This window comes from Amycolatopsis australiensis (assembly GCF_900119165.1).
GTDB classification, from domain to species: Bacteria; Actinomycetota; Actinomycetes; order Mycobacteriales; family Pseudonocardiaceae; genus Amycolatopsis; species Amycolatopsis australiensis.
Window position 1 is genome coordinate 6,084,545 of the sequence record NZ_FPJG01000006.1, and the last position, 56,717, is coordinate 6,141,261.

At 74.0% G+C, this 56,717-nt stretch carries 52 protein-coding genes and 2 pseudogenes (2 of these 54 running past the window's edge); 27 read left to right on the top strand and 27 right to left on the bottom strand.

Annotated features, from left to right (window positions below; all coding sequences use genetic code 11):
• The 5 genes and pseudogenes from BT341_RS29730 to BT341_RS29750 form a co-directional block, all read right to left on the bottom strand.
• On the bottom strand, positions 1-694 hold the start of the coding sequence (locus BT341_RS29730; protein WP_072479421.1) for an acyl-CoA carboxylase subunit beta. The gene continues 884 nt to the left of window position 1, outside the view; only the first 694 of its 1,578 coding nucleotides appear in the window; its start codon is at positions 692-694; the stop codon falls past the left edge of the window.
• A pseudogene (locus BT341_RS29735) lies at positions 694-6,922 on the bottom strand (beta-ketoacyl synthase N-terminal-like domain-containing protein). The gene BT341_RS29730 and the pseudogene BT341_RS29735 overlap by 1 nt, the downstream one beginning before the upstream one ends.
• Positions 6,919-8,637, bottom strand: coding sequence for a fatty acyl-AMP ligase (locus BT341_RS29740; RefSeq protein WP_072479422.1), 1,719 nt, complete (start codon positions 8,635-8,637; stop codon positions 6,919-6,921). Before BT341_RS29740 ends, BT341_RS29735 begins: the two are co-directional and overlap by 4 nt.
• A 55-nt stretch (positions 8,638-8,692) precedes the next feature.
• The gene (locus BT341_RS29745) at positions 8,693-10,126 is read right to left on the bottom strand and encodes an MFS transporter (RefSeq protein WP_143168672.1); all 1,434 of its coding nucleotides are present in this window, start codon (positions 10,124-10,126) and stop codon (positions 8,693-8,695) included.
• Positions 10,123-12,108, bottom strand: coding sequence for an MMPL family transporter (locus BT341_RS29750; RefSeq protein ID WP_072479423.1), 1,986 nt, complete (start codon positions 12,106-12,108; stop codon positions 10,123-10,125). Before BT341_RS29750 ends, BT341_RS29745 begins: the two co-directional genes overlap by 4 nt.
• Before the next feature lie 412 nt (positions 12,109-12,520).
• On the opposite strand from BT341_RS29750, the gene BT341_RS29755 reads away from it, so the two are divergent.
• Both BT341_RS29755 and BT341_RS29760 read left to right on the top strand, forming a co-directional pair.
• Positions 12,521-13,573, top strand: a complete 1,053-nt coding sequence (locus tag BT341_RS29755) for an aldose epimerase family protein (protein WP_072479424.1) — start codon at positions 12,521-12,523, stop codon at positions 13,571-13,573.
• 49 nt (positions 13,574-13,622) lie between these two features.
• Complete coding sequence (locus BT341_RS29760; RefSeq protein WP_072479425.1) at positions 13,623-14,327, top strand: transporter substrate-binding domain-containing protein; 705 nt, start codon at positions 13,623-13,625, stop codon at positions 14,325-14,327.
• Between the two features lie 44 nt (positions 14,328-14,371).
• Here the strand turns inward: BT341_RS29760 and BT341_RS29765 are convergent, their stop codons facing one another.
• Complete coding sequence (locus BT341_RS29765; protein ID WP_072479426.1) at positions 14,372-14,791, bottom strand: nitroreductase/quinone reductase family protein; 420 nt, start codon at positions 14,789-14,791, stop codon at positions 14,372-14,374.
• Positions 14,788-15,210, bottom strand: coding sequence for an ester cyclase (locus BT341_RS29770; protein ID WP_072479427.1), 423 nt, complete (start codon positions 15,208-15,210; stop codon positions 14,788-14,790). Before BT341_RS29770 ends, BT341_RS29765 begins: the two co-directional genes overlap by 4 nt.
• A gap of 93 nt (positions 15,211-15,303) precedes the next feature.
• Here BT341_RS29770 and BT341_RS29775 point away from each other — a divergent pair, with 93 nt between their 5' ends.
• From BT341_RS29775 to BT341_RS29800, 6 genes are all read left to right on the top strand, one after another.
• A complete protein-coding gene (locus BT341_RS29775; RefSeq protein ID WP_072479428.1) occupies positions 15,304-17,739 on the top strand; it encodes an ATP-binding protein in 2,436 nt (811 codons plus the stop codon).
• Positions 17,740-18,135: 396 nt separating this feature from the next.
• Positions 18,136-18,495 carry a hypothetical protein gene (locus tag BT341_RS29780; protein ID WP_072479429.1) on the top strand — a complete coding sequence of 120 codons (360 nt, stop codon included), beginning with the start codon at positions 18,136-18,138 and terminating at the stop codon, positions 18,493-18,495.
• Entirely contained in the window at positions 18,492-19,100 is a 609-nt protein-coding gene (locus tag BT341_RS29785) for a hypothetical protein (RefSeq protein WP_072479430.1), read from the top strand. The genes BT341_RS29780 and BT341_RS29785 overlap by 4 nt, the downstream gene beginning before the upstream one ends.
• Positions 19,101-19,209: 109 nt before the next feature.
• Entirely contained in the window at positions 19,210-20,808 is a 1,599-nt protein-coding gene (locus tag BT341_RS29790) for an AMP-binding protein (protein ID WP_072479431.1), read from the top strand.
• Between the two features lie 337 nt (positions 20,809-21,145).
• Positions 21,146-22,240 (top strand): J domain-containing protein, encoded by a 1,095-nt coding sequence (locus BT341_RS29795; RefSeq protein ID WP_072479432.1) that lies wholly within the window; start codon positions 21,146-21,148, stop codon positions 22,238-22,240.
• 180 nt (positions 22,241-22,420) lie between these two features.
• Entirely contained in the window at positions 22,421-23,056 is a 636-nt protein-coding gene (locus BT341_RS29800) for a LysE family translocator (RefSeq protein WP_072479433.1), read from the top strand.
• 44 nt (positions 23,057-23,100) lie between these two features.
• Here BT341_RS29800 and BT341_RS29805 read toward each other — a convergent pair whose 3' ends face one another.
• Positions 23,101-25,560: a M14 family zinc carboxypeptidase gene (locus BT341_RS29805; RefSeq protein ID WP_072479434.1), complete on the bottom strand. Its 2,460-nt coding sequence runs from the start codon at positions 25,558-25,560 to the stop codon at positions 23,101-23,103.
• Between the two features lie 187 nt (positions 25,561-25,747).
• Here BT341_RS29805 and BT341_RS29810 point away from each other — a divergent pair.
• Positions 25,748-26,395: pseudogene (locus tag BT341_RS29810) on the top strand (DUF998 domain-containing protein); the annotation flags it as partial.
• Positions 26,396-26,411: 16 nt separating this feature from the next.
• Here BT341_RS29810 and BT341_RS29815 read toward each other — a convergent pair.
• Positions 26,412-26,975 carry an ester cyclase gene (locus BT341_RS29815; protein ID WP_072479435.1) on the bottom strand — a complete coding sequence of 188 codons (564 nt, stop codon included), beginning with the start codon at positions 26,973-26,975 and terminating at the stop codon, positions 26,412-26,414.
• A 76-nt stretch (positions 26,976-27,051) separates the two neighbouring features.
• Between BT341_RS29815 and BT341_RS29820 the strand changes: the two genes are divergently transcribed.
• A complete protein-coding gene (locus BT341_RS29820; protein ID WP_072479436.1) occupies positions 27,052-28,350 on the top strand; it encodes a cytochrome P450 in 1,299 nt (432 codons plus the stop codon).
• Positions 28,347-28,994: a TetR/AcrR family transcriptional regulator C-terminal domain-containing protein gene (locus BT341_RS29825; protein WP_245805149.1), complete on the top strand. Its 648-nt coding sequence runs from the start codon at positions 28,347-28,349 to the stop codon at positions 28,992-28,994. Before BT341_RS29820 ends, BT341_RS29825 begins: the two co-directional genes overlap by 4 nt.
• 406 nt (positions 28,995-29,400) lie before the next feature.
• Here BT341_RS29825 and BT341_RS29830 read toward each other — a convergent pair whose 3' ends face one another.
• The 4 genes from BT341_RS29830 to BT341_RS29845 form a co-directional block, all read right to left on the bottom strand.
• The gene (locus tag BT341_RS29830; RefSeq protein ID WP_072479437.1) at positions 29,401-30,048 is read right to left on the bottom strand and encodes a GTP pyrophosphokinase; all 648 of its coding nucleotides are present in this window, start codon (positions 30,046-30,048) and stop codon (positions 29,401-29,403) included.
• A 165-nt stretch (positions 30,049-30,213) separates the two neighbouring features.
• Positions 30,214-31,089, bottom strand: coding sequence for an LLM class F420-dependent oxidoreductase (locus BT341_RS29835; RefSeq protein ID WP_072479438.1), 876 nt, complete (start codon positions 31,087-31,089; stop codon positions 30,214-30,216).
• Positions 31,090-31,192: 103 nt separating this feature from the next.
• Positions 31,193-32,479: an alpha/beta hydrolase gene (locus tag BT341_RS29840; protein ID WP_072479439.1), complete on the bottom strand. Its 1,287-nt coding sequence runs from the start codon at positions 32,477-32,479 to the stop codon at positions 31,193-31,195.
• Between the two features lie 37 nt (positions 32,480-32,516).
• Positions 32,517-33,206, bottom strand: coding sequence for a hypothetical protein (locus BT341_RS29845; protein WP_245805150.1), 690 nt, complete (start codon positions 33,204-33,206; stop codon positions 32,517-32,519).
• A 256-nt stretch (positions 33,207-33,462) separates the two neighbouring features.
• On the opposite strand from BT341_RS29845, the gene BT341_RS29850 reads away from it, so the two are divergent.
• A complete protein-coding gene (locus tag BT341_RS29850; RefSeq protein WP_072479440.1) occupies positions 33,463-33,687 on the top strand; it encodes a hypothetical protein in 225 nt (74 codons plus the stop codon).
• Here BT341_RS29850 and BT341_RS29855 read toward each other — a convergent pair.
• Complete coding sequence (locus BT341_RS29855) at positions 33,678-34,673, bottom strand: glycoside hydrolase family 113 protein (RefSeq protein ID WP_072479441.1); 996 nt, start codon at positions 34,671-34,673, stop codon at positions 33,678-33,680. The genes BT341_RS29850 and BT341_RS29855 overlap by 10 nt on opposite strands.
• Before the next feature lie 57 nt (positions 34,674-34,730).
• Between BT341_RS29855 and BT341_RS29860 the strand changes: the two genes are divergently transcribed.
• Complete coding sequence (locus tag BT341_RS29860; protein WP_072479442.1) at positions 34,731-35,312, top strand: TetR/AcrR family transcriptional regulator; 582 nt, start codon at positions 34,731-34,733, stop codon at positions 35,310-35,312.
• Here the strand turns inward: BT341_RS29860 and BT341_RS29865 are convergent.
• Entirely contained in the window at positions 35,288-36,067 is a 780-nt protein-coding gene (locus tag BT341_RS29865) for a helix-turn-helix transcriptional regulator (RefSeq protein WP_072479443.1), read from the bottom strand. The genes BT341_RS29860 and BT341_RS29865 overlap by 25 nt on opposite strands.
• 78 nt (positions 36,068-36,145) lie before the next feature.
• On the opposite strand from BT341_RS29865, the gene BT341_RS29870 reads away from it, so the two are divergent.
• The 5 genes from BT341_RS29870 to BT341_RS29885 all read left to right on the top strand — a co-directional run bounded on the left by BT341_RS29870 (position 36,146) and on the right by BT341_RS29885 (position 42,370).
• Positions 36,146-37,216 carry an alcohol dehydrogenase catalytic domain-containing protein gene (locus BT341_RS29870; RefSeq protein ID WP_072479444.1) on the top strand — a complete coding sequence of 357 codons (1,071 nt, stop codon included), beginning with the start codon at positions 36,146-36,148 and terminating at the stop codon, positions 37,214-37,216.
• A gap of 13 nt (positions 37,217-37,229) precedes the next feature.
• Positions 37,230-38,141, top strand: a complete 912-nt coding sequence (locus tag BT341_RS29875; RefSeq protein ID WP_072479445.1) for a protein kinase family protein — start codon at positions 37,230-37,232, stop codon at positions 38,139-38,141.
• Between the two features lie 245 nt (positions 38,142-38,386).
• Positions 38,387-38,509, top strand: a complete 123-nt coding sequence (locus tag BT341_RS47415) for a hypothetical protein (protein ID WP_281256014.1) — start codon at positions 38,387-38,389, stop codon at positions 38,507-38,509.
• A 218-nt stretch (positions 38,510-38,727) separates the two neighbouring features.
• Positions 38,728-41,856 carry a family 43 glycosylhydrolase gene (locus BT341_RS29880; protein WP_072479446.1) on the top strand — a complete coding sequence of 1,043 codons (3,129 nt, stop codon included), beginning with the start codon at positions 38,728-38,730 and terminating at the stop codon, positions 41,854-41,856.
• Between the two features lie 169 nt (positions 41,857-42,025).
• Positions 42,026-42,370 (top strand): hypothetical protein, encoded by a 345-nt coding sequence (locus BT341_RS29885; RefSeq protein WP_072479447.1) that lies wholly within the window; start codon positions 42,026-42,028, stop codon positions 42,368-42,370.
• A 95-nt stretch (positions 42,371-42,465) separates the two neighbouring features.
• Here BT341_RS29885 and BT341_RS29890 read toward each other — a convergent pair whose 3' ends face one another.
• The 5 genes from BT341_RS29890 to BT341_RS29910 all read right to left on the bottom strand — a co-directional run bounded on the left by BT341_RS29890 (position 42,466) and on the right by BT341_RS29910 (position 48,003).
• On the bottom strand, positions 42,466-43,422 hold the full coding sequence (locus tag BT341_RS29890) for a hypothetical protein (RefSeq protein ID WP_072479448.1): 957 nt from the start codon (positions 43,420-43,422) through the stop codon (positions 42,466-42,468).
• Entirely contained in the window at positions 43,409-45,583 is a 2,175-nt protein-coding gene (locus BT341_RS29895; RefSeq protein ID WP_072479449.1) for a xanthine dehydrogenase family protein molybdopterin-binding subunit, read from the bottom strand. Before BT341_RS29895 ends, BT341_RS29890 begins: the two co-directional genes overlap by 14 nt.
• Complete coding sequence (locus tag BT341_RS29900) at positions 45,580-46,578, bottom strand: FAD binding domain-containing protein (protein WP_072479450.1); 999 nt, start codon at positions 46,576-46,578, stop codon at positions 45,580-45,582. Before BT341_RS29900 ends, BT341_RS29895 begins: the two co-directional genes overlap by 4 nt.
• Positions 46,578-47,057, bottom strand: a complete 480-nt coding sequence (locus tag BT341_RS29905; RefSeq protein WP_072479451.1) for a (2Fe-2S)-binding protein — start codon at positions 47,055-47,057, stop codon at positions 46,578-46,580. The genes BT341_RS29900 and BT341_RS29905 overlap by 1 nt, the downstream gene beginning before the upstream one ends.
• Positions 47,058-47,121: 64 nt before the next feature.
• Positions 47,122-48,003, bottom strand: coding sequence for an AraC family transcriptional regulator (locus tag BT341_RS29910; RefSeq protein ID WP_084743030.1), 882 nt, complete (start codon positions 48,001-48,003; stop codon positions 47,122-47,124).
• Positions 48,004-48,042: 39 nt separating this feature from the next.
• Here BT341_RS29910 and BT341_RS29915 point away from each other — a divergent pair, with 39 nt between their 5' ends.
• Genes BT341_RS29915 through BT341_RS29925 form a run of 3 tightly spaced genes read left to right on the top strand, consistent with a single transcriptional unit; the run spans position 48,043 to position 49,855 of the window.
• Entirely contained in the window at positions 48,043-48,936 is an 894-nt protein-coding gene (locus BT341_RS29915; protein ID WP_072479452.1) for a helix-turn-helix domain-containing protein, read from the top strand.
• Between the two features lie 59 nt (positions 48,937-48,995).
• Complete coding sequence (locus BT341_RS29920) at positions 48,996-49,433, top strand: SRPBCC family protein (RefSeq protein ID WP_072479453.1); 438 nt, start codon at positions 48,996-48,998, stop codon at positions 49,431-49,433.
• Positions 49,430-49,855 carry an RNA polymerase sigma factor gene (locus BT341_RS29925; RefSeq protein ID WP_072479454.1) on the top strand — a complete coding sequence of 142 codons (426 nt, stop codon included), beginning with the start codon at positions 49,430-49,432 and terminating at the stop codon, positions 49,853-49,855. Before BT341_RS29920 ends, BT341_RS29925 begins: the two co-directional genes overlap by 4 nt.
• Before the next feature lie 44 nt (positions 49,856-49,899).
• Here BT341_RS29925 and BT341_RS47420 read toward each other — a convergent pair whose 3' ends face one another.
• Genes BT341_RS47420 through BT341_RS29935 form a run of 3 tightly spaced genes read right to left on the bottom strand, consistent with a single transcriptional unit; the run spans position 49,900 to position 51,109 of the window.
• Entirely contained in the window at positions 49,900-50,205 is a 306-nt protein-coding gene (locus tag BT341_RS47420) for a nitroreductase family protein (RefSeq protein WP_281256015.1), read from the bottom strand.
• A complete protein-coding gene (locus tag BT341_RS47425) occupies positions 50,202-50,603 on the bottom strand; it encodes a nitroreductase family protein (RefSeq protein WP_281256016.1) in 402 nt (133 codons plus the stop codon). Before BT341_RS47425 ends, BT341_RS47420 begins: the two co-directional genes overlap by 4 nt.
• Complete coding sequence (locus tag BT341_RS29935) at positions 50,600-51,109, bottom strand: DUF4863 family protein (RefSeq protein WP_072479455.1); 510 nt, start codon at positions 51,107-51,109, stop codon at positions 50,600-50,602. Before BT341_RS29935 ends, BT341_RS47425 begins: the two co-directional genes overlap by 4 nt.
• A gap of 107 nt (positions 51,110-51,216) precedes the next feature.
• Between BT341_RS29935 and BT341_RS29940 the strand changes: the two genes are divergently transcribed.
• A complete protein-coding gene (locus BT341_RS29940) occupies positions 51,217-51,831 on the top strand; it encodes a TetR/AcrR family transcriptional regulator (RefSeq protein WP_072479456.1) in 615 nt (204 codons plus the stop codon).
• A 46-nt stretch (positions 51,832-51,877) separates the two neighbouring features.
• A complete protein-coding gene (locus BT341_RS29945) occupies positions 51,878-52,738 on the top strand; it encodes a S1 family peptidase (RefSeq protein ID WP_245805151.1) in 861 nt (286 codons plus the stop codon).
• Positions 52,739-52,746: 8 nt separating this feature from the next.
• Here BT341_RS29945 and BT341_RS29950 read toward each other — a convergent pair whose 3' ends face one another.
• Positions 52,747-52,926: a hypothetical protein gene (locus tag BT341_RS29950; RefSeq protein WP_072479457.1), complete on the bottom strand. Its 180-nt coding sequence runs from the start codon at positions 52,924-52,926 to the stop codon at positions 52,747-52,749.
• 193 nt (positions 52,927-53,119) lie between these two features.
• Positions 53,120-53,392 (bottom strand): hypothetical protein, encoded by a 273-nt coding sequence (locus BT341_RS29955; protein WP_072479458.1) that lies wholly within the window; start codon positions 53,390-53,392, stop codon positions 53,120-53,122.
• Between the two features lie 125 nt (positions 53,393-53,517).
• Here BT341_RS29955 and BT341_RS29960 point away from each other — a divergent pair, with 125 nt between their 5' ends.
• Together BT341_RS29960 and BT341_RS29965 are read left to right on the top strand one after the other, a co-directional pair.
• Positions 53,518-53,826 (top strand): MerR family transcriptional regulator, encoded by a 309-nt coding sequence (locus BT341_RS29960; protein WP_072482255.1) that lies wholly within the window; start codon positions 53,518-53,520, stop codon positions 53,824-53,826.
• A gap of 453 nt (positions 53,827-54,279) precedes the next feature.
• On the top strand, positions 54,280-54,702 hold the full coding sequence (locus tag BT341_RS29965; protein WP_072482256.1) for a MarR family transcriptional regulator: 423 nt from the start codon (positions 54,280-54,282) through the stop codon (positions 54,700-54,702).
• Positions 54,703-54,711: 9 nt separating this feature from the next.
• On the opposite strand, the gene BT341_RS29970 is transcribed toward BT341_RS29965, so the two are convergent.
• Positions 54,712-55,092 (bottom strand): ATP-binding protein, encoded by a 381-nt coding sequence (locus BT341_RS29970; RefSeq protein WP_072479459.1) that lies wholly within the window; start codon positions 55,090-55,092, stop codon positions 54,712-54,714.
• A gap of 194 nt (positions 55,093-55,286) precedes the next feature.
• Between BT341_RS29970 and BT341_RS29975 the strand changes: the two genes are divergently transcribed.
• Positions 55,287-55,538, top strand: a complete 252-nt coding sequence (locus BT341_RS29975) for a hypothetical protein (RefSeq protein ID WP_072479460.1) — start codon at positions 55,287-55,289, stop codon at positions 55,536-55,538.
• Between the two features lie 66 nt (positions 55,539-55,604).
• Here BT341_RS29975 and BT341_RS29980 read toward each other — a convergent pair whose 3' ends face one another.
• Positions 55,605-56,474, bottom strand: coding sequence for a TIGR03619 family F420-dependent LLM class oxidoreductase (locus BT341_RS29980; protein ID WP_177328921.1), 870 nt, complete (start codon positions 56,472-56,474; stop codon positions 55,605-55,607).
• A 96-nt stretch (positions 56,475-56,570) separates the two neighbouring features.
• Here BT341_RS29980 and BT341_RS29985 point away from each other — a divergent pair, with 96 nt between their 5' ends.
• Positions 56,571-56,717: the beginning of a hypothetical protein gene (locus BT341_RS29985; protein ID WP_072479462.1), read on the top strand. Its footprint extends 300 nt past the window's final position; the window shows 147 of its 447 coding nt (coding positions 1-147); its start codon is at positions 56,571-56,573; the stop codon falls past the right edge of the window.

The window sequence follows — 56,717 nt, forward strand, 5'->3', positions numbered from 1 at the left end:
GAGCGTTGCCGGCGACCTCGCTGTGCACGGCCGCGCCGCCGAGCTCCTGCGCGGTGACGCGCTCGCCGGTGACCGCGTGCACGACGTCCGGGCCCGTGACGAACATGTGCGAGGTGCCGTCGACCATCACGGTGAAGTCGGTGATGGCCGGCGCGTAGACGGCGCCGCCGGCGCACGGGCCCATGATCATCGAGATCTGCGGGATGACCCCGGAGGCGTGGGCGGTGCGCCGGCCCAGTTCCGCGTAGTAGGCCAGCGAGACGACACCCTCCTGGATCCGGGCGCCGCCGGAGTCGTTGATCCCGACGACCGGGCAGCCGAGGTTCATGGCCAGGTCCATCACTTTGAGGACCTTCTCGCCGGAGACCTCGCCCATGCTGCCGCCGAAGACGGTGAAGTCCTGGGAGAAGACGCAGACCGGGCGGCCGTCGACGGTGCCGTGCCCGGTGACGACGCCGTCGCCGTAGGGCCGGGTGGCGGCCATGCCGAATTCGCTGCACCGGTGCCGGGCGAACTGGTCTAGCTCGACGAAGGAGCCGGGGTCGAGCAGCAGGCCGATCCGTTCGCGGGCGGTGAGCTTGCCCTTGGCGTGCTGCCGGTCGACGGCCTTCTTCTCGGCGATCCGGACGGCTTCGTCCTGCCGGGCGGCGAGGTCGGCGATGCGGAACGCGGTGGTCGGCGTCAGCTCGTCCATCACCGCACCCCCACGGCGAGGCGTCCGGCGAGGGCGGTGGCCAGCGTCGTCACGTGCGGCGGATCGATCATCGAGACGTGGTCGCCGGGCACCCGGACCACTTCGAGGGCGCCGCAGAACTCGTCCCAGCCGAGCGTGTCGTCGGTGCGCAGGTAGCGCGGGTCGAGCGAGGTGGTGAGCGGGTGCGGGTCCGCGGCGCGCAGCAGCAGGACCCGGCCGTCGTAGCGGGCCGGGGTGTACCGCTCGGCGACTCGTGAGTCCACATAGGACTCGTACTGGTGGCGCAGGACGCCCGCACCGAGGTCCGGGACACGCTCGGTCAGCCGCTGCAGCACCCGGCGGATCTGCGCGTCTTCGCCGAGGCCGGCGAGGTCGTCACGCGGGATCTCGAACGGGACGCCGTAGGTGCGCGACACGTGCTCGGCGAACCGGTCGAAGCGGTCCAGCAGCAGGTCGCCGGCCGAGGTGCCGGGCGCCGGCAGCGGCAGGATGGAGTCGATCAGGAAGACGAGGTCGACCGGTCCCGGCAGCCACCGGGCCGTCTCGTAGGCCAGGCAGCCGCCGAACGACCAGCCGCCCAGCCGGTACCGGCCGCCCGGCTGGATTTCACGGATCAGCTCGGCGTAGCGGGCGGCCTTGCCTTCGACGGTGTCTTCGTCGTCGAGCCGTTCGAACCCGTAGACGGGCAGGCTTTCCGGCAGCAGCCGGACCAGCTCGCGGTAGACGCTGGTCGGGCCACCGGCGGGGTGGAAGAGGAAGACCGGCTCGTCGACGCCGTCGCGCAGCAGCCGGACGGGGCCACCGCCGTGACCTTCCAGTTCGGCGCGCAGGAGGTCGGCTATGGCGGCGATGGTCGGCGTGGCGAACAGCCGCTCGAGGGGCGGTACGGCGTCGAGCTGTCCGGCGAAGGCGGCCTGCAGCCGCTGGGCGCTTTCCCGGTCGCCGCCGACGGTGAAGAAGTCGTCGTGGACGCCGGGTTCCGGGCCGCCCAGTTCGGCCTGCCAGTGGCGGGCGACCCACCGTTCGGCGGGGTCCCGCGGTGCGACGGTGGGCGTCTCGGCCGGACGCGGGGTCCCGAAGCCGGCCTGCTCGGCGAGGTGCGCGGCGAGGTCGTCGAGGCTGGCGCCGCGCAGGAGCAACGGGATCGGCAACGGCAGCCCGAAGTCGCGCTCCACCGCGCCTCTCGCGCGCATCGCCGACAGCGAGTCGAGGCCGAGCCGGGTCAGCGGGACGTGCCGGTCGATGTCGGTGTGGCCGAGTACAGCCGCCACGAGGTCCGCCAGGTGGTCGGCGATCGCCGCGCGTGCTGCTCGCGGTGGCGTCGCGCGCAGTGTGTCGAGACCATCCCAAGTGGACGGTTCGGTCCGGGGGGCGAACAGCCCGAAGAACGGCCGTTCGGCCAGCCGCGGGGAGGCCCTGGGCCCGTCGCCAGGCGGCGAACGCGTCGGTCCACGCGTTCGCCGTCGCGTACGCGGCCTGGCCGGGCGAGCCGAACAACGCCGCCGACGACGAGTAGACGAGCCACCAATCGAGATCGTGCCCGGCGGTCGCCTCGTGGAGCCGCCAGGCGCCCAGCGCCTTCGGCCGCCAGACGGCGTCGAGCGTCTCGGCGTCGAGGCTGATCGCGGCGCCGTCGGCGAGGACACCGGCGGCGTGCAGCACCCCGCGCAGCGGCACGCCCCCTTCGACGGCCGCCGCGACCAGGGCTTCGGCGGTACCCGGCTGGGCGATGTCGCCGGCCACGACCCGGATGCCGGGACCCGGATTGGTGTCTTGGTGGCTGTGCTCGGCCGGGGCTTCGGCCGTGCCCGGCTCGGCGATGCCCGGTTCACCAGGCTCCGCGCGGCGATCGCTCGGCACGGTCTGCGCCGCGGCGTACTCGGCCGTGTCAGGCTTCGCGCCGCGGCGGCCGTTCAGCACGATCCGCGTCGCGCCGTGCTCGGCCAGCCATCTCGCCGCTGCCGAACCGAGGCCGCCCAGACCGCCGGTGATGATGTAGGCACCGTCGCGGACCGGCTTCCGTACCGCGTCGCCCAGCCTCGGGCGGGCCAGCCTCCGCACGTGGCGGACGCCCGCGCGCCAGGCGATCTCGTCGTCCGGGCCGTCCGCCGCGACCTCCTCGCGCAGCCTGCCCGGCCACGACCCGGCCGGACCGTCGAAGTCCACCGTGCTCACGCGCAGTTCAGGATGCTCGAAGGCGAGCACGCGGACCAGCCCGCGCAACGCAGCCAGGTCGGGGTGCCCCGGCTCGCCAGGCTCGACACTCTGCGCCCCGGCCGTGACCAGCCACAACCGCGGCGGCGACGTCAGCTCGGCCAGCTCGGCGACGACCCCGGCGAGAGCCGCGACGCGTCGCGCGGCCCGCGCCGGGTCCGGCACCGGTTCGCCGCTCAGCAGCGCCACCACCGCGTCCGGACGTTGCGAGCGCAGCAGGTTCGCGAGCGCGTCCCGGTCGCCGAGGCGGACCGCGCCCGGCTCGTCCTTTTCGGACAGCGTGATCGACGTCCGGCCACGCCCGCTCGGCACGTCGGCGCGCTGCCATGCCGCCTCGAACAGGAGCCGATCCAGGGCGGCGTCGCGCAGCCGCCGGCAATAGACGTCACGGAATTCGACCAGGACGGCATCATCGGCGTCGACCAGCTGGACACTCCCGAGGAGACCGCCGCCGCCGGGGTCGGTGGACGTGAGCACGGCGTCCACGCGCACGCCACGGCGCGGATCCCCGGCGACGACGACCTCGCCGATCGTGAACGGCAGGTACAGGGCGTCCGCCTGGCCGACCGCCGCGGCCAGCGCGTGCAGGCAGGCGTCGGCGAGCGCGGGGTGCAGCACGTAGGCGGGGTGGTCGGCTTCCGGCGGCGCGATCGACGCCGAGGCACGACCGTCCGCCGCGACTACCCGGCGCAGGCCGCGGAAGGCCGGGCCGTAGTCCTGGCCCAGCTCGGCCAGGACGCCGTAGACGTCGGTCGGCGCGCCGCCGGTCTCGCCGAACGGCGCCGACGGCGTCCCGCCCGTCTCGATCCGGGCCGTGGCGTGGCGGACCCAGCCGCCGCGCTTCGCCGCCACGCTGAACTCGGCGCCGGTGAGGGCGGCCGTCACCTCCGTGTGCTCGTCGAGCGGCAAGACCTCGCGCAGCTCGAGGTCGCGGATCCGGCCGGTGCGCCCGGCCGCCAGTGCCAGTTCGAGGAAACCGGTGGCCGGGAACACCGGCCGGCCCGCGACGGTGTGATCGGCGAGCCACGGCTGTGCCGCCGTGCCCACGTCGCCGCGCCAGACGTGGCCCTGCGGGTGTTCGATGTGGACACCCAGCAGCGGATGGCCCCCGCCGGTGCGGCGGGCCCGGCGCGGCCAGAACGTGCGGTGCTGCCAGACCGGGCCCGGCAGGTCGACCGCCGTCGTCCTCGGGCGGGCGGCGAGCACGCCGGGTACGCCCTCGACGTGCAACCGGGCGAGGCTGGTCAGGAAGGCCGTCCGCTCGTCGATCCGGCGGCTCGCCGACGGCAGGGCCGGCACGCCCGTGGTCTGCTCGATGGCGGCGAGGGCGACGGGATGCGGCGCGATTTCGACGAATGCGGTGTGCCCGTCGCCCGCGGCGGCTTCGAGTGCCTGGCTGAACCGCACCGGACGGCGCAGGTTCGCCGCCCAGTACTCGACGTCGAAGGCCGGGGTCTGGCGAGGATCGGCGAGAACGCTGGTGTAGCAGGGGATTTCCGGCGTCCGCGGCCGGATGCCGGCGACGGCCTCGCGGAACCGGCCGAGGACGGCGTCGACGGCGGCGGAGTGCCCGGCCCCGCCGACGGGCAGCCGCCGGGCCAGCCTCCCCAGGCTTTCGGCGTGCTCGACGAGGGCGTCGACGCGGTCCGCGGTGCCGCTGACGGTGCACTGGGTGGGTGACGCGTGAACGGCAACGCTGACGCCGGGGAACCGCGCGACCTCGGCGGCGGGCAGCTCGACGACGGCCATGGCCCCGGCCCCGTCCCGATCGAGTTCGGCGAGCAGCCGCGCCCGGGTGGCCATGACGCGCAGGCCATCGGCGACATCGAGCGCCCCGGCGACGACGGCGGCGGCGACCTCGCCCATGGAGTGCCCGAGAACGGCGGCGGGGGTGACACCGTTGGCGCGCCAGAGCCCGGCCAGCGCGAGCTGCATCCCGAAGAGGGCGAGCTGGGCGGCGGCCAGGTCGGCGGGCTCGCGGAGTTCGCTGAGCGGGACGCCGGTCTCGGCGTGGAAGACCGGATCGAGCGCCTCGACGGCGGCCCGGAAGGCCGGTTCGGACTCGAGCAGGCGGCGGCCCATGCCGGGCCATGGGGAGCCGTAGCCGGAGAAGACGAAGACAACGCCGGGATCGGCAGACGCGCGGCCTTCCGCGGCAACCACGGTTTCCCGGCCGCCGGGCGAGCCACCATCCGCGGCCCGGCCGAGAGCAGCACCCGCGCCCCGAAGCCCGCGACCGGCCGTCTCTTCCCCGGCCTCGCCGACCAAGCCGTGCCCCGCGGCCAGCTCCCGCAAGCCCGCGACCACTTCCTCCCGGCCGTCCCCCACCACCGCACCCCGGACCCGCGAATGGTCGCGTCCATGGGCCAGCGTCGAAGCCACCGCGCCGAGCGGCACGTCCGAAACCGCCAGCCAGTCAGCCAGCTCGCCCGCCCGCGCGCGCAGCACCTCCTCCGACCGCCCCGACAACGCGAACACCTGTGGCCCCCCGGCCGCCCGCGGCGGGAACCCCGCCGCGGGCCATTCCTCCACCACCACGTGCGCGTTCGTCCCCCCGAAGCCGAATGCCGACACTCCCGCGCGCGCCACGCCCGCGTAGCGTGGCCACTCCGTCGCCTCCGTCACCACCCGCAGCCCGGTGAAGTCGATGTGCGGGTTCGGCGCCCGGAAGTGCAGGCTCGGCGGCAGCCGCCGGTGGGTCATCGCCAGCACCACCTTCAGCAGCCCCGCCATCCCCGCCGCCCCTTCGAGGTGGCCCAGGTTGCTCTTCACCGAACCCAGCAGCAGCGGACGTTCCGGCTCGCGTCCCAGCACCGCCCGCAGCGCCCCCGCCTCCAGCGGGTCGCCCAGCGGCGTGCCGGTCCCGTGCGCCTCCACGTAGTCCACGGAGGACGGATCGACGCCCGCCGCGGCGTACGCCTCGTGCAGCAACGCCTTCTGCGCCGCGGGGTTCGGGGCCGTCAGGCCGTTGGAACGGCCGTCGGAGTTCACCGCGCTGCCGCGGATCACCGCCAGTACCCGGTCGCCCGCGCGCCGGGCCGCGCGCAACGGCTTGAGCACCGCCACCCCGCAGCCCTCGCCGCGGGCGATCCCGTCGGCCCCGGCGTCGAACGGCTTGCAGCGGCCGTCCGCGGCCAGCACCCCCGCGCGCTGGAAACTCGCCGTGACGGCAGGCGACAGCAGCACGTTCACCCCGGCCGCCAGCGCGACCTCGCTCTCGCCGCGACGCAGGCTCTGCACCGCCTGGTGCACCGCCACCAGCGACGACGAGCACGCCGTGTCCACCGTCAGGCTCGGCCCGCGCAGGTCGAGCAGGTACGAAAGCCGGTTGGCCGCGATGCTCGCCGCGGCCCCGGTGCCCGACCAGACGTCGGCGGCCGCGACGTCGGTCATCGTCAGCGACCCGTACTCGGTGGCCGACAACCCGACGAACACCCCGGTCCGGCTGCCGCGCAGCCCGGACGGCGGGATGCCGGCGTGCTCGAGCGCCGCCCACGCGACCTCCAGCAGGATCCGCTGCTGCGGGTCCATCGCCTCGGCCTCGCGCGGCGTGATGCCGAAGAACGTCGCGTCGAACCCGGCGACGTCGTCGAGGAACCCGCCCCGCACCGGCAGCCTCGCGAAGTCCTCGGCGAACGTCTCCCAGCGGCCTTCCGGGACGTCCCCGATCGCGTCGCCGCCGGAGTCGAGGAACCGCCAGAAGGCCGCGGGCGAGTCGATCCCGCCCGGGAACCGGCACCCGAGGCCGACGATCGCGATCGGTTCGTCGTCCATCCACTTGGGAGGATCGGGCGCCGATGACTCCACTGTGGACAAGCGATCGGCGAGCGCGTTCACCGTCGGGTACTGCCAGACCAGTGTCGCCTCCAGCGGACGGCCGACGAACTCACCCAGGTCGGCGGCCAGCACCGTCGCGTCCCGTGAGGACAGTCCGGTCTCGGCCAGCGGACGGTCGGGATCCACCGCGCCGAGCCGGTCGAGCAGCCACGCGCGGATCTCCGCCGGCCCCTTCACCCGAGCCGCCGGTCGGTCAGCGAGCCGTCCAGGTAGGACTCCCGGCAGCGGGCCCGGCTGATCTTGCCGCTGGAGGTTCGCGGGACCTGCCCCGGCGCCAGCACGACGACGTCGTGCAGCCGGAGGCCGTGCCCGGCCGACACCGCCGCCCGCAGCGCGGACGCCACCTCGGCGACGCCGGCGTCCGAGCCCTTGGCGCGTTCCAGCACCACGACCGCGGCTTCGCCGTCGCCGGTGCCGATCGCGAAGACCGCCGCCGAATGCGGCCGGACGGCCGGGTGCTCCTCCACCGTCTGCTCGATGTCCTGCGGGTAGTGGTTGCGGCCGTCGACGACGACCAGGTCCTTGAGCCGCCCGGTGACGAACAGCTCGCCGTCGAAGACCACGCCGAGGTCGCCGGTCGCCAGCCAGCCTTCGCCGGTCTGCGGGTCGAGCGGCGGCAGGCCGAAGGTGGCCGCCGAATCGCGACCCCAGTAGCCGCGGCCGACATTCGGCCCGCTGACCCGGATCTCCCCGACCTCGCCCGGCCCGGCCGGCTCGCCGGTCGCGGGGTCGGCGATGCGCACGCGCTGGCCCACCGGGCGGCCGCAGGAAACCAGGGTCGTGCCGGACGCGGCGGGCACCGCGGAGCCGGCGGCGAGCCGGTCGCGGTCGAACGTGACCTGCCGGGCCGGTTTCCCCGCGTCGGTCACGGACACCAGCACCGTCGCCTCGGCCAGGCCGTAGGACGACCGGTGGACCTCCGGCCGCAGCCCGCACTCGGCGAAGGCGTCGTGGAATTTCGCGATCGTGGCCGGCAGCACCGGTTCGCTGCCGTTGATCAGCGCGACGACCCGGCTCAGGTCCACGAAGGACTTCTCGGCCGCGGACACGCGGGCAGCGCAGTAGGCGTAGGCGAAGTTGGGTGCCGCGCTGATCGCGCCCGGGCTCGCCGAGAGCGCGCGCAGCCAGCGGGACGGCCGTTCGAGGAACGCCGGCGGGTCCATCAGCACCGACGCCAGGCCGCCGGCCATCGGGGCGCCGACGCCGAGGATCAGGCCCATGTCGTGGAACAGCGGGAGCCAGCTGACCGCCGAGGTGGTCCGGGTTTCGGCACCGTAGGCCGTGCACGCCTGGCGCGCGTTGGCCAGCACGTTGCGGTGGGTCAGCACGACCCCGGCCGGCGAGCGCGTGGAGCCGGACGTGTACTGCAGGTACGCCGGAGCGTCCGGATCCGGCGCCGGCCATTCGCGCTCCTCCGCCGGCGGTACCGCGTCGACGGCGACGACCGCCACTCCGGGGACGAACGCGCGCACGGCGTCGCACTCGCCGGTGGTGGTGAGCACCACCTGCGGGGTGCAGTCGGCGAGGGCCACGGCCAGCCGGCCCGCGTGCCCGGGCAGGCCGGGCGCGAACAGCGGCACGGCGACCAGGCCCGCCCGGATCGCCCCGAGGAACGCGACGACGTAGCCGGCGGACTGCCCGGCCAGCACCGCGGCCCGTTCGCCCGGCGCGGCGAGCGCGCTCAGCCGCGCCGCGACCGCGCTGACCCGCCGGTCGAGCTCACGCCAGGTGAGCGTGACCGCCCGGCCGTCCGCGGCGCCGCGGTGGTCGAGGCAGGTGAGAGCGGTCTCGTCACCGAGGACGCGCGCCCACCGGCCGAGCAGTGTCGCGAACGATTCGCGGTCCTCGGCCGGTTTCCCGGTGACGGGAACCGGGTGGGAAAGGGTTTCCATGGCTCCTCGCAGATAGCGTTGGCGGGCGCAGTGAATAGCCGCTCGCGGCGGGTTGTCAATCGGGCGATTCCGCGTGCTCACGGGCAAACGAATTACGGCACCGCGTGTTTGTCACGCGGCGACGAGATCGGGGTGGAATCACCCGCGAAACGCGCAGGGCGAGCAGCGCGCCGGCGAGCGTCGCCGCGGCCGCGGCGAGCAGCCCGGCGGTGTAGCCGTCGGCGAGCGCTTCCCCGGCCGGTGCGCCCGAGCCGAGCCGCACCGCCCGCACCGCGGTCAGCACGGCGCCGATCAGCGCGACGCCCAGCGCGCTCGCCAGCTCACGGGACGCGGTGAGCAGCCCGGACGCCGTGCCGGAATGCCGCTGCGCCACGACGTCCAGCGCGTGCGACGTCGACGGCGTCGTGAAGGCCGAGCCGGCGCCGATCAGCACCAGCGCGGGCAGGCGCGGCCCGAGCGCCGGGACGTGGTTCACGACGGCGAGCGCGCCCAGCCCGGCCGCGACCACCGCGAGCCCGGCGGCGACCGTCCGATGCGGACCGAACGCCGTCACCGCCCGCGGGACCAGCGGGGCCGCGGCCGCCACCGCGACGGCGACCGCGGCCAGCGGCAACCCGGCCCGGACCGGGCCGAGGCCGAGGAACTCCTGGTGCAGCAAGGGCGTGAAGAAGACGATGCCGGAGATTCCCAGGCCCCACAGCACCTGCACGGCGAGCGAGCCGGTGAACACGCGGTTGCCGGTCAGCGCCGCCGGGACCAGCCGCGCGGGCGCCCGCCGCTCCCGGAGCACGAACCACCCGCCGAGCGCCGAACCCGCCGCGAGCAGCGCGATCCCGGCCCGGAGGTGGTCGCCCAGCTCGGCAAGCGCCGCGGTGAGCAGGACCAGGCTCGCCGTCACCACGGCCATCGACGCGACCGGCGGACGCGGCCCGTCCGGGTCCCGGACACGCGGCACGGTCGACGGCAGCAGCACGAGCATCACCGCGACGAACGGCAGGTTGGCGAAGAAGATCCAGCCCCAGCCCAGGTATTCGCTCAGCAGGCCGCCGAGGGCCGGGCCGAGGGCCAGCGCGGCGGCCAGGGACGCGGTCCACACGGCCGCGCCGAGCGTCCGGCCGCGCGTGCCGAGGTTCGATCGCAGCAGGCTCAGCAGGCCGGGCACCAGGAACGCCGCGGCCGTCCCCTGCAGCACCCGTGCCGCGACGAGCAGCCCGGCCGACCCGGCCACGCCCCCGGCCGCCGCGCCGGCCCCGAACGCGAGCAGCCCGGCCGACAGCGTCGGGCGCCGGCCCCAGCGGTCGACCAGGCGGCCCGCCACCGGGAGGAGCCCGGCGAACGGGAGCATGTAGCCGAGCGCGACCCACTGCAGCGCGCCGAGGCCGAGGCCGAAATCGGCGGCGATCGACGGCGCGCCCGCGGCGACGATCGTGTTGTCCAGGGTCGTGACGAACGCGCCGAGCGCGATGATCACCAGGGTCCGGCCCGTCATCGGCGGCTCCGCACCGGCTCGCGGCCCGCCGGGACCCGCGGGAACCACCAGTTGGCCTCGCCGGACCACGTCATCACCGCCGGGACCAGCACGCACCGCACGACGACGGCGTCGAGAAGGACGGCCACGGTCAGGCCGACGCCCGCCTCCCGCACGACGCGGGCGTCCACGAACGCGAACGCCACGAACACCAGCGCCATGATCAGGGCGGCCGCGGTGATGGTCCGCCCGGTCGCCGCGACGCCGCCGACCACCGCGGCCCGGGTGTCGCCGTGGCGCCGCCACGCCTCCTGGATCCGCGCGATGAGGAAGACTTCGTAGTCCATCGAGAGCCCGAAGAGCCCGGCGAACAGGAACACCGGCAGGTACGGCTCGATCGGGCCGCCGAAGACGGTCACGACCGCGCCCGTCGTCGCGGCGGCGGTGAGCAGGTTCATCGCCGCCGCCGTCAGCGGGATCACGACGCTGCGGAACACCCAGGCCAGCAGCAGCACCGAGATGCCGACGACGCTGCCGAGGAACAGCGGCAGCCGCGCGGTGACGGCCGCGGAGAAGTCGGCGCGGGCCGCGACGAGCCCGCCGACGTGCGTGTCCGGCCCGCCGATGGTCGTGGCCATCGTCCGCGTCCAGGTCAGCAGCTCGCCGGTGGCCGGGTCGTCCGGGGCGGTCCGCGGGGTGACCGCGAGCAGCCAGCCGCCGCTCGGCAGCGTGACCGGCGTCCCCACGGCGGCGCGGGCGAGCAGCGCTTCCCGGAGTGTCCCCATCGAGGGGTCGCCGGTGCCCACCACGAGCAGATCGGCGCCGGCGCCGGGGCCGAAGCCCTGCTCCAGCAGCTCGGCGGCGGTCTTGGTGACGCTGCCGGGCGGGTCGAGGGTGGCGTCCGGGACGCCGAGGCGCAGGCCGGTCACCGGCAGCGCGAGCACGGCGACGACGAGCAGCGCCGCGAGCGTGTACGGTCCCGGCCGCCGGGTCACCGAGGCCGCGAGCCGGGCCCAGCGGCCACCGCCGCCCGCTGCGGGAACCCGCATCCGCCCGGCCACCGGGCGCAGCAACGCCGGCAGCAGCGTCAGCGTGGCCGAAGCGGTGAGCAGCACGGAAACCGCCGCCGCCGCGGCGATCCCGTCGAGGAACGGCAGGCCGACGGTCAGCATGCCGGCGAGCGAAACGCACACGGTCACGCCGGCGAAGACCACGCTGCGGCCGGACGTCGCCGCCGCGGCCGCCAACGCCGCCGCGGGTTCCGCGCCGTCCCGGCGGCCCTGCCGGAAGCGGGTGAGCACGAACAGCGCGTAGTCGACGCCGACGCCGAGACCCAGCAGCGCGGCGATCTCGGTGCTGATCCCGGGCACGGTCAGGACGTGCGACACGAGCGTGACGACGGCGAGCGCGCAGCCGACCGACACGGCCGCGGTGAGCACCGGGAGCAGCACGCAGCACGCCGACCGGAACGTCACCAGCAGCACGAGCGCCGCGGCGAGCAGGCCGATCCCGGCGTTGCCCAGATCCGGCGCGGCGGCCGTCATCGCGGCGAGCTCGCCCGCCGCCCCGGCGGTCAGCCCGCCGGCGTTCCGGACGACCCCGGCGAACGCCTCCGCCGTGCCCCGGCCCAGGTCCGCGGCCGGCGCGTCGAACCGCACGGTGAGCACCGCGATCCGCCGGTCGGCCGACACCCGGCCGGGCGGCGGGCTCACGGCCACCACGCGCGGGAGGGCCGCCAGCCGGGCGGCGAGCGCGTCGAGCCGGGCGCGGCCGGTGCCGGCGTCGACCGGACCGTCCGGTGCGCGGACGACCACGTGCTCCTCGGTCCCGGCACCGCGCAGCAGGCGTGTGGCGGCGGTGCTGTCCGCGCCGGGCAGGACGACCGTGTCACGGAAGGCCCCGCCGGTGTGCAGCGCGGCGAAGCCGAGTCCGGCCAGCGCGGCCAGCCACAGCGCGACCACCACCACCGCGTGCCGGAAGCACCACGAAACGACGGTCGTCATCCCGTTCTCCCCGCGCGCATGGTTGATCACGCTAACAATGAATCGGGGCGCGAAGATACCGTCCGGCGACACAAATCCAATTCGGAAAACCCTTGCCGCGGTGAGTGTTTCGCCGTTTGTCGGACGTATGCCAAAAAGGCGCGTGACCATTGGTCTCCGCGTGACAGAACCCGCGTCCGGGGTAGCGCGCCGGCGCCGGAAGGGGTGACGATGACTCGGACGATCACGCACGCGACGGTCCCGCGGGACACCGGCCGGGGCGCGGCGGCTGTGGTGCTCGCTGCCGGCGGAGCGGCGAATCCTCGAGGAGATCCAGCGGTGCCCGAGTACGCCAAGCCGCCGAACGGGCCTTGACCGCTTGGCCGGTCCTCCACCAAGCTGTTAGCGCTAACACTGTTGGAGGACCTCACCGATGACCCGATCCGAGCTCACGCGGGAGTTCTTCGGCCGCGTCGGCGGCACCGACGTCCACCGCTACACCCTGGCCCGGGCCGGCGGGCTCACCGTGCGCGTCCTCGACTACGGCGGGGTCATCCAGTCACTCGAAGCGCCGGACCGCGAAGGACGCCCGGGCAACGTCGTCCTCGGCTACCCCGATCTCGACGGCTACGTCGCCAACAACCGCCCGGACGCCCCGCGGGTGTTCCTCGGCGCGGTGATCGGCCGGTTCGCGAACCGGATCGCCGGCGGGACGTTCGCCCTCGACGGCGTGCTGCACCGGCTTCCGGTCAACGACGGGAAGAACAGCCTGCACGGCGGCCCCGCCGGGTTCGACACGCGGGTGTGGTCCGCGGCGGAGGTGCCCGGCGGCCTCCGGCTGACGCTGGTCAGCCCGGACGGCGACCAGGGCTACCCCGGCCGGCTCACCACCGAGGTCACCTACCGCCTCGACGACCGGCTGACCATCGCCTACCGCGCGTGGACCGACGCGCCGACGGTGGTCAACCTGACCAACCACACGTACTGGAACCTCGCCGGCACCGGGGACGTCCACGGGCACTGGCTGGCCATCGCGGCGAGCCGCTACTGCCCCACCGACGCGAACCAGATCCCGGACGGCGACCCGGCCCCGGTCGAGGGCACGCCGTTCGACTTCCGGCGCCCGGCGCGGATCGGCGCCCGGCTCGCCGACCCCGACCCCCAGCTGGCGATCGGCCGCGGCTACGACCACAACTGGGTGCTCGACGACGGCGCGCCCTTCGCCGCGCGCGCCTGGGACCCGGCCTCCGGGCGGCAGCTGACGATGTGGACGACCGAGCCGGGCCTGCAGTTCTACTCGGGCAACTACCTCGGCGCGGACGGCCGCCCGTACCACCGCGGCGCGGGGTTCGCGTTGGAGGCCCAGCACTTCCCCGATTCGCCGAACCGGCCGGACTTCCCGGGCACGGTGCTGCGGCCGGGCGAGGTCTACCACCAGGAGACGGCCTTCGAGCTGGCCACGGCCGACCGGCCGCCGGTGGCGTGAGCGACAGTTGCGCCACGGACGGCCGCCTTCGCCGTTACCCTCGCCGGTCATGGAAGACCTCGCCGCCGACCTCGCGCCCACCGGTGTGCTGCGTGCCGCCGTCAACCTCGGCAACCCCGTGCTGGCGCACGGGACGCCGGCCGAGCCCGGCGGGGTGACGGTCGACCTCGCGCGTGCGGTGGGCGCCCGGCTGGGCGTGCCGGTGCAGCTGCGGTGCTTCGACGCGGCCCGCAAGTCGTTCGAGGCACTCACCTCCGGCGCGGCCGACCTGGCGTTCCTGGCGATCGAGCCGGCCCGCGCGGCCGAGGTCGCCTTCACCGAGCCGTACGTGGTGATCGAAGGCGTGTACGTCGTCCCGGACCGCTCGCCGTTCCGCTCGCCGGCCGACGTCGACCGCCCGGGTGTCCGGATCGGCGTCAAGCAGGGTTCGGCGTACGACCTGTACCTGACGCGGACGCTCGCGCACGCGACGGTGGTGCGCGGCCCGGACGGTGTCGTCGCGTTCGAAGAGCAGGGGCTGGAGGTCGCCGCGGGAATCCGGCAGCCGATGACCGCCTACGCGGCCGAGCACCCGGGAACCCGCGTGCTCGAGGAGCGGTTCATGCGGATCCGCCAGGCGGTCGCCACGACCCCGGACCGCCGCCCCGGGACGGTGGCGTTCCTGGGTGAGCTGGTGGCGGAGCTGAAGGCGAACGGATTCGTCGCGGAGTCCCTGCGGCGCGCGAACCAGCCGGACGCGCTGGTCGCGGACTGAGCCGCGGGCCACGGGCGTTCCGGTCACCGGGGGAAGCCGGCGGCTCACGAAACCCCGCACGGCGTCAGCACGCACACCGGGATGACGCGCCCGGCTTTGCGCTCGTAGCCGGTGAAGAACGGCGCCTCGCGGAGGACGACGTCGCGCCACAGCCGATCGCGCTCGGCCGGATCCGGGACGCGCACGGCGACGTCGCGCGCCCGGTCGCCGACCTGCACCCGCGCCTGCCGGGCCACGCGGACGTTGCGGAACCACTGCGGCTCCCGCTTCGCGCCGCCCGCCGACGCGGCCACCAGGTAGCCACCCTCGTGGGTGAAGTAGGCGACCGGGACCGTGTGCGGGTTGCCGGTCCGGCGGCCGTCGACCGTGAGGAGCAGGACGGGCAGCCGTTTCGCCGACCGGGCGACGCCCCGGCGGTACAGCGCCACGGCGAGCCGGTTCGCCACGCGCAGGAGCGTCCTCATGACGCGAGCCCGAGCTGGACGCGGAGGGTGTGCTCGTCCCAGAGCGTCCACCGCTGGGTGAACCGGCCGGCCGGGCCGACGCGGTAGATGTCGACCAGGTTCACCCGCAGCCGCGCGCCGGTGGCCGCGGGCAGCCCGGCGAACGCCGCGCCGCTGTGCGTGCCGGTGACGGTGAGCCGCTGGGCGAGCGTGTCGCCTTCGACCACCTGCTGTTCGGTGTGCGCCCGCAGGTCGGGGAACGCGCGCCGCATTTCGGTGACGAACTGCGCCAGCTCCGTGACGCCGGTCGTGCGGTCCTCGGCGGCGAGGTACTGGACGTACGCGGGGTCGACGAGCTCGTCGAGGACCGCGAGGTCGCCCTGGTTGAACAGCTCTTCGGTGATTCGGCGGGCCCGCGCCCGGAATTCGTCGGGTGTCATGCGGCCCAGCCTCGCGCCCGGGCGCGGACGGGACCACGACGTTCGCTCACCGTCGGCTTGACACATTCGCCCGGCCCGCGACGATTCACAGCCGTGACCTTCTCCGCCCTGCTCAAGCGGCTGCGCCTGGCCGCGGGCCTGACCCAGGAGGCGCTCGCCGAGCGCGCCGGGGTGAGCCCGCGCGCGGTCAGCGACCTCGAACGCGATCCGCGCCGGGCCCCGCGGCTGGACACGGTCCGGCTGCTCGCCGACGCACTGGCGCTGGCCGAGCCGGACCGCGCCGCGCTGCTGGCGGCGGCGCGCCCGGCGGGGTCGCCGCCGCCGCCCGTGTCCGGGCCACCGCGGCTGCTGCCGCCGCTGATCGGCCGCGACGGGGTGGCCGCCGCGCTGGTCGAGCTGCTGGAACGCGGCGAGACGCGGCTGCTGACGCTCACCGGCCCCGGCGGCGTGGGCAAGACCCGGCTCGCGCTGGAGGTCTTCGAAACGGTCCGGCCGCGCTTCCCGGAGGGCGCGTTCTTCGTCGACCTCGCGCCGCTGCGCGCGCCTGACCAGGTCGTCGCCGCGATCGCGCACGAAACCGGGCTCGACGAACGCGGGCCGGCCCCGGTCGCCGACCGGCTGGCCGCGGCGTTCCGCGGCAAGCGGGTGCTGCTGCTGCTCGACAACTTCGAGCACCTCGTCGAGGCCGGTGCCGGCGTGCTGGCGCTGCTCGGCGCGTGCCCGGGGGTGACGGTGCTGGTCACCAGCCGGGTGCCGCTGCGCGTGCGCGCCGAGCGCGAGTACCGGATCGCGCCGCTGGAGTCCGGCGCGCCGGACGCGCCGGCCGTGCGGCTGTTCACCGAACGCGCCACCGCCGCGGGCGTGTCCCTCGAAGCGGACGAAACGGTCGCGCGGATCTGCCGCCGGCTCGAGGGCCTGCCGCTGGCGATCGAGCTCGCCGCGGCGCGGACCCGCGTGCTGCCGCCTGCCGTCCTGCTCGAACGGCTCGGGCAGCGGCTGCCGATGCTGGTCGGCGGGCCACGCGACCTGCCCGACCGGCAGCGCACGATGCGTGACGCGATCGGCTGGAGCCACCAGCTGCTGTCGCCGCCGGCGCAGGCGTTGTTCCGGACGTTGTCGGTGTTCGTGGGCGGCTGCCCGCTGGCGGCGGTCGACGACCTCGACACGCTGACCGAGCTCGTCGACGCCAGCCTCGTCACCACCGGCCCGGACGGCCGCCTCGGCATGCTGGAGACGATCCGCGAGTACGGGCTGGAACGGCTGCGCGAAGCCGGCGAGGAGGCCACGGCCGTCGCGCGGCACATCGAATACTTCGCCGACCTGCCGCCCGAGGCGGTGGAGCCCGAAAAGGACAACGTGCGGGCCGCGCTGGACCGGGCCCTGGACCGCGGGGATGCCGCCCACGCGTTGCGGCTGTGGGTCGCGCTGTCGGGATTCTGGACCGACCACGGCCTCCTGCAGGAGGGGGTCCGCGCCGCGAAGGCCGCGCTGGCCCTGCCCGGCGACGCACCGGACCGGCTCACGGCACTGGCCGGCGCGGCGCGGATGGCGACCGAGATCTCCGCGTTCGAGGACGCGTCGGCGTGGTGCGAAGAGCTGGTCGTCCGCGCGCGCGGACGCGAACTCGTCACGGCGCTGAACACGCGTGGCGTGCTGGCGCGGCAGCTCGACCGCTACGCGGAGTCCGTCGCGGACCACGAGCGGGCGCTGGCGCTCGCCGAAGCGACCGGGGACCGGGCGGGCCACGCGGCCGCACTGGTCGGCCTGGCCTACACGCTGTTGTTCACCGGGGAAACGGGCCGGGCGATCGAGCTGGCCGAGCGGGGCCTGGCCGAGACGCGCGCGGCGGGTTCGAGGCGGGAGATCGCGGACGCGCTGATCGTGCTGGCGTGGCAGGCGATGCACGCGGGCCGGCACGAGCGCGCGCGGGAGCTGGGAACCGAAGGCGTCGCGTCGGCCCGGTCGATCGGCGACCGCAGCCGGGTGGCGGAGGGGCTGCGGATCCTGGGCACGAACGCCCAGCTGATGGGCAGCCACGAGGAGGCGGCGGAGGCACTGCGGGAGTGCGAGCGCCTCAACCGCGAGCGCGGCGACGACCGCACGGCGGACCAGCTCCTGGCGCACCTGGCGCACGTGGCCATGCTCACCGGCGACCTGGCCGAAGCCCGCGAGAAGGGCGTCGCGGCCTTGGAATCGGCCCGCCACCACGACGACCTGTGGGCAACGGCGATGTCGACCACCCAGCTGGGACACGTCGAGCTGGCGGACGGACGGGTGGAGCGAGCCCACGAGCTGTTCACGGAGAGCCGGGAGCTGTTCGCACGGATCGGCAACCCGATGTATTTGTCGTGGTGCCTGGAGGGCTTGGCGGCGATCGCCCTGGCGGACGGCGACGCTGCGGGGGCGGCGGAGTTGTGCGGGGAGCGGGAGGAGCTGCTGGACCGCCTGGACGCCCGGTTGCCGCCGATGAACCCGCCCGGCTTCCGGGAGGTCTTGGCCGCAGTGGCGGGGGTGGCGCGGGAGGGGTAGCGGGTTTCGCCCGAGGCCCGAAGACCCGCGCGGCGCGCAGGCTCTGGCTTGGGCTGGTCCGGGACCGCCGGTCGCATCGGCCTCGCAGCCCGATGGCCGCCGGCGCCGCCCCGCACCCGGGCCGCCCACACCGCCGCCATCTCACAACCCGGCGGCCGCAGGCACAGCCCCGCACCCGGGCCGCCCGTGCGGCCGCCATCTCACAACCCGGCGGCCGCAGGCACAGCCCCGCACCCGAGCCACCCACACCGCCGTCATCTCACAGCCGCTCGCCCGTTCGTCTCCCGGTGCCGGGCTTGTCCGGGCAACGGTTAGTGCTCGGTGGGTGCGCGTCGTGGTTCGGGGTGGTTCTCCGGGCGAGGCTTGAGGCCGGTTCGAGAACTTCCGGAGGACACCATGACCCGCACTCCTGTCTTCACCACCGGCTACGTCATCTGCGTCGTGCTGGGGCTGGCCGATGTCGCCGGCTTGGCCGGGCTCGCCATGGACGATCCGCCGCCCACCGTCGTCGTCCTGCTCGGCGGGCTGTTCGGGCTCGTCACGCTGGCCGGGGCCGTTCCCGCCTGGCGGGGCCACCGGGCCGGCCAGGTCACCGTCGTCGGCTCGCGGGTGCTGTCCGCGATGCTGGCCGCCCCCGCCTTCTTCGTCCCGGCCTCGGCCTGGGAACGGCTGCTCGCCGCCGTCATGATCGTCTTGTCGATCGTCGGCCTCGGGCTGCTCGTCAGCGGTGCGCGGCAACGCGCGCTGGCGCCATGACCCGCGCCGCCGGCCCGCTCGCCGCCGGGGGCGCGGCGGGCCTCGCCTGGGCCGCCGGCCTGCGCGGGCTCATGGTCGAGGTCGCCGGGCGCGAATCCGCCGTGCACTGGTACGGCACCTTCGTCCAGATCCTGCTGCCCGGCGTGGTCACCGGTGCGCTGTTCGGCTGGGCGTGGCACACGCGCCGACGGCGCTGGCTGGTCGCAGCACCCCTGGTGTTCCCGATCGCCGTGATCGTCTCGCCCGACACGGTCACGGCGATCGCGGCGGGCCGGGTCCCGTTCAGCGACGGCCTCGGCGGCGGCGCGCTCGCCCTGCCCCTGTTCGGCATGGCGGGCGGCTACGCCATCGCCGGGCACGTGCGCTGGCGGCGGATCGTCCTCGGCGTGTTCGCGCTGGTGCCCCTGCCCGCGTGGGCGATCGCGAGCGCCTCGATCTCGCCCGCGCTGAGCGTCACCACCGCGCGCGGCGCCTGGGTCGCCGCCCTGTTCTGGGCTTCGACCGCGACGCTCGCGCTCGGCTGCGCCATCCCGCTCGCCCGCGCCGGACCCACGGCGTCGCGGACGGCCGTCCGCGACGAAGTCCCCGCGGACACCCGGAGCTGACCCTCATCGCCTCTCTGTCGCCACCGTCATCGATACGACATTGCGTCTTCTCGACGGTCGCAACGAGTGTTACGTTCCTCGTGGTGCAGGTCGACCCGAGGGGGTTGCGATGAGGCTTTCTCCCAGCGCGCACACGGACTCGTTCTGCCGCGACCGGCTGCCCCCGGCCGAGCAGTGGCCGCGGCTCGTGTTCGACCTGCCCGAGCTGCACTACCCGGACCGGCTCAACGCCGCCACGGCCCTGCTCGACGGCACCGTCGAGCGCCTCGGCCCGGACCGGCCGTGCCTGCGCTCGCTCACCGGCACGTGGACCTACGGCGAGGTCCTGGCGCGCGCCAACCGGATCGCGCACGTTCTCACCGCCGAACTCGGGGTCGTGCCCGGCAACCGCGTGCTGCTCCGCGGCACCAACACGCCGTGGCTGGCGGCGTGCTGGCTGGCCGTCCTCAAGGCCGGCGCGGTCGCCGTGTCCACGATGCCGATGCTGCGCCGCCACGAGCTGGACAAGATCGCCGGCCGCGCGCGGCCGAGCGTCGCCCTGTGCGACGAGCGCCTGCTCGACGAACTGCCGCCCGGGCTGCCCGTGGTCTCCTACGGCGGCGGGCCGTCCGGCGGCGAACTCGGCGAGCGCAGCGCCCGGCACCCGGTGACCTTCGCCGACGTGCCGACGGCCGCCGACGACGTCGCCCTGCTCGCCTTCACCTCCGGCACCACCGGCTCGCCCAAGGCGACTATGCACTTCCACCGCGACCTGCTCGCCATCGCCGACACGTTCTCCCGGCACGTCGTGCGCCCCACGGCCGAGGACCTCTTCTCCGGCACTCCCCCGCTGGCGTTCACGTTCGGCTTGGGCGGCCTGCTCGTCTTCCCGCTGCACGCCGGCGCGTCCGTGCTCCTGCTCGAACGCGCCACCCCCAAGGAGCTGGCCGCGATCGTCGCCGAGCAAGGCGTGACCGTCCTGTTCACGGCACCGACCGCCTACCGCGCGATCCTCGGCTCCGGCGACGGCAAGCTCCTCGCCGGCGTGCGCCGCGCCGTCTCCGCCGGCGAAGCCCTGCCCGCCGCCGTGGCCGAGCGGTACCGCGAGGTCGTCGGCCGCCCGCTCATCGACGGCATCGGCAGCACGGAGATGTTGCACGTCTTCATCTCCGCGGCCGACGAAGCCGCCCGCCCGGGCACCACCGGCACCGTCGTGCCCGGCTTCCGCGCCGCCGTCCTGGACGTCGACGGCACGCCGGTGCCCGACGGGACGCCCGGCCTGCTCGCGGTGCAGGGCCCCACCGGCTGCCGGTACCTCGAGGACCCGCGGCAGACCGACTACGTGCGCGACGGCTGGAACATCACCGGCGACACCTACGTGCGCGAACCCGACGGCTACTTCCGGTTCGTGGCGCGCAGCGACGACATGATCGTCTCTTCCGGTTACAACATCGCGGCTCCCGAAGTCGAGGAGGTGCTGCTGACCCACCCGGACGTCGACGAGTGCGCGGTCGTCGGCACGCCCGATCCGGACCGGGGCTCGGTCGTCACCGCCTTCGTCGTGCTCCGGCCCGGTGTCACGCCCGGCCCGGACGTCGTGCACGCCCTGCAGGAGCACGCCAAAGCCGTTGCCGCGCCGTACAAGTATCCGCGCCGGGTGCGGTTCATCGACGCGCTGCCGCGCAACGCGAGCGGGAAGCTCCAGCGCTTCCTGCTGCGCGAGCAGTGACGAGGGTGACGGGCCCGCTGCCGAGGTGGGGTGGCGGTGGGCCCGTCACGTTCGTGGGGTGCCGGGGACATGCCTCCAGCGTAGCCGCGGATTCGAACATCTGTTCGCGTCTCTTCAGGTGATTCCCGGCCGCGGAAGGTCACGCAAAGACATGAAATCGGCCAGCCATCACACTTCCGAGCGACAAACAGTCCTGAGTGGACAGTTACCGACCACCGCAAACACCTCGGCACACCGCGGAAACCGGACGGGCGCGCGCCGGCAGCCGGCCGACCATCACCCGACACGCCGCGGAGCCGGTGGAGCAACCGCCGGACCGACCCCATAAAGTCTTCGCGTGCCCGAGGTCGACTACTACGAGGTGCTCGGCATCCGCCGGGACGCCACGGCGGCCGACGTCAAGACGGCCTACCGCCGGCTGGCGAAGACCATGCACCCGGACGGCGGTGGCACGGTCGGCACGTTCCGCCTGCTCCGCGAGGCCTACGACGTCCTGGGCGACCCCGTGGCCCGCGCCCGCTACGACTCGGGCGGCGCCACCGTCGTGCCCGTCCCGGTCCGGCCGCGGCCCCGGCGGCGGTTCGGGGACGAGCCCGGGTTCGTCCCGGACCTGCCCGAGCTGGAGGCCGAGGACCTGAGCTGGTGGCACTTCGCCGGGCAGGACACCCGGATGCGTCACGGCCGCCGCCGCGGGCCTGGCCACGCGCCGGTGGTCGCCGCCGTCGCCGGGATGGTGCTCGTGCTGCTGCCGCTGGTCAGCGGGGTCGGGTTCTCGCCGCCGGTGCTCATCGTGTGGCTGCTGCTGACCGCCGGCACGGCGCTGCTGGTCCAGCGGCTGGCCCGCAGCTACCTGCGCGCGAGCAAGGCCCGCGAGGCGTACGCCGAGGAGTTCGGCGGCCGCACCGTGTTCGGCACGCCCGGCACCGAACGCGACGAGCTGGCCGAGCGGCTGACCGCCGACCTGCTCGAGAGCTACCTGACTCGGCTGCCCGGCGCGCGGATCTTCCACGGCCTCGCCTGGCCCGGCTCGGTGTTCGCCGACGTCGACCACGCGGTGCTGTGCGGGAAGCGGCTGGTGCTCATCGAATCGAAGCTGTGGCTGCCGGGGCACTACGAGACGGCCGAGGACGGCAGGCTGCTGCGCAACGGAAGGCCGTTCCGCGGCGGCGGCAGCCGGCTCGCGGAGAGCCTGGCCGCCTACCGCGAGCTGCTGCCGGGGGTCGCGCTGCGCGGGGTGATGATCGTGTACCCGAGCCGCAGCGGCGAGCTGACCACGGCCGACCCCGGCGACCTGCCCGTCGCGCCGATGACGCCGGAGGACTTCCTGCACGAGATCGGCGAATGGCTCGCCGCCGATCCGTCCACAGTGGACCACGAGACGCTGCGGGCCATCCGCGACCAGGTCGTCGGCGGGGGCGGCCGGGCGGCGTGAACACCACTGCCACGCTCGAGGATGGCCGGCACGGGAAGCGCTCCGGCAGCAGGAACCCCACCACGACCAGCGGAACCCGCCGAGCCGCATGAGCCCCGCCGCCACGCTCGAAGAGTGCCGCCACGCGACGCCCTCCGACACCAGGAACCCCACCACGACCAGCGAAACCCGCCGAGCCGCATGAGCCCCGCCGCCACGCTGGGCACCGTGCTGCTCGCCTACCTCCCCGCCGCGGTCTCGCCCGGGCCGAACTTCGTCCTCATCGCGCACACCGCCGCGGCCGGGAGCAGGCGGGCCGCCGTCGCGGTCGCGCTCGGGGTGGTCGCGGCCGGCGGGCTGCTCGCCGCGGTCGCCGTCTTCGGGCTCGGCGGCGTGCTCGCCCGGGAACCGTGGCTCGCCACGGCGCTGCGTGTCGTCTGCGGCGGGTACCTCGCCTGGCTCGGGGTGCGGCTGTGGTGGCACGCCCACGCCCCGGCTCCGGACGCGCAGGAGAGCGAAAACCGGCACAACGCGGCGACGCACCAGGCCGGCACGCTTTTCCGCCGGGGCGTGGTCAGCAACCTCACCAACCCCAAGGCGGCCGCCTTCTTCGGCAGCGTGCTGACCGCGACACTCCCGCCCGGCGAACCCACCGCGGTCAAGGCCGCCGCGGTCGCGCTGATCGTCGCCGCCTCCGCCGGCTGGCATCTCTCCGTCGCGCTGCTGTTCTCCTCCCCCGCCACCCGACGCTGGTACACCCACGCGAAGCCGGCTCTCAACCGCTCGGTCGGCACGATTCTCGTCGTCCTCGGCGTCACCCTCGCCGTAACTCCGTGAAGGCCGCCCCGGCGAACGAGGCGGCCTCCACGGAACAAGCGAACCTACCGGGCGCCGCCCGAAGCGCGCTGCTTCTGCGCGTGCGCCGAGCGGGTGCAGACCTCGCCCACGTCGACCGTCTGGCCGCGGTCGGCGAAGACGTCCGCCACGCCGACGAGCTTGCCGTTCGGCGTCGAGCACGTCAGCTGGTAGGCCTCCTTCGGCCCGTACGTCGGCGGGATCGGCGACGCGAACGAGACGTCGCCGGTCCAGTCGTCCACGGCGTTCGGGTCGGCCTGGTCGTAGTTGACCACCACGGCCTTGTAGTCGCCGGCCGGCGGGTCGAACAGCACGGCGTGCTCGGACGTCGTGCCGCCGTTCGCCGACGAGCTGACCAGGTTGCCCGCCGAGTCGTAGACGAACAGGTCCCAGTCGGTCGCGCTGCTCTTCCAGTTGATGTTGACGCTGAACTTCCCGTTGTCGACCTTGGGCAGGCCGTCGACGTGGAAGGTGAACGTGTCGCCGGTCGGGTCGGCCGGGTAGTTCTGGTTGATCGGCGGCACCCCGGCCGGGTTGGTCACCGCGAAGCCCTGCTGCGCCGGGCCCTGCGGGTCACGCCCGTAGCGGCCGGCCACGTACGGCCGGGTCGACGGGTTGACCGACCACGCGAAGCGGCCACCGGTGGTGGTGAACGTCGAGTTCAGGTCGTCGGTGACGTAGATCGGCGGCTTGGTGGAGCCGTCCGGCTGGATCACCGGCGACGTCGGCGTCTGGAACGTCTTGTGCAGCTTGAGCTGGTAGCCCTTCGGCGCCGAGCCGATCAGCGTCGAGTGCGCCTGCGGGTCGGCGGTGTTGGCGAGCATGTCCAGCAGGGCCGCCCGGTTGCCGCCCTTGCCCGCGCCGGTCGTCGGGGCGAGCCCGGCGTACTCGGCGACGACCGCGGTCTCGTAGGCCTCGTGGAAGCCGGCGCCGCCGACCTCGATCGTGAAGCCCCAGCCACCGGTCGCCCAGTACGACCAGTCCTCGGTCGTGCCGGTCGTGTCGTACAGCGCCCAGCTCGGCTCGCTGACGTACCCGTTGCGCGAGGCCAGCTGGTCACCGAGGGCCTTGTACGCCGGCTCCTCCAGCGGCGGCCGGACGTCGGCGACGCCCGGCGGGCGCAGGACCAGTGCCGCGTTCGTGTGCCACGTGATGAGGTTGGTGACCTGCCGGTTCGAGATGACCGAGCGGATGTTGCGCGTCTCCGGCTCGGAGAACGGCGCGGACCCGCGGAAGGTGTCGCCGCTCCAGGCGATTTCGGCGCCGCTGCCGCCCCAGAACCCGGCGTAGTTGCGGTTCGGGTCGGTGCCGCGGACGCGCCCGGCCGGGTTGGCCTTGCAGACACCAGTGGCGTATTGTGGCGGAGAATCCTTTACGTCGCAATTCTTTCTTTTCATTTCATAGTCGAAGCGCGTGAAGTCGCCCTTGGGCTCGGCTTCGCGGGAAATGTCGAAGCCGTCCGGGTTGACGATCGGCACGATGATGTTGCGGGTCTTGCCGACCAGCCCCCGGATGCCGTTGTCGTGCGCGTAGCCGTTGACCAGCTCGTACGCCCATTCCATGGCGTGCTCGCCGGCGGGCCATTCGCGCGCGTGGTGCACGCCCATGGTGAAGTCGATCGGTTTGCCGTCGGTGACGTTTTTGACGTCGGTGGCGATCTCCAGCCCGATGACGTCGCGGCCTTCCCAGGTCGGCTCCGGCATGGTGAACGCCGAGACCAGGCCCGGGTTCCGGCGGGCCAGCTCCTTCATCTCGAACTCGTAGTCGTAGAGGTGGCGGTAGCCGGTGCGGCCCGAGGGCAGGACGGACCTGGCGGTCTTGGCCGCGTATTCGCGGTCGGCCTTCGCGTCGGCGACGGACTTGGCCGAGAGGTCGGCCTGGACGACGGTCGACTTGAGGCCGCTCTTGGCGAGCGTCCGGCGGTCGGCGTCGTCGGCCAGCACGACCTCGACACCGGTCGCGTCGCCCTTCTCGGTGACGTCGAGGCCGAGGGCGGTGAGCTTGCTCTTGTCGGCGCGGGTCGGGGTCTGGACCCGGACCAGCTGCGCCGTTTGCGCGGTCGTCGGCGTGCCCTGCGGCGTCAGCGCCAGGAAGTCGACGCCGAGCTGCGCCGTCCCGGCCGGGCCGCCGTAGCGGCAGCCCTGGACGACGAGCTGCTGTCCCTTCTTCACGAAGCTTTCGGCGAGTTCGTGGGTGCGCAACGCCGCGGAAGCGGCAACCACCGCGCCCGTCGCCTTGTCGAACACGGCGATGTCCCAGTCGCCTTCGACGCCCGCAGCCGGCTTGAGCCGGGCCTGGACCAGACCGTCCACAGTGGACGTCAGCTCGCGGCTGTCGCTGCCCGCGGTGCCCTTGGGCAGCACGTTCGCGAAGCACGAGCGCGGTACCGACTTGTCGGCACGCAGGATGTTCTGAGCCGCGCCCGCGGTGCCGGACGGCAGCGCGACGAACGCTCCGGCCAGTGCCACGGCCGAAGCCAGCAGCACCAGGCGTCTTGGTGAATTCCCCACAGGAAAGGACCTCCTTGACCGAGGGCCGGCACGTCGGACGTACCGGTAGCGGCTGACCATAATGGAGGAAATCCGGCTGCGGTAACCGCCGTAAGTCGTACAGCCCGCCGCCCGGAAGGCCGGTTTCACCGGGGTTCAACCGCCGGTCGGTTACGGTCGGTCCATGGTCACGGTCCCTGCGCAACGGGTGTCGGTCGCGGTCTCGCTGAGCGGCATCGCCGCGCTGGTGCTCGGCGCCGGGCTGGTGCTGCTGCTGCAGGTCATCCCGCCGACCGACGAGATCAGCGCGACCCGCCGCACGATCAGCGAATACGGGCTCTCGGACCACAAGCAGGTCTTCGACCTGGCCGTGGTCCTGGTCGCGCTCGGCTCGGCCGCCGGCCTCGCGGCCCTGCGGCACCAGCGGCGGCTGCCGGTGGCCGCGGCCGTCCTGGGTACATTGTGGACGGTCGGGCTGCTCGTCATCGTGGCCTTCCCGAAGCCGGACTGGGCCACGGTGTCCCGCGCGGACTTCGGCGGCACGCTGCACCGGATCGCGAGCGTGGTGGCGTTCGTCGCGCTGCCGCTGGCGGTGCTCGTGGCGGCACGCCGGGCGTTTCCCGGTTCGCCGGGCCGGCGGTGGCTCGCCCGTGCCACGGCGATCGCGGCGCTGGGCTGGTTCGCGGTCATCGCCGGAGCGGTCGTGGTCGCCGCGGCGGAGGACGGGCGCTGGTGGACGCTCATCCCGCTCGGCCTGGTGGAACGCGGCATGGCGCTGACGGAGCTGGTGGCCTTGGCGGTGCTCACGGCACCGGTTCCGGCCCGGTCCGCCGAGGAGCGCCGGACGGTCAGACCGCCCGCAGGACCGGTTCCGTCGTCTCGGTCAGCCGCGGGTCGGGGCGCCCGCCGGACATCGCCAGGAAGCCGCGGGCGACGCGGGCCAGCAGCGGCCAGTTCTTCGGCTTCTTCTTGTCCAGCCCGCCGATCAGCTGTTTGAGCATCGACAGCGTGTCGAAGTAGATGCGCTCGCACACGAGGTTTTCGTCGGCGTCGAAGACGAAGTAGGCCGTCATCCGGACCCGGAAGCGCGAGCCCGTCGGCGGGATCGGGCCGAGCGGGCCGAGGTGGGTGCCCAGCAGCCAGAACTCGACGATCACCGCGTCCGCGCTGTGCCGCAGCGCGATCAGCTCGTGGCGCTGGTCGGGGAACGCGGTGCGGGTTTCGTGGTAGTAGCCGCGCACGGCGTGGTCGCCGTCGTGGACCGTCATGGTCGCGACCACCTCGTAGTGCGGGTGGGGGAAGGTCGCGAGCGTGGCGTCCCAGTCCTGGGCCACTTCGTCGCGGAAGTGGTCGAGCACGAGCTTCTGCCGGGCCGCGAGGACCTCGGGCGCGGGGATGTCGAACTCGGTCATCGGGCCCTCCGGATCCACGGTGCAGGTGACCGGCGATAACCTACACTGTAGAGACACCGAGGGAAGGGGCCCGGCCGTGACGGTGCTCGACCGCGCGAAACCGGTGATCAGGTGGGGTCTCGGCCACGCGATCCCGCGGACCGTGCTGCGCCGCGAGGCCCGGCGCGGCGACCTGCAGGGCCGGATGGTCGTCGCCGCGGCCGGCGGGCACGACCTGACCGGCCTGTTCGAGGAGATCCGCGCCGCCGGGCCGCTCGCCCGCACCCGGTTCGGCTGGATGACGACCACGCACGCCGCGGTCCGGGAAGTGCTGTCCAGTGAAGACTTCCGCGTCGGCGTCCTCGGTTCCGACGGCTCGGCCCTCGGCAGGCTGGCCGCGTGGTCGGCCGGCGAGCACCTGCACCCGGTACGGCCGCCGTCGCTGCTGGCCGTCAACCCGCCCGAGCACACCCGCTACCGCAAGCTGGTCACCGGCGTGTTCACCGTGCGCGCCGTCGAGCAGCTGCGCGGCCGGGTGCAGGAGATCGCGGACGGCCTGCTCGACGCGCTGGACCCCGGACGCCCGGTCGACCTCGTCGAGACCTACTGCGGCCTGCTGCCGGTGACCGTGATCAGCGAAATCCTCGGCGTGCCGCCGTCCGACCTCGGCAAGGTGCTGTCGCTGGGCGCGGCCGCCGCGCCGAGCCTCGACCTGGGGCTGGGCTGGCGCACGTTCCGCCACGTCGAGTCGGCGCTGGCCGAGTTCGACGCCTGGCTCGGCGAGCACCTCGAGCACCTGCGCCGGCACCCCGGCGACGACCTGTTCAGCAAGCTCGTCGCGGCCCGCGACGGCGGCGTCGGCCTCACCGAGACGGAGCTGAAGTCCACCGCGGGCCTGGTGCTGGCGGCCGGTTTCGAGACGACCGTCAATCTGCTCGGCAGCGGGATCGCCCTCCTGGCCGGCGCTCCCGGGCAGCTCGCCGTGCTGCGCGAGCGGCCGCAGCTGTGGGCCAACGCCGTCGAGGAGGTCCTGCGGTACGACCCGCCGGTCCTGCTGACCGGCCGGCTCGCGACGCGCGCGACGGAGGTGGCCGGGGTCCGGCTGCCGCGCGGGGCGCTGGTGACCACCGTGCTGGCCGGCGCGAACCGCGACCCCGCGGTGTTCACCGACCCGGGCACCTTCGACGTCACGCGCGAGGGCGCCCGCGACCACGTGTCGTTCGGCGCCGGCCGCCACCACTGCCTGGGCGCCTCCCTCGCGCGGATGGAGGGCGAAATCGGGTTGCGCACGATCTTCGAGCGGTTCCCCGGCCTGCGCGTGCTGCCCGGTGGCCGTCGCCGCGAGACGCGGATCCTGCGCGGCTACGAAACCCTGCCCGCGGTGCTCGCCGCGTGACCGGCCGGCGCGGCCGTCCGCCGAAGGACGTCCTGTCGCGGGACCGGATCCTGCGGGAGGCGCTCGCGCTCGTCGACGAGGACGGCCTGGCGGCGGTCAGCATGCGCAAGCTCGCGCGCCGGCTCGGCGTCGACCCGATGAGCCTGTACAACCACGTCGACGGCAAGGACGCGTTGCTGGACGGGATCGCCGAGGTCCTGCTGGCCGCGATTCCCCCGCCACCGCCGGGAGCGGGGCTGCGGGAGACGATGTCCGCGCTGGCGCACGGCTTCCGGGCCGCGATGCTCGGCCATCCGCGCGCGGCACCGCTCGTGCTCACCCGCCAGCTCGCGTCGATGACGGCGCTCGCGCCGGTGGAGGCGGTGCTCGGCCCGCTGCTCGCGGCGGGCTTCCCGCCGGACCGCGCGGTGCACGCGCTGCGGGCGGTGCTGGCGTTCCTGATCGGCACGCTGATGCGGGAGGTCGAGGCCGCGCCGACGTTCAGCGGCACCGATCCCGAGGGCGTCCGCCGCCGGCTGGAGACGCTCGAGGAGGCGGGCCTGCCCGCGGTGTCCGCGGCGGCGCCGTTCCTCGCGGTCTGCGACCACGAGGCGGAGTTCGAGTTCGGGCTGCGGATCCTGCTCGACGCGCTCGCCGCGGGCTAGATCCTGTCCTCGAAGCCAGACGAGCGGTGTGCGCAGATCGATCATGCCTCGGTCGGACCTGGCGGTCTTGTCGAATCAGGTGGGTATGGCGCGGAACTGCTCGAGCCGGTCGAAGCAGCGTTCGACGACGGTGCGTCCACCGGCCTGGCCGCGGCGCAGCCGGCTGGCTCGTTGGTCCCGGTGTTCGGGGGATGGTCACCGGGAGGCGCCGTCGACGCAGGCAGGCCCGGACGGCTCGGCTCGAGTAGCTCCTGTCACCGGAACCCTGCCCGGCCGGATCGCCCGGCGGAACCGGTCTTGGCCTTGAACACCATCCCGCTGATCACTGCTCATCAGCCAGGCCATGCCCGCACCCCACGAACCCAAGATCAAGCCAGGTCGCACTCACCCACTTTGAGAACAGGCCCTAGCGGATGCGTTCGTGCAGCGCGGCCATCCGGGCGTCGAGGTCGGCCGCGGTCTTGGCGGCCGCGGCCAGCTCGCCCGCGAAGTCCGGGGGGACGCTGTCGGCGTACTTGTAGGACAGCTTGTGCTCGACCGCGGCCCAGAAGTCCATGGCGATGGTGCGCAGCTGCACCTCGACCTTCACCTTCTCCACCCGGTCGGACAGGAACACCGGGATTCGCACGATCAGGTGAAGACTGCGGTAGCCGTTGGGCTTCGGGCGGGCGATGTAGTCCTTGGTGCGCAGGAGCTCGACGTCGTCCTGCGCGGTGAGCATCCGGGCGACCTCGTAGACGTCGGAGACGAACGGGCAGACCACCCGGATGCCGGCGATGTCGTCGAGGACGTGCGCGACGGCGATCCAGTCTTCGCCCAGCCCGCGCCGGCGCACCTTCTCCTTGATGGCTTCCGGCCGCTTCACCCGGCTGGTGATGTGCTCGATCGGGTCGTGCCGGTGGACGAAGTCGAACTCCTCGCTGAGGATCCGCAGCTTCGTCATCAGCTCTTCGATGGCGAACTTGTACATCAGGAGGAACCGCGGGAGCTGTCCGGCGACGGCGAGCTCGTCGGCCGCCTCCCGCAGGTCCTCGGCCGCCGGGTCGGTGGTCACTGAAGCCTCGTGCTGTCGTCGGTCGGGTGCGCGTTCCAGGTTACTGCGCTCCCCCGGTCCAACGATCGCGGGCGGCCCGGAGTTCCCCCGCCGAAGAGACGCCGGGCTGCCGAACGCGTCACTCGGGCAGCCCGGCGGTCTACAGTAGACAGACCGGCGCGGACGTCAGCCCAGGTCGGCCAGCTGCGGCACGGCCGGCGCCATGCCCTCGATCCACGCCGCCGGCGAGCCCGTCGTCGGCGTGACGATCACTGTCTGCACCCCCAGCTTCGCGTAGTCCGCCATGGCGCGGACGAACTCGTCGCGGGTCTCCGGCGTCGGCCGCGGGTTGTTGGCCACGATCGTCTTGCGGATCGTGTCGTAGTCGCGGCCTGCGTCGTCGCAGTGGCGGCGCAGGACGTCCAGCTTGTGCGCGACGTCCTCCGGCGACGAGCCGAACAGGTTGCAGGCGTCGCCGTGCCGGGCGACGAGCCGCAGGGTCTTGCGCTCCCCGCCACCGCCGATGAGCACCTTCGGGCGGCTGATCGGCTGGGGCGAGCAGAGCGTCTCCGCAAGCTGGTAGTACCGGCCGTCGAACGGGCCGTTGTCCTCCGGGTCCCACATCTGCGCGCAGATGCGCAGCGTCTCCTCCAGCCGCTCGAACCGCTCGGCGATCGGCGGGAACGGCACGCCCATCCCCCGGTGCTCGCGCTCGAACCACGCGGCCCCGATGCCGAGCACGGCCCGGCCGCCCGAGAGGACGTCGAGCGTGGTGACGATCTTCGCGAGCAGCCCGGGGTGCCGGTAGGTCACGCCGGTGACGAGCAGGCCGAGGTCGACCCGGGACGTGTGCGCGGCGAGGTAGCCGAGCGTGGTGTAGCCCTCGAGCATGTTGGACTCGGCGGGCAGCCCGGTCGGCTCGATCTGGAAGTAGTGGTCCATGAAGGACAGCCAGGTCGCCCCGGCCTCCTCCGCGGCGGCGCCCACCCGGGCGAGCTCGCCGGCGATGGCGGTGGTCCCGCCGTCGATGTCGAAGATGGGCAGATGGAAACCGAGCTCCATGAAGCGTTCTCCTGACGTGCGTTCGCGTGCCGCCAACGGTAGGACCTGGAGCGCGCTCCAGGGCAAGTCCCGGCGCCCGGTCAGGTGGTGGCGGCGTGGAGCGTCAGCCTGCCGCCGCGGCGAGGAAGTCCGCCACCGCGGCCGGATCGCCGTCGCCGGTCGTCACCGGGACGCCCGCTTCGCGCAGGTGGGCCGCGAAGTCCGCCGACTCTCGGCCGCCCTGGCCGATCAGGAACGGCGGTGCGCCCGCGGCCGGGTACGCGAGCGGGCTCGCCGAGCGCAGCGTTGCCGGAGCGCGGCCCAGCGCCAGGAGGATCGACGCACGGGTGAGCGGGTCCTCGCCCGCGAGGTCGAAGGCGGCCGGGGCGTTCAGCGCGGCCACGGCGCGGATCGTGCTGCCCGCTTCCCGGGCCACGCCGAGCAGCGACGCCAGCGTGCCGCCCGTTCCGGTGCCCAGGACCGTGACGCGCGCCGGGTCGAGGTGCAGCGTGGCCGCGTTGGCCTCGAGGAACCGGACGGCGCAGCGGGCGTCGGTGAGCGGTGCCGGCCACCGCGCGGCCGGTGCCAGCCGGTAGTCGATCGAGGCGACCGCGAACCCGCGGGCCGTCAGCGCGTCGCGCAGCGGGACCAGCCGTGCCCCGGCGAGCAGTGCGCCCGGCCCGGCCGGCCTGCGGTTGCCCGTGACGAACCCGCCGCCGTGCAGGAACAGCGCCACCGGCGCGGGACCCGCGGCCGGGCGGGGCCGGGTGATGTCCATCTCGAGCGGGATGCCGTCCGGGCGGCAGTATTCGACCGTGCCGCCGTCGAGCAGCGGTGACGCGGCGGGCGCGGTGATGCCGTCGCCGGCCGCCACCGTGGCGGCCGTGCCGGTCGCGAGCACCAGCAGCAGCACGGGGAAGAGCACGATCCACGCCGACACGCGGCGCAGCGCGGACGGCCGCGGGCGCGCCCTTCGCCGCGCCACGACGAGGAAGCCGAAGACGGCGACGACCTGCAGCGCTGCGGCGACGTAGTCGGTGAAGCCGGCGACCGTGTCCGCCGGCTGCCAGGGATCGAACCGCGTCAGCAGCCCGAGCGGCCGGGCGGCCACCCAGAGGGCGAGGCTCGCGGCGGCGGTGAGCGCGCCGGCCCGTGCGGTCCGGCGGGTCGGCCACCCGAGCACCACGACGACGGCGACCAGCTCGACCGCGGCGAAGAGGCCGAACAGCATCGCGTAGAACTGCCAGATCCGCCAGAGCGCGGGCACCGCGGCGGCCGGGACGAGGGAACCGCCGAGCGCGGCGAAAGCGGCCGTGACGAGCAGCGGACCGCGGCGGGGCGGCGGCGGGGCGGCGGCGCGCGCGGTCGTCGACGGGCGGCGCGTGCCGTACTGCCCGTCGACGACCTTCATGGCGCCAGTGTCACCCCGGTCCCGGGGTGCGCGCACCCTACTTGCGTGCCGCCGTGTAGTTCCGGAGCAGCAGGTACGTGTCGAGGATGCCCGACGGCGCGCTCTCGACCGAGCGGTAGATCCCCCACTTCGGGCGGACGTAGCCGCCTTCGCCGGGGATCTTCACGCCGCTCATGCTGCCCTGCGCGGCGACCGGTGCGCCGGGCCCGGTGCCGGCGCGGATGACGCACGACGCCTTGCCTTTCGCGCCCGGCGTGAACGTCCATGCGATCGTGATCCACCTGTCGCGCAGGGCTGCCAGATCGGTGGCGGCGATGTTCGGCGAGCCGGAATCGGCGTACGCGCGGGCGGCGAGCGTCTCCTTGCCGCCGCCGCGGGCGCGGTCGAGCGTCACCCATGGGCCGTCGTTGGCCGACGGCGTCTTGGTCGGGAAGATGTGCGTGAACTTGCTGGTGCCGTGCAGCGAGGACGGCACGTACATCTCGTACGAGAGCGTCCACGTCTCGGCGTCGTGCATCTCGAGCGTGGTGCCGTTCTGCACCATGCCCTTCGATTCGGTGCGCTGGCGGTCGCCGCCGCCGGTCGTGTCGCGGTCGTCCTTCCAGATGTCGAAGCGGTAGTGGTCGCCTTCGACGACGACGTACTCGCGGTCGGGTGGTGGTTGCCGCGGTCGGCTTCGACGCCCTCGAACGCCTTCAGGCCGTCGGTGGCGGGGTCCGGGTGCCACAGCGTGGCCGCCTGGGCGGGCAGCGGGGCGCCGAGCAGGATCGGCACGGTGAGGGCGGCGACGGCCAAGGCCGTTCGGCGCGGGAATTCCGGCATCGTCGGTGTGTCCTTCCTGGCGACGAGTTCGGCAGGGGTGCACATCGGCCGGCGGAGGGCCCGAGAGCTGGACATCCGATGTCCGACGGGTCGAAGTTAGCGCTCCGTAGCGAACGTTGGCAAGATCGACGGGCGTTCCGTCGAAGATTCACGGCCGCGTCGTGTTGCGCCTGCTGGCCCGCGGCGCCCGCCCGGCCCGCGCCGTCGTCGCCGGGCAGGGACTCGACGCCGTCCGGCGGGCGACGTCGCGGACCGGCGTCTACCACCGGGCGCTGACGGCCCTGATCGAAGGTGGCCGGTTCGCGCGGGTGCCCGGCAACCACTACTCGGCGATGACGAGCCCGGAACTGACGACGGCCATGGTGGAGTTCCTGGCTCAGGCGTAGCACTCGGCCAGGGCGGCGAACGCCGCCTTCGGCTCCCACGGCACGCCGTCGCAGGTCTGCCCGGTGCCGTCCTCCAGCACCTTCACCACCCCCCAGCTCGCCATGTCGAGATCCGTCCGCGGGTCGGCGCGGTGCACCAGCCCGTAACAGACGAACGTGCAGGCGAACGCCGCGTCGACACCTTCGGACGTGAAGATCTCCAGCAGCTCGCGGAAGTACCTCGCCTGCTCCTGTTCGTCCCGGACGTAGTCGCCGGTCAGCCGGACCGGGACGCCGTCGTCGTACTCCAGGATTTCGCCGCTGCGGGCGCCGAGGTCCGCCGCGCCGCGGTAGGGCGTCACGCCGAACTCCGTGATCGCCACCGGCTTGCCCGCCGCCACCAGCGAGCGGATGCCCTCCCGGTACAGGTGCGCGACCTCCTTCGACCGGTGCGCGTCCACCGAGACGATGTCGAACGGCGTCCAGTCGACGCGTTCCAGCGGCACCGACCCGTACGTGACGCGCCCGCCGAACCGCTCCCGGACCGTGGCGGCCGCCCGGGCCAGAAAAGCGTTGACCCGAGCCGGAAGCGTGGCTGTGAGATCGCGCGACTCCAGCAGGCCGGCGGTCCGCTCGGCGAGGTCGGCGCCGGGCAGGAAGCCGTGGTTGAACAGGCTCAGCTCGGCCCCGGTGACGAACACGACCTCGGCGCCCGCCGCGCGGAGGCGTTCGGCGCGCGCGGCGCCGTCGGCCAGGAGCTCGAGGATCTCGTCCGGGGTGCGGTCCCAGGGGAACGGCGAAAACCACACCTCCAGTCCCAGCCCGGCCGCCGTGCGCGCGGCGGACTCGATCCGGTCCAGGTCGGTGCCGATCAGCCGGACGGCCGTGCAGTGCAGGTCGTCGCGGATGATCGTCAGCTCGCGGCGGACGAGGCCGGGGCCGAACGGGCGGTTGAACCGGCCGCCACGCTCGAAGCCGGTGTCGTAGCCGACGCCCTTGGCTCGCATGCTGACTCCCACCAGGGTACGGTCCGTACCGTACCCTAGTCCGGTAGAGTGCCGGGCATGGCCGCACCGAAGACCCGGCGCCTCGGCGCCGAGCTGGAAGCCGCGATCCTGCGCGCCGCCGCGGCGGAGCTCGCCGAGTCCGGCTACGCCGGGCTGACCATGGAACGGGTCGCGCAGCGGGCGGGCACCAACAAGAACGCGATCTACCGGCGCTGGCCGAACCGCGCCGCGCTCGGCGTCGCCGCGTACCGGCACGTCGCGGCGGACAGTGTCGCAACCCCTGACACCGGCGATCTGCGTGAAGACGTCCTGGCCCTGCTGCGCGCGATCAACTGCCGCCAGACCTCCCCCGCCGCCCGCATCCTGCGCGGCCTGCTCACGAGTGTCGGGGACGAACCGGAGCTGCGGGCACAGCTGCACGGACAAGCCGCGGAAGGCGCCGCAAACACGTGGCTCGCGCTCCTGGGCCGGGCGGTCGAGCGCGGCCAGGCGCGGGCCACGGCTCTGCGTCCCCGCGTCGCGACCGTGGCGCTCGTGCTGCTGCGCAACGAATACTTCACCCGCGGTTTGACCACAGTGGACGACGCCGTGCTGACCGAGATCGTCGACGAGGTCTACCTGCCGCTGGTGGGCGCGTAGATCGTCAGCCGCAGCGCAGGGTCTTCGTTCACCTGGAACGTCGCGTAGTCGAAGCTTTGCGGCTCCGGCCGGTACAGCGTCTTCCGGCCCGGTCCGCTGTGGACGACGTCGTGGCGCTCCCACCACGTCGCGAACTCCGGGCAGCCCGCCCGCAGGCGCGCCGCCAGGCCGGTGAACGCCGGGTCGCCGGCCCACAGGTCGTGCGCGGCGCGGAACTGCGCGACCGCGTGCCGGGCCTGCGCCGCCCAGCCGTCGCCGAACAGCCGCCGCGCCCGCTCGCCGAGCAGGATCTGGACCAGCACGTTCCGGTCCTCCTCCGGTACCGCGCCGAAATCGGCCAGCAGCTCGGCCGCGGCCCGGTTCCACACCAGCACGTCCCAGCGGCGGCCGGTGACGTAGGCGGGCTCGGCCAGGCTTTCGACGAGCCGCCGGGTGGCCTCGGGGACCTTCTCGCGGGTGAACGGGGTCCGGGCCGGGTTCCTGGCGAGGGCCCGCAGGTGGGCGCGTTCGGCGTCGTCGAGGCGCAGGGCGCGGGCGAGGGCCTCGACGGTCGCGGGCGACGGGCTGACCGTGCGGCCCTGCTCGAGCCGGATGTACCAGTCGACGCCGATGCCGGCCAGCTCGGCGACCTCCTCGCGGCGCAGCCCCGGCGTCCGGCGGCGGCGCCGGTCGGGCAGCCCGAGCGCCGCCGGGCTCAGCCGCTCGCGCCGGGACCGCAGGAACTCCCCCAGCCCCACGCGGGCCGCGTCCGGCATGAGACCTCCGTGGCACTCGGCAATCCCAGGATGATACCAGGCCTGGATGCGCATCCCCGGTTCTCCGACGATCAGGACATGAGAGCTGCTGTCCTCGAAGAATTCGGCGTCCCGCTGTCCCTGCGCGAAGTGCCCGCGCCGGTGCTCGGCACCGGCGAGGTGCTGGTCGACGTCGTCGCGGCGCCGGTGCTGCCGTACGCGGCGGAGGTGTTCCGCGGCGAGCGGAACTACCAGCTGACGCTGCCGGTCGTGCCCGGCGCCGGCGCGGTCGGCCGGGTGCGCGCGACCGGGCCGGACGCGACCCGCCTCGCGGCCGGCGACTGGGTGCTGTGCGACCCGACGATCCGCGCCCGCGACGACGCGCTCACCCCGGACATCACGCTGCAGGGGCTGAGTGCGCGCGGCGAAGGCGGGCTGCTGCTGCAGCGTCACTTCGGCCACGGCTCGTACGCCGAGCAGGTGCTCGTGCCGACCGAGAACGCGATCCCGCTGGGACGGATCGATCCCGCCGAAGCCGGGCGGTGGACGGCGTTGAGCCTGTGTCTCGTGCCGTACGGCGGCCTGCTGGCGGCGGATCTGCGGCCGGGTGAGACCGTGCTGGTCAGCGGCGCGACCGGGACTTTCGGCAGTGCGGGCGTCGCGGTCGCGCTCGCGATGGGCGCGGGGTGCGTGGTGGCACCGGGCCGGAACGAGGCGGTGCTCGCGGACCTGGAGCGCCGGTTCGGCGCGCGCGTCCGGCCGGTGCGCCTGACCGGCGACGACGACACGGCCCGGCTGCGCGCCGCGGCACCGGGCCCGATCGACGTGGTCCTGGACCTGCTGCCGCCGTCGGCGGGCCCGGCCCCGGTGCGCACGGCGGCGATGACGGTCCGCGAGTACGGCCGGGTGGTGCTGATGGGCGGCGTGGGCATGCTCGGCGGCGACGACCTCGCGCTGCCGTACCCGTGGATCATGCGCAACAACATCACCCTGCGCGGCCAGTGGCTGTGCCCCCGGACGGCGAACGCGAGCCTGATCGCGCTGGCCCGCGCGGGGCTGCTGGAGTTGGACCAGTTCGCGGTCACGGAGTTCCCGCTCGACGACATCGCGAGCGCGCTCGACCACGCGGCGAGCAACCGGCGGTTCGCCCTCACGGTCGTGCGGCCGTGAGTACGGTCGAGGGGTGACCCGACTCGGCCGCCACGAAAAGATCGCCGGCGCGCTCGCCGGGGCACCCGATGACCTGCTCGCCTCGGCGCGCCCGCTCGGTGCCGGGATCGGCGGGTCGACCTGGCTGCTCCACGTCGCCGGCGAGCCCGTCTTCGTCAAACGGGTTGCCCTCACCGAGGTCGAGCTGCGCCACGAGGGCTCGACCGCCGACCTGTACGGGCTGCCGCCCTGGTTCCACTACGGCGTCGGTTCCGTCGGCGCCGGAGCGTGGCGTGAGCTGGCCGCCCAGCGCGCCGCCGGCGAGTGGGTCCGGACCGGCCAATGCGGGAACTTCCCGCTGCTGCACCACTGGCGCGTCGTGCCCGGGCTGCCCCGTCCCCGCGCCGAGCTGGAGCGGGACGTCGCGTTCTGGCACGGCGACCCGGGCGTGCGACGACGCCTCGAAGCTCTCGACGGCTCGGTCACCGATCTGGTGCTGTTCCTGGAGCACCTCCCACGCACGGTCGAGCAGTGGCTCGGCGAGCGACCGGACAGCATCGACCTGGCCCACCGGGACCTGCGCCGGATCACGGAGTTCCTGGCGGCGCAAGGTATCCAGCACTTCGACGCGCACTTCGCCAATATCCTCACCGACGGCGAACAGCTCTACCTCACCGACTTCGGGCTCGCCGCGTTCCCGGGCTTCGCGCTTTCCGACGCCGAAGCGGAGTTCCTGGCCCGGCACGCCGCGCACGACCGGGCCTACGTGCTGACCCGTCTGGTCAACGGGATCGCCCGGCACCACATCGACGCCCCGGCCCACCGCGCCCGCTACGCCGGGCTGGCCGATGTCGTCAACGACTTCTACCGCGCCCTCCACACCCGAAGCCGGAAGACGCCCTACCCCGCCGAAGAGATCGCCCGGCAGCTCGCGCTCGCGGGGTGATCACGCCGCGTTCGCCCGGCCGGCGCAATGCTTGCGCTGAACGAGTGAACCCCGCCGCCACAGTGAAGATCCGCAGGTCGGACCACAAAAACGTGGTTGAACGCCGGCTGGGGTGGGTACATCAGGAAAGCGGCACGGCACCCCGGACCCGGGTCCCCTTCGCCGGGCCGCATCCTCCGCCCGTGACCGGGCTCGCCCGCGGCCACGGCACAGCCACGCACATTTCCCGTCCACCGGAGAGCACCATGACCAACGACTCAGGAGCATGGCACGCGAAACTGCAGCGCGAACAGGAAGCCATCCAGCGGAAGCGGGCGCAGCGCGCCGCCCGCACCCCGGCAGGCGCCACCGCCGCCACACCCCGCTGACCCTCGATCCGTCCACTTCGGACACTTCTGCCGCGGTGCCCCGGCCGGGACGCCGCGGCAGAGTCTTTTGCCGGCAGGCGCGGCCTCGCCGGCGCGCACCGGAACCCGGGCAGCCTCTTGACCCACGGACACAGCGGACTTTAAGGTCAGCGTGCTCCACTTGATGTTAACGCTAACATCACCCGTGGTCCCGACGCGCCCCGAAGGAACCGGCAACGATGAAGTTGTTCTCCCCGCGCCGTTTCGGCGTCGTGCTGGCCGTCGCGGCCGCACTCGTCCCCCTCGGCACCGCCGGTGCCGGGGCCGCGCCGCCGTCCGGCACCGTCCGGGCCGCCGCGAGCGCGCTGTCCGTGCCGAACGTCGACGACGTCCGCGGCAACCTCACCCTCCCCGCCGACGGCCCCGGCGGCACGCGCGTCAGCTGGACGTCGTCCGCTCCCGCCGTGCTCACGCCGACCGGCGAGGTGACCCGGCCGCCGGCCGGCGCGCAGCCGGCCGAAGTCGTCCTGACCGCGAAGGTGAGCCTCGGCCGCGAAAGCACCACGCGGCGGTTCACCGCCACCGTCGTCCCGAAGCCCGTCCAGCAACCACTCGCCGGCTACAGCTTCTTCTACTTCACCGGCGAAGGCAGCTCCGACGGCGAGCAGATCTACTCGGCGCTGAGCAAGGGCAACGACCCGCTGAACTGGACCGAGCTCAACCAGGGGCGCCCGGTGCTCAAGTCCAGCCTCGGCGAGCTGGGCGTGCGCGACCCGTTCATCCTGCGCTCGCCCGACGGCGACAAGTTCTACCTGCTCGCCACCGACCTGCGCATCCACGGCGGCCGCGGCTGGGACGCCGAGCAGCGCACCGGCAGCCGGTCGATCATGGTCTGGGAGTCGGCCGACCTGGCGCACTGGTCACGGCAGCGCAGCGTCCAGGTGGCACCGCCGGCCGCGGGCAACACCTGGGCGCCGGAGGCCTTCTGGGACGCCAAGCGCGGCACCTACGTCGTGTACTGGGCGTCGAAGCTCTACGCCGAGAGCGATCCCGGCCACACCGGCGACAGCTACAACCGCATGCTGTACGCGACCACGCGCGACTTCGTCACCTTCAGCGCGCCGCAGGTCTGGATCGACCCCGGCTACTCGGTGATCGACTCCACGGTCATCAAGAACCAGGACACGTTCTACCGCTTCACGAAGGACGAGCGGAACAACACCTCCTCGACGCCGTGCAGCAAGTTCGTCACCGAGGAGAAGGCCACCGACCTGCTCGACCCGCACTACGCCTTCGTCGCCGACTGCATCGGCAAGGCGACGGCGACCGGCCCGGGCCTCTCCGCCGGCGAAGGGCCGACCGGGTTCAAGTCCAACACCGAGAACAAGTGGTACCTGTTCATCGACGAGTTCGGCGGCCGCGGTTACGTGCCGTTCGAAACCACCGACCTGGACTCCGGCAAGTGGACGATGTCGGCCGGGGCGCACCTGCCCGCGTCGCCCCGCCACGGCACGGTCCTGCCGGTGACTCAGGCGGAGATGGACCGGCTGAGCGCGCCACCGGCACCCGTGCGGGCGGACGAAAACGGTCTCGTCGCCCACTGGCCGCTGGACGCGAAGTCCGGCCGGGTCGCGGCCGACACCACCGGTCACGGCTACGACGGCGCCCTCGCCGGCGACGTCTCCTGGGCCGACGGCTCACTGACCTTCGGCGGCAGCAACGGGCACGTCCAGCTGCCGGGCAACCTGCTGACCGGCGCGGCCGCGGCGACCGTGTCCGCCGACGTCCTCGTCGATCCGGGCCAGCAGACGCCGTACTTCCTGTGGGGCCTCGGCAACACCGCGCGGGACGGGACCGGCGACGGCTACCTGTTCACCACCGGCGGCACCACGAGCGGCGGGTTCCGGGGCGCCATCGCCACCGGCAACTGGACCACCGAACAGGCGGCCGGAGCCGGCGGGCTCCCGCGCGGGGTCTGGAAGAACGTGACGCTGACGGTCGGCAACGGCGTCGAAGTGCTCTACCTCGACGGCGTCGAGGTCGGCCGGAACGCGAACGCCACGATCAAGCCGGCGGACCTCGGCGGCGGCGTCACGGCGGCGAACTACCTCGGCCGGTCGGTGTACGCGGGCGACCGGTTCTTCCGCGGCAGGATGAAGGACGTCCGGCTGTACGACCGGGCCCTGGCCGGGCCCGAAGTCGCGGCCCTGCCACCGAACGGCACCATGATCCGGTCGGTGGAGCTGGCGTCGCTCAAGGCGCCCGCCGTCATCGACCCGGGGGCCGGGACGGTCGTGCTGCCGGTCCGGCCGGGCACCGACCTGCACCGGCTGTCGCCGGAGTTCGGGCTGGCGCCGGGCGCGACGATCAAGCCGGACGCCCCGGCGGTGGACCTGACCCGGCCGCGGCGGTTCACGGTCACCGGGGCGGGCGGCGAGCGTCGCGTGTGGACGGTCGAGGCGCACGAGCTGCGCAGCCCGGTCCTGCCGGGCTACAACGCCGACCCGAACATCGTCGCGTTCGGTGACACGTACTACCTGTACCCGACCACGGACGGGTTCGACGGCTGGAGCGGCACGAAGTTCTCGGCGTGGTCGTCCGAGGACCTCGTGCACTGGACGAACCGCGGCGTCATCCTCGACCTCGGGCCGGACGTCGGCTGGGCGGACAAGAACGCCTGGGCGCCGACGATCGCCGAGCGCAACGGCAGGTACTACTTCTACTTCTGCGCCGAAGCGAAGATCGGCGTCGCCGTGAGCGACTCGCCGACCGGCCCGTTCGCCGACTCCGGCAAGCCGCTGATCGCGAAGAACCCCGACGGCGGCCAGGCGATCGACCCGGCGGTGTTCGTCGACCACACCGGGCAGCCGTACCTGTACTGGGGCAACGGAAACGCCTACGTGGTCCCGCTGAACGACGACATGGTCTCCTTCGACCCGGTGAAGATCACCCGCCTGACCGGGCTGGACGGCTTCCGCGAAGGCCTGTTCATGGTGGAACGGGCTGGCACCTACTACCTGAGCTGGTCGATCGACGACACCCGCAGCGAGGACTACCGCGTCGGCTACGCGACGGCGCCCGGCCCCGCCGGGCCGTTCACCAACCGCGGCCTGCTCCTGAGCAAGGACGCGCACCTGGGCGTCCTCGGCACCGGGCACAGCTCGATGCTGCAGGTCCCGGGCACGGACGACTGGTACCTGGCCTACCACCGCTTCGGCATCCCGGGCGGCGACGGCACCCACCGCGAGACGACGATCGACAAGCTGACCTTCCGCCGCGACGGCACGATCGAGCCGGTGAAGCCGACACTGGAAAGCGTGCGGCCGGAGCGGATCCCGCAGTGCTTCGGGAGGGTCCGCTACAGCTGAACCCGGTGGTCCCGGCGGCGGTACTCGGGCACCGCCGCCGGCGCGGAAGGCAGCCCGTCACTCGACCCGGTGAGACGGAGATCACGGCAAGCGGCGTTTACCCTGTTCGGGTGCGGGTAAACGTCCGCCGTTCAGGTTGCTTTCAGCTGCTTCCGCCAGGAGTCGTTTGATGACCAGCGTCCTGACCGACGGCCTCGAGAACTCCCGCCCGGTCCCCCGGCCGCGGCGCCGTCCGGTCGCCCACGACGCCCTCGCCGAGCTCGCCCGCCTCGCCGCGCTGGCGGAGCTCGCCAAGAGCTCCTCGCCCTCGCTCATGCACCACGCGATCCTGGCCGGTGCCGGCCCCGCGGCCGTGGCCGCCGCCGCGAAGATCGACGTCGCCGAAGCGCACGTCCGCTGGCACGAATGGGCGGACACCGCGGTCGCGCTCGACGAGTACCTGCGCGTGCACGCCGCGTTCGCCGAAGCCGTCATCGCCCGCCACGAAGCCCTCGAGGACGAACTGTGCCCGTGAACACCGGAGAAACGACGCTGGCCGATCTGGCCGCCCTCGGCGACGCGGCCACGGAGCTGCTGGAGCAGATCAGCGAGCAGCTGGCGACCGCGGCCTCACGGCGCTGACGCCGGCCAGCGGCGCCAGACCGCGACGTGCAGGATCACCGCCAGGCTGAGCGCGTTCAACGTCGTGTGCGTCGCCCACCCGGTCACCAGCCGGTCCGGCACCGCCGCCCAGCGCGCCACCCGCGGCAACGCCCACGACAGTGCCGTCGTCAGCAGCGCCACCAGCACCAGGACCAGGCCGCGGCCCGGCAGCGGGTCGAGCCGGGTCGCCGGCCACGCTTCGAACAGCATCGCCACCACCAGCACCGACGCGATGACCGCGCCCGCGACCGGCGCGAGCCGGTCCGGCGGCAGCAGCCCGGACGTGGCCGCGGCGCAGGCGAGGACTGCGGCGTGCGCCGTCACCAGGCGGACCCCGCGACGCCGGATCCGCGCGAACGGCCGGCCGCGCAGGGCCACGAACCAGACCAGCTGCCAGGCACCCAGCACCGCGAACCAGGCACCGTAGTCCTCGGCCGGCACCGCGCCCGTCCCGACCAGGCCCGCGTACAGCGCCCACCCCACGACCCAGCACAGCGCCACGGCGGCCGCACCCGGCCAGCGCGTGCCGCGGCCCCGCACCGGCCACCCCTCGCCGACCAGGGTCACCTGCAGCAGCAGCGTGAAGATGCCCGCGGCCAGCGGCACCGACGCCGTGCCGGTCAAGGTCCGGCCCAGCAGCGTCAGCCCGGCTCCGCCCGCCGCCACGAGCGCGGTGTCCGCCAGGCCGGACCAGGCGCCGCGCAACAGCGTGCCCGGCCAGTCGTCCCACCAGAACGCGATCATCGCGACGAGCGGCAGCGTGAACGTCACCGGCGGCCCGAGCACCTCCAGCGTGCGCGCCGGGCCGCCCGCGCCCGCCGCGAGCAGCGCGGTCACCGGCAGCACGAACACCAGGCCGAGCAGGCCGCGCCGGGGCTGGGCCGCCGCCGGGCGGTCGTCCGGCCGCGGCCTAGAGGAGATCATCGAGGCGGATCGGCAGCCGGTGGTGGCGCCGTCCGGTGGCGTGGTGGACGGCGTTGGCCACCGCCGCCGCGACCCCGACCATCGCGACCTCGCCGAGCCCCTTCACCCCGACCGGGTTCAGCTTCAGGTCGGGTTCGTCCACGAAGCCGACGTCGATGCGGTGGACGTCGGCGTTGACCATGATCGGGTACTCCTCGAGCGTCGCGTTGAGGAAGCCGCCGAACCGGGCGTCGGCCAGGCTTTCCTCGCGCAACGCCCCGCCGATGCCCCACACCACGCCGCCGCGCACCTGGCTCGCCGCGGTGACCGGGCTGGCCACCCGGCCGCAGTCGACGACGCTCACCACGCGCGGCACGCGGATGCGGCACGTCGTCGGCTCGACGCGGACCTCGACGAAGTGGGCGGCCCAGCTGAAGGTGCTGAATGCGGGGTACACCGGGCCGGCGATGGCCAGGTGCCCGGCTTTCGACCGGTCGACCGTCTCGGGCGCCTGCCCGGCGCCGACCGTGGCGACCTCGGCCTCCACCGGGTGCCCGGCGCGTTCGACGGCCGCGGCCACGTCGACGTCACCGGTGTCCGCGGCGTTCAGGTGCTTGCGCAGCTCCCGCAGGCCGGCGTGGACGGCGGGCAGCGCGGTCGCCGTGCCCCACGAGCCCGCCGTCAGGTGCTGCGGCGCGAACCGCGTGTCGCCGACGCGGACCTCGACGTCGCCCACCTGGATGCCGAGGTCGTTCGCGACGAGCAGGGCGATCGCGCTGCGGATGCCCTGGCCCATCTCGTGACCGTCGACGCCGACGGTCACGCGGCCGTTCGCGGTGGCGGTCAGGTGTGCGACGGCGGGCGCGGCGTGGCCGGGGTAGTTGCCCGCGGCGACGCCCCAGCCGATCAGCGAGCCGTCGGCGGCGCGCATCGAGCCGGGCTGCGGGTGCCGGCCGGCCCACCCGAACCGCTCCGCGCCGCGGCGGAGGCATTCGGCGAGGAACCGCGTCGAGAACGGCCGCCCGGTCACCGGGTCGGTCATCGTGTCGTTGGCCAGCCGCAGCGCGACCGGGTCCTGGCCGGTGGCGTACGCCAGCTCATCGACCGCCGACTCGAACGCGAACATCGCCGAGCTCTCGAACGGCGCCCGCATGTACCCGGGCGTCTGCACGTCGGTCCGCACCAGGCGGTGCCGGCCGCGGAAGGCTTCGAAGCCGTACAGCCGCGACGTGACCTCGGTGTGCATCGCCGGGAACAGGTCGTGGCGGGAGGTCTGCTGGTCGACCTCGTGGACGGCGGCGCGGATCCGGCCGGACTCGTCCGCGCCGAGGCGGACGCGGTGACGGGTGGCCGGGCGGAAGCTCCCGTTGTGGAAGGTCTGTGCCCGGGCCAGCACGAGCTTGACCGGCCGCCCGAGCCGTCGCGAAACCAGCGCCAGCGGCGCCAGGTGCGGCTGGAGCGAGTTCTTCTGCCCGAAGCCGCCGCCGACGTAGGGCGAGCGGACCTCGATGTCCGCGGCGTCGAGGCCGAGCTGCTGGGCGAGCCCGTGGCGGACGGCGGCCGCGTTCTGGGTGCCCTCGTGCACGATGAGCGTGCCGTCCCGCCACTCGACGACGCCGCCGTTCAGCTCCATCGGCACCGCGTGCTGCGCGGCGTGCTCGTAGGTGCGCTCGATCCGCACCGGGCTCGCGTCGATCACCGCGTCGGCGTCACCGACCTTGATGTCCGCGAGGAAGGGCAGCGGGATCGCCTCTTCCTGGACCAGCGTGGCCGCGCCCTCGGCGTCCAGGTGCACGGCGAACGGCTCGGGCGCGTACTCCGCGGTGACCAGCTCCGCCGCTTCCGTCGCGGCGACCAGGGTGTCCGCCACGACCAGGGCGATCGGCTGACCGCGGTAGGCGATGTGGTCGTCGAGCAGCGGCTGCAGGCTCTGGAAGGAGAACCCGCCGCCCATGATGAACCCGGGCCCGCGCAGCTCGGCGGCGTCGAAGCGGGTCACGACGAGCAGGACGCCCGGCACGGCTTCCGCGGCGGCGGTGTCCACTCGCGACACCCGGCCGCGGCCGGTCCTGGCGAGGGCGAGGGTCGCGTAGGCGAGGCCGTCGGGAACGCGGTCGGTGCCGTAGCGGGCCTGGCCGGTGACCTTCTCGTAGGCGTCCACCCGGCGGGGGTCGGCGGTCATCGGGTGGCTCTCTCCCCGGCCATCCGCACGGCGTCGGCGACCGTGCGGATGCCCAACTCGACCCGGAATCCGTTGTGGGTGCCCGGGCGCGCGCCGGCGAAGGCGATTTCACCGGCGTGGCGGGCGTTCTCGGGGGTCAGGGGTGCGCCGCGCAGCGCACGTTCGGCGGCTCCGGCGCGCCACGGCCGCGTGGCGACGCCGCCGAGCGCGATCCGGCAGTCCCCGACCACGCCGTCGGCCAGCGTCACCGCGGCCGCGGCCGACGCGAGCGCGAAGGCGTAGGACTCGCGGTCGCGGATCTTCAGGTACACCGACCCGCGGCCGGCGGGGGTCACCGGCACGCGGATGCGCACGATCAGCTCGTCGGCGGCCAGGGTGTGCTCGCGCGTGGGGTCGTCGCCCGGCTCGACGTGGAGTTCGTCCAGGGGCACGGTGCGTTCGCCGCGCGGCCCGGCGACGTCGACCACGGCGTCGAACGCGAGCAGTGCGACCGCCCAGTCGCCCGGGTAGGTCGCGATGCAGGTGCCGCTGGTGCCCAGCAGCGCGTGGGTCCGGTCGTGGCCGCCGAGCGCGGCGCACCCGCTGCCGGGTTCGCGCTTGTTGCACGGGAATTCCGGGCCGCCGCGGAAGTAGCCGCAGCGGGTGCGCTGCAGCAGGTTGCCGCCGACGGTGGCCATGTTGCGCAGCTGCTGCGACGCGGCCCGCCACAGTGACTCGGCCAGTGCGGGGTACTGGTCGCGGACGACCGGGTGGGCGGCGAGGTCGGCCATCCGGGCGCCGGCCCCGAAGACCAGTTCGTCCGGCCCGGCTTCGATGGTGTTCAGCTCGGGCAGCCGGTGCACGTCGATGACGGCGGGTGGCGTCTCGACGCCGAGTTTCATCAGGTCGTAGAGCGTCGTGCCGCCGGCGAGGACCTTCGTGCCGGGGACGGCGTCGCGCAGGGCGTCGATCGCGGCGGCGAGGCTGTCGGGCGCGACGTAGGCGAACGGCCGCATCAGGCTTCCCTTCCCGCGGCCTGCCGGACGGCGGCGACGATCCCGGCGTAGGCACCGCAGCGGCAGAGGTTGCCGCTGAGGTACTCGCGGATCTCGTCGTCGCTGCCGGTGTGGCCTTCGGCGATGCAGGCGAGGCCGGACATGATCTGGCCCGGCGTGCAGTAGCCGCACTGCAGGGCGTCGTGGTCGACGAACGCCCGCTGCAACGGGTGCAGTGAGCCGTCCGGGCCGGCGACGCCCTCGATGGTGGTGACGTCCTGGCCCGCGGCCTGCACGGCGGGCGTCAGGCAGGACACCACGCGCCGCCCGGCGAGGTGCACCGTGCAGGCGCCGCAGTGGCCCTGGTCGCAGCCCTTCTTGGTGCCGGTCAGGCCGAGCCGCTCGCGCAGCACGTCGAGCAGCGACTCCCGCGGGTCGAGCGCGAGCCGGACGGGCCGTCCGTTGACGGTGGCTTCGACGATGTTTTCCGAAGTGGACACACCGGCGACGCTAGCTCCCGCGCGGGTGCGGGCGCCTTCCCGTGATTGCTGCCGGGACGCCGTTTTATTGCTGGGGCCGCACCGCGGCCCGGTAGGCCGAAGGTGAGAGGCCGAGCTGCGCCCGGAACGCCGACGCGAACCGTGACGGCGTGGCGAACCCGCAGGCCTGCGCGATCTCGGTGACCGAAAGCTCGCCGCGTTCGAGGTGGCGGCACGCGCGTTCCACCCGGATGCGGGTGAGGAAGCGATACGGCGTCTGGCCGGTCGCCGCCTTGAACACGCGCAGGAAGTGGAAGGAGCTCAGGTCGGCCGCGGCCGCCATGTCGGCCAGTGACAGCGGGAGGTGGTGGTTGTCCCGGATGAACTGCACGGCCCGGCGGGTGCGCAGCTCGTCGCGGCCGGGCACCCGCGGCGGCGGTGCCTCGGCGTGCCGGGTCAGCAGGTGCACCGCGAGGAACGTGGCCGCCGACTCGGCGTACAGCTCGTCGGCCCCGGCGAGGGCCGCCGCGCCGAGGGCGCCGGCCACCGACGCGACCACGGGATCCTCGACGGAAAGGACGTCCGGACGGCCGAGCCCGTCCGCGTCCCGGCCCCACAGGTCGAGCGCCGTGCGGTCGATCAGGGCGCCGGGCAGGTGCACGTGCGTCGTCAAGGTGCGTTCCGGGCCGTGCCAGCGGAGCCGCGCCGGGCGGCCGGGCGCGGTCAGCCCGATCGACCCCGGCCGGTAGTCCGCGCGCCACCAGCGCGTGCCGTGCCGCGACTCCATGGTCGTGGTCCCCCGGCTCACCAGCACGACGGTCTGCTCGGCCAGCGGCGGCAGGTCGAGCTCGGCTTCTTCGGCGTTGTCCAGCAGGCGCACGAGCAGCGCGGACCAGCCGTTGTCCCGGCGGCTGCACAGCCGCACGCGGGCGGCAGGCCCCGGATCGAACGTCAGCGCCTCCGACACCCACCGACCCTAACAGCGCACACCGGTAGCCTCGGGCGCATGGTGTTCGACTCCGCCCGGTTCGATCTGCGGCCGTACACCGGTTTCGCCATGGACACCTACGTCCGGCGGACGTTCTGCAGCTGGGAGAACGCCGGCTGGCGGTCGTTGCTGGTCCAGCGGTTCGAGCACGTCCCGGTGGCCGAGGACCTGGCGCTGCCGTCGGCCGCGGACCTGCACCTGGTGCTGCCGGTCGCCGGACGGGCGGAGCTGGAGACCCGCGACGGCGGCCGCCCGGTCCGCTCCGCCTGGATCCCGGGCCGGCTGCAGCTGGGCATCCCGGACCGGCCGTCGGTGAAGCGCTATCGCGGCGACACGTCGATGCGCAGCGTCCAGGTGCACATCCCGCGCGGCACCGTCGACTCGGTCGCGGCGCGGCTGGGCGGCGGGGCCGTGGACTTCGAGGCCATGACGGCGTCCGTGGCGGCGGGCGGCGACCCGCTGCTCGAGGAGACCGTGCGCGCGGTGGGCTTCCCCGGCGCGGCCGACGACCTCTACGCCGAATCCGCCGCCGCGTTCCTGGCGACGCACCTGCTCGTGCGGCACGGGCGGCTGCGCGGCGGCCGGACGCCGGAGCGGGAAGACGCCCGCGTGCGCGCGGTCGTCGCGAGCATGCGCGAGCGGCTGGCCGAGCCGGTCACGCTGGCGGAACTCGCCGGCGAGGTGCACCTGTCGGTCTACCACCTCGTCCGGGTGTTCCGGGCCGCGACCGGCGAGACACCGCACCGGTTCCTCACCCGGCTGCGGATCGAGCAGGCGAAACGGCTGCTGCGTGACACGGACCTGTCGCTGGAGCGGATCGCGCCCCGCTGCGGCTTCGCCGGCCCGGGTGCCCTTTCGGCCGCGTTCGTCCGCCACACCGGCATCCGCCCTTCGGCCTACCGCAATTCCTGACCGGCACACCGCAATCGCGCGCCTGGGCCCGGCTCGGCGTCCGCCCTAGCGTTGCGGCAATGCAGTCCTACGACGTCACCGCCGAGACGACCGCCGCACCTTCGACCGTGTGGGCGCTGCTGCTCGACGCGCGGACCTGGCCGGCCTGGTCCCCGGTCGACGCGCTGGAGGCCGGGCAGTCGGCCGGCCTGTCCCCCGACGGCCGGGACGGCGTGGGCGCGGTCCGCGCGTTCCGCACCGGGAAGGTCGTCACCAAGGAGCGGATCACGGCGCTGGAACCCGAGCGCCGGTTCGCCTACGAAGGCGCGGAAAACCCGCAGCTCACCGACTACCGGGCGGCGGTCGAGCTGCATGCGCTCCCGGGTGGGGGCACCCGGATCCGGTGGCACGGCACGTTTTCCGCGCGCTGGGGGATGCGCTGGTTCCTGCAGCGGTACCTGCGCCGCTTCATGCAGGGCATGGCGACCGGGCTGGCCGAGTACGCCGCCCGCGGGTGACCTGCATCACCATCGGTGGTGTTCCGGAAGCCCACTCCGCGGCGCGCGGCCATGGCTCCACGGCATCGCGACGAACCTCGTCTCGCGGCACCGGCGGGGGTGGAGGCACGGGGGCCCAAGCCCTGGGCGCGGACCTCGACCTGGCGCTGGCCGCGCTGCGCCCGCGCGAGCGGGACGTCCTGCTGCTTGTCGCCGTCGAAGGACTGGCCTACCAAGAGGTCGCCGAGGCACTGCCCATCCCGGTCGGCACGGTCAAGTCGCGGCTCAACCGCGCCCGCCACCGCGTCCGCGCGCGAGGTGAGGTCTGGTTCTCGGTCGACGGCAAGGCCCCGATCGGCGGCGCCGACGATCCCCGGCCGGAGGGCACTCCGGAGGACTGCCGTCCTGTTCGTCGGCACGGACGGGCAGCGCCATCACGGTGAAGACCTTCGTGGACCAGGCCGGGCAGCGGCCCTGACGCCCGGGCTCACGCCGGGTTCCGGCAGGCCACGTCGTCGTGGAAGGTCGCGAACGACGACACCGGCTCGCGGGTCGTGCGGTGCTCGCTCAGCCGGTGGGTTTCGTCGGCGTGGCCGAGCGCGATCCCGCAGACGATCACGTGGTCGGCCGGCACCGGCACGTGGCGGCGCAGGATCGGGTGGTAGTCGATCAGCGACGACTGCGCGCACGTGTGCAGCCCGGCGCCGCGCGCCGCCAGCATCAGGCCCTGGAGGAACAGGCCCGCGTCCACCAGCGCGCCCTGCAGCGGAAGCCGGCTGACCGTGAGGATCATGCCGACCGGCACGCCGAAGAAGCCGTAGTTGCGGCGGTGGTGGCCGAGGCGGCCGTCGTGTCGTCCGGGTCGATGCCGAGCGCGTCCCGGTAGAGCCCTTCGCCGAACCGGCGCCGGCGCGAGCGGAACGGCTCCGGCCACTCCCGCGCGCCGGGCTGGTAGGCGAACTCGGCCGCCGCGCGGCGGCCTTCGTCGTGCGCGCACAGCAGGTCGGCGCTCAGCGCCCGCTTCGCCGCGCCGGTCAGCACGTGCACCTGCCACGGCCGGCAGTCGGAGTTGCTGGCCGAGCGCGCCGCGAGGGCCAGCAGCCGTTCGACCTGCGCGCGACGCACCGGGTCGGGCCGGAAGGCGCGGCAGCTGCGGCGGGTCAGCAGCGCCTCCTCGACGGTGGTGCTCACTCGGCCGGCGGGGTGATGTCGTAGGAGATGCGGCCGGCGGGCAGGTAGAACAGCGCGATCAGCGCACCGCCCTTGACCTCCGGGTAGTGGTGGCTGCCCGGCCCGGGCGCGGTCCAGCCCGCCCCCCTCCAGCCGCGCGGGCCCATCAGCTTCGCGCCCGGGTCCAGCGGCACCACGAGGTTCAGCTCGCCGTACGGGTGCTGGTGGTACTGCCCGCGGTACGGCTCGACGCTGTCCATCCAGACGGCGGTGATGCTGAAGTAGTTGAGCACGTCACGGGGCTCGGCGATGCGGCTGCGGCGGTACTTCGGCCCGTCGACCTCGACGTTGGCCGCCCAGCCCGCGCGGACTCCCTCGGTGATCATGCGCGCCAGGTCGTCGTACAGGGGGCTGCCGGGCCCGTGGTTTTCGTTGAGCCAGGTCTCCAGCTCGCCGCCAGCGGTCCGGTTCTTGACGTCTTCGAGGAACGGGATGCTGCGGTCGATCAGGTCCTGGGCGGTGGTCATCGTGGGCTCCTTCCGTGCGTGGCTCGAACGTAAGCCGCAGTTACGTTACAGTCAACTATTGTAACTTAACGATGCTGCGTCGTAACGTATCGGCTAGGCTCTGCCCCATGCCGCCGCCGAACGAGGAGTCCGGGTCGCGCCCCGGTGGCCGTCCGCGGGACGCCGCCCTCGACGAGGCGATCATCCTGGCCACGCGCGAGCGGCTCGTCCGCGACGGCTACTCGCTCATGACCATCGGCGACATCGCGGCCGACGCCAAGGTCAGCCGCCCGACGCTGTACCGGCGGTGGCGCACGAAGTTCGACCTCGTCGTCGACGCGCTGGACTACGGGTTCCGCAGGCAGCGGGACTCCTACACCGTGGACCTGAGCAGCATGGCGCCGCGCGAAGCGTTCACCGAAGCGGTGCGCCGGCTGGATCCCGCGTACTTCAACCCGGACGCCATGGTGCTCATGGGCAACTTCGCCGGCGAGGCGATCCGCACGCCGGAGCTGCTCGGGATCCTGCGCGCGCACGCCGTCGAGCCGCGCGTCACGCTGGTCGAGAACGTGCTGGCACAACTGCAGGACAGCGGCGCAGTGCGGGACGGCATCGACCGCCACACCATCGCGACGATGTGCTTCGGCAGCTATTTCGCCGCCTTCTACCGCGGGGAGAACCGGGACGAGATTCCCGAAGCGGTCGTTTCGGTGCTGTGGCCGGCGATCGCCGCGCGGGATTGATCACGTTCGCGCAACCAACCGGCGCGCTCATCCGTGCTTCAGTGATGTGAGGACGACTTCGGATCGACGGCGGCGGTTCCGCGCGCGGGCGCTGACGGTCGCGGTGCTGGTGGGGGCCGGTGGCGCGTTCGCCCACACGACGCTCGGCGCGCCGGCCGCCGGGCCCGCGCCGGCCCTGTCCCCCGGGCACCGCCTGCCCGACACGAGCGCGCTGGGCCGCAGCCCGGCGCCGCCACCGCCGGCCCCGGCCCCGATCCTGCCGTTCAACGCGAAGCTGACCTCGCGGGACATTCCCGTGCCGGGCGGCGGCGTCCGCGCCGGCGCCTGCAGCGGCGCGCTGGTCGCGCCGCAGTGGGTCGTCACGGCCGGGCACTGCTTCCACGACCTCCAGGACGCCCGCGTCGGCGGCCGGCCGCGGTACACGATGACCGTGACGGTCGGGAAGCTCAAGGACAGCGATCCCGGCGGGCACACGGCCGCGGTCGTGGACGTCCGCCAGTCACCGGTCAACGACCTGGCGGTCGTGAAGCTCAGCGCGCCGGTGGACGGCGTCACGCCGGTGACGCTGTCCTCGGCGCCGCCGTCGGTCGGCGAGCAGCTGCAGTTCGCGGGCTGGGGTTCGCACTCGGCGACAGTGCTCGGGCCGTCGGATCACCTCAAGCGCGGGCGGTTCCGGGTCTCGGGCATCGGGGAGTCCACTTTGGAGGCACTGCCGGTCGGCACGCGCACGGTGGACAACGGCCCGTGCCCGGAGGACTCGGGCGGCCCGTTCTTCGTCTCGGCCGACGACCGCACGGCCACGCTCGTCGCGATCGTCAACACCGGGCCGCCGTGCCCGCAGCCGGGCCCGGAGACGATCGCCAGGATCGACGTCGTGGCGGGGTGGATCCGCGAGCAGACCGGCTGACCCGACGCTCAGGGCCAGGGTTCGTCGTCGCCGAGCACCGGGGCTTCGCGGCGCTGGTCGGCGACGTCGGCGGGATCGGCGTCGGCGGGAGCTTCGGCGATGTCCGGCTCGAGGACGTCGTCACGTCCGGGACGCGCCGGGCGCTGCTGGTCCGCCACGTCGTTGGCGGGCTTGAACTCGTCGAGCACGGGACTCCTCCTCGCGTGGCCGGAAAACCGTGGTCGGCATCGGGGTGGGCACTGTGTCGTGCGACGGCACCGGGTGCGGGCTGCCGCGGAGGTACGCCGGGAGGCGCGGGGCCGGGACGTCTCGTCTCACCGGCCGTGGACAGGGCAGGCAGCGCACGCCGACAGCTCTCGGCTGCCCGGTGCCGTCACCGCATCACCTCTTTCCTCGTTCGCCGCCGGTCACGAACCGCGGTTCCGGAGGAGAGCGCTCCCGCCGTGGGCATCGCACCGGCAGCGTCAGGACACGCCACGGCGCCGGGTCGCGGCCGGCGGCCGGGTGGGGCGCGTCCGGGGTGCGCGGGACCGGCGACGGCCGGAGCGGCGGCTCGAAGTTCGCGGCCACGATCGCGTCGAACTCCGCCCGGACCCACGCGGGGTCGGCCAGCACCAGCTCCGCGAACCCGTCGTTCGCCGAACGGACGGTCATCGTCGATCACTCCCCGGATCGTCTCGCGATGTCACCAGGTCATGTCCTGCGCTTCACTATTTCTATAGCACCGGCTGCAGGTTGTTTCAAGTGCCTGTCCGACATAATGTGAAGCCGTGGCGGACATGAGCAAACTGGACGACGACGACTACCCCACTTACACCACCGGCCAGGTCGCGGCCGTGCTCGGCGTCCAGGAAGCGTTCCTGCGCAGCCTCGACACGGCGGGCCTGGTCTCCCCGCACCGCTCCGGCGGCGGCCACCGCCGCTACACCCGCCGCCAGCTCGGCCTGGTGGTGCGCGTGCGCGAGCACCTGGACCACGGCCACACGCTCGCCGCCGCCGCGCGGATCATCGGCCTGGAGGACGAGCTGACCGCGGCGCACGCGGAGATCGCCGAGCTGCGCGCCGAGGTCGCCCGGCTCAGCGGATGACCCGGGCCGGTCGAAGCCCTGCGGACGTGCTGACCGCGGCACACGCGGGAGACCGCCGAGCTCGGCGCCGAGGTCCCCTCGGCTCAGCGGATGACCAGGCCGATCGAGACCCGCGGGCCCCGGCCTGGGCGCCGAGGTCGCCCGGCTCAGCGGATGACCAGGCCGGTCGAGACCTCGCGGACAGGCTGACCGCGCCACACGCGCGAGACCCGAGCTAGGCGCCCCAGTCCCCCGGCTCAGCGGATGACCGGGCTGGGCCTGCCGCCTTGGCCGCCGAAGGCCGCCCGGCGCGCGGACCGGCCGGCGCGCGCCACCTGGCCACCGTCGACCGCGCGCACGCCCGCCCGGTCCCGGCGAGTCGCGCGAGCCGTGCTGCCGGCCGGGCAGGGGGATGCCACAGTGGAGCCCGTGGATCGATCCCGCGAGCAGCCCGCCCCCGACGGGGCGGCGGCCGTGGCGAGCCTCGCCGAGCTGTTCGAGGCCGTGCTCGAAAGCGTGCGGGACGTGTCACCGCGGCCGCTTTCGGTGTCGCAGCTGCGGGCCGTGGTCGCGCTCGACCGCCACGACGGGGTCAACCTGCGGGAACTCGCCGAGCAGCTCGACTCGACGCCGCCGCTGGTCAGCCGGCTCTGCGACCGGCTGGAGGCCGTGGGGTTCCTCGAGCGCCTGCCCAGCGCGCGCAGCCGGCGGGAGCTCACGCTGCGCCTGTCCGACCGCGGCCGCGCCTACCTGCGTGACCTGCGGGCCCGGCGCCGGGAACGCGTCCAGACGCTGCTGGCGAAGATGAGCCCGGCCGGCCGGGCCGCGCTCAGCGCCGGCCTGCGGGAGTACCGGGACCTCGCCGACGCCGACGGTGACCCGCCCGGAACGCGGTGAGCCGGCGCGTCACGAGGCGAACGGGACCTCCGCCCACACCGTCTTGCCGCCGTCGGGCCGGTGGAAGTGCCCGCGCCGGCCGGCGCACGCCGCCACCAGCGTGAGCCCGGTCCCGGTCGGCGCGACGTCGGGGGCGACCGGGTCGAACCACGCCGACCCACCGGAGTCCTCCACCCCGATCCACACCGCCGCGTCGGCGCGGACCAGCAGCGCCCGCAGCGGCCCGGCCGCGTGCCGGACCGCGTTGGCCGCCAGCTCGCCCGCGATCAGCACGACGTCCGCGACGACCTCGGCCGGGACGTCGCCGCCGGCCAGCCGCTCGCGCACCCACGACCGCACGAGCCCCACCTGCGCCGGCTCGGCGTCGAACTCGAAACTTCCCCGCGTCACCTTCGGTACCTCCCCCGGACGGCCCGGGAACAGGATTTCCCAACCGGGGCCGTGATCACACCCGCAGTAGCACGAATGGACGCATCCCGGCTGCCACTGGCCGGGTAGTCCCCGCAGATCGGCCGCCGGTGTTGTTACACATTGCCTCCGGCGCGCGACACCACTGTGGAACGTAGCCACGGAAAGCGGGGTCGATGACGGGCGAACGGCAGGTGCGGCTGCAGCTGGGCACCCGTGCGGTCTCGGTCCCCGCCGGGCACGGCCACGAGATACTCGAGTACGCCGGCGTGACGGTCGAGCGCGTGGAGGACGGGGAACCCGTCGACCGGACCTGGGTGCCGGTCGGGTCGTGCCCCACCTACGCCGACGACGAGGCGCTCATCCAGGCCTGGCACGAGGCGCTGCGGTGGAGCGACGGGCGCGTGACGCGCCACGACCCCACGTAACGCAGGACGGCCGGTCCCGGCTCGCCCGTTTGCGGTTTCCGCGCACTTCCGGCCGGGTCTTCGCGATCATCCGGCCGCTCCGGCGCGGCGGGTCAGGCCGAACCGGTCCGCGAAGGCCGCCAGCTCGTCGCGCCGGGCCGCCGGGTCCGCGCTCGACGGGCTGACCACGACCCGGTCCACGCCCTCCGCCGCGAGGCGTCCGGCGTCCGCTTCGGACATCGCGATCGAGCCCCACCGGGTGTACTGCAGGGCTTCCGGGTCCCGGCCCGCTTCACTCGCGGCCGTCCGGGCGAGGTCGAGCTGCCGTCGGCGCTCGTCCGGGGTCAGCAGGCCGCCGGGGAAATAGCCGTCCCCGCGCCGCCCGGCCCGGCGCGCCGCGGCCGGGCTCGCCCCGCCGACGTGGATCGGCAGCCGGCCGGAGGGCTTCGGGAAGCTGCACACGTCGTCGAAGGCGAAGAACTCCCCAGCGTGGCTCACGCCGTCCGCGCCGCCGGCAAAGAGCAGCCGCAGGACGTCGATCGCCTCGTCGGCCCGCCTGCCCCGGCTGCCGAAGGCGACCCCGGCCGCCGCGGCCTCGCCGGGCAGCGCCCCGACGCCGACGGTCAGCAGCCGCAGGCGCCCGCCGGAGAGCAGGTCGACCGTCGCGAGCCGCTTGGCGAGCAGCACCGGGTGGTGGTACGGCAGCAGCAGGACGCCGGTGCCGAGCAGCAGCCGCCGCGTCCCGGCGGCGACGAAGCTCAGGCAGTCGAGCGGGTCGCCGTAGGGCAGCGCCGGGTCCAGCTCCATCGCCCCGATCTTCGCCCCGGGGTACAGCGCGACGTGCTCCGGCAGGTACAGCGACTCGAAGCCGAGGTCTTCGGCGTCCCGCGCGAAGCGCATGAGCGTGTCAGGGTGCACGCCGAAATGGGGCGTGCTGTAGCTGATTCCGAATTCCACGCGGGCGACGCTAGACATCGACGTCCGCGTCAAGGCAACACGGCGCCGTCGGGAGGTCACCCAATCGTGACAGACCGGCTGGGCCACACTGGGACCATGACCGCGACGCCGACCGAGCTGCTCATCGCCCGCCAGCTGGAGGTCCACGACCACGTGCTGGCGCGCGGCTGGCGGCTCGACGGGGACACCGGTCCCGGCGACGCCGGGTTCCTCGACGACGCCACGGCGGGCTGGTCCTACCCG

Coding starts and splice junctions, on each gene's coding strand:
- BT341_RS29740 (WP_072479422.1), bottom strand. CDS start 8,637: ATGGAAACCCTTTCCCACCCGGTTCCCGTCACCGGGAAACCGGCCGAG.
- BT341_RS29745 (WP_143168672.1), bottom strand. CDS start 10,126: ATGACGGGCCGGACCCTGGTGATCATCGCGCTCGGCGCGTTCGTCACG.
- BT341_RS29750 (WP_072479423.1), bottom strand. CDS start 12,108: ATGACGACCGTCGTTTCGTGGTGCTTCCGGCACGCGGTGGTGGTGGTC.
- BT341_RS29755 (WP_072479424.1), top strand. CDS start 12,521: ATGACCCGATCCGAGCTCACGCGGGAGTTCTTCGGCCGCGTCGGCGGC.
- BT341_RS29760 (WP_072479425.1), top strand. CDS start 13,623: ATGGAAGACCTCGCCGCCGACCTCGCGCCCACCGGTGTGCTGCGTGCC.
- BT341_RS29765 (WP_072479426.1), bottom strand. CDS start 14,791: ATGAGGACGCTCCTGCGCGTGGCGAACCGGCTCGCCGTGGCGCTGTAC.
- BT341_RS29770 (WP_072479427.1), bottom strand. CDS start 15,210: ATGACACCCGACGAATTCCGGGCGCGGGCCCGCCGAATCACCGAAGAG.
- BT341_RS29780 (WP_072479429.1), top strand. CDS start 18,136: ATGACCCGCACTCCTGTCTTCACCACCGGCTACGTCATCTGCGTCGTG.
- BT341_RS29785 (WP_072479430.1), top strand. CDS start 18,492: ATGACCCGCGCCGCCGGCCCGCTCGCCGCCGGGGGCGCGGCGGGCCTC.
- BT341_RS29790 (WP_072479431.1), top strand. CDS start 19,210: ATGAGGCTTTCTCCCAGCGCGCACACGGACTCGTTCTGCCGCGACCGG.
- BT341_RS29800 (WP_072479433.1), top strand. CDS start 22,421: ATGAGCCCCGCCGCCACGCTGGGCACCGTGCTGCTCGCCTACCTCCCC.
- BT341_RS29815 (WP_072479435.1), bottom strand. CDS start 26,975: ATGACCGAGTTCGACATCCCCGCGCCCGAGGTCCTCGCGGCCCGGCAG.
- BT341_RS29835 (WP_072479438.1), bottom strand. CDS start 31,089: ATGGAGCTCGGTTTCCATCTGCCCATCTTCGACATCGACGGCGGGACC.
- BT341_RS29840 (WP_072479439.1), bottom strand. CDS start 32,479: ATGAAGGTCGTCGACGGGCAGTACGGCACGCGCCGCCCGTCGACGACC.
- BT341_RS29855 (WP_072479441.1), bottom strand. CDS start 34,673: ATGCGAGCCAAGGGCGTCGGCTACGACACCGGCTTCGAGCGTGGCGGC.
- BT341_RS29860 (WP_072479442.1), top strand. CDS start 34,731: ATGGCCGCACCGAAGACCCGGCGCCTCGGCGCCGAGCTGGAAGCCGCG.
- BT341_RS29865 (WP_072479443.1), bottom strand. CDS start 36,067: ATGCCGGACGCGGCCCGCGTGGGGCTGGGGGAGTTCCTGCGGTCCCGG.
- BT341_RS29870 (WP_072479444.1), top strand. CDS start 36,146: ATGAGAGCTGCTGTCCTCGAAGAATTCGGCGTCCCGCTGTCCCTGCGC.
- BT341_RS47415 (WP_281256014.1), top strand. CDS start 38,387: ATGACCAACGACTCAGGAGCATGGCACGCGAAACTGCAGCGCGAACAG.
- BT341_RS29880 (WP_072479446.1), top strand. CDS start 38,728: ATGAAGTTGTTCTCCCCGCGCCGTTTCGGCGTCGTGCTGGCCGTCGCG.
- BT341_RS29885 (WP_072479447.1), top strand. CDS start 42,026: ATGACCAGCGTCCTGACCGACGGCCTCGAGAACTCCCGCCCGGTCCCC.
- BT341_RS29890 (WP_072479448.1), bottom strand. CDS start 43,422: ATGATCTCCTCTAGGCCGCGGCCGGACGACCGCCCGGCGGCGGCCCAG.
- BT341_RS29895 (WP_072479449.1), bottom strand. CDS start 45,583: ATGACCGCCGACCCCCGCCGGGTGGACGCCTACGAGAAGGTCACCGGC.
- BT341_RS29900 (WP_072479450.1), bottom strand. CDS start 46,578: ATGCGGCCGTTCGCCTACGTCGCGCCCGACAGCCTCGCCGCCGCGATC.
- BT341_RS29915 (WP_072479452.1), top strand. CDS start 48,043: ATGGTGTTCGACTCCGCCCGGTTCGATCTGCGGCCGTACACCGGTTTC.
- BT341_RS29920 (WP_072479453.1), top strand. CDS start 48,996: ATGCAGTCCTACGACGTCACCGCCGAGACGACCGCCGCACCTTCGACC.
- BT341_RS47420 (WP_281256015.1), bottom strand. CDS start 50,205: ATGATCCTCACGGTCAGCCGGCTTCCGCTGCAGGGCGCGCTGGTGGAC.
- BT341_RS29935 (WP_072479455.1), bottom strand. CDS start 51,109: ATGACCACCGCCCAGGACCTGATCGACCGCAGCATCCCGTTCCTCGAA.
- BT341_RS29940 (WP_072479456.1), top strand. CDS start 51,217: ATGCCGCCGCCGAACGAGGAGTCCGGGTCGCGCCCCGGTGGCCGTCCG.
- BT341_RS29955 (WP_072479458.1), bottom strand. CDS start 53,392: ATGACCGTCCGTTCGGCGAACGACGGGTTCGCGGAGCTGGTGCTGGCC.
- BT341_RS29960 (WP_072482255.1), top strand. CDS start 53,518: ATGAGCAAACTGGACGACGACGACTACCCCACTTACACCACCGGCCAG.
- BT341_RS29975 (WP_072479460.1), top strand. CDS start 55,287: ATGACGGGCGAACGGCAGGTGCGGCTGCAGCTGGGCACCCGTGCGGTC.